Below are 57,671 nucleotides of genomic sequence, written 5' to 3' on the forward strand. Positions count from 1 at the left end.
TTTGCGCCGATTTCGCACGGCATGTCCCAGCTTTGCAGAATGCGCTCATCCGATGCAGTGGCAATCGCCGTGCCGCCCGCCGTGACCATCAAATCCTCGCAGGGCAGCTCACGGGCGAACTCCGCCGCTTCGCCGACAATGCGTCCGGTCGAGAGCACAACGTGTACGCCGCGTTCCTTGACCCACTCGAGCGCCTGTTTGACCTCAGGCGTTACCTCCTTGCGGGAGTTCAGCAGTGTGCCGTCAAGGTCGAGCGCGAGTAAACGGTATTTCATGCCTGCACCTCCTCCGATATGGCGATAAATGGCGCACGCCACGCCGTCCTCGTCGCACGAAGCGGTCACTTCGTCGGCGGCTGCCCGTGCAATCGGAGAAGCGTTGCCCACTGCAATGCCCAGTCCGGCAGCGCGGAGCAGCGGCGCGTCAATGTCGTGATCGCCGAGTGCCATCACCTCATTGGGCGAGATGTGCAGCGAATCGCACAGCACATGCATGGCCGTGTCCTTGCCCGCGCCTGCCGGTACGACTTCAAGATATTCGTCCTTGGAGCTCACGAGCGTCATCGGCAGGTGCTTTGCCTCCAGTACCGGAATCATTTCGTCAATCTGCGATTTCTCGCCTATGCAGAGCAGTTTGTGCGCGCCTGCGTCGCCCCAGTCTGCAAACAGCGTCTCCAACGGCGCGACGGTCGGCTGTACGCCGGTTATCTGCGCCTCGGCGCGGCTCCACTCGTCCTCGGCGGCAATGAGCCAGTCGAGGTCGCGGTAAACGCTCAAGTGGATACCTCTCGCCTGCGTTTCCTGCCGGACAGCCTGCGCACATGCACGGGTCAGGCGGCTGTCCGCCAGCCGGTTTTCGCCCGAGAGAATAAGTCCTCCGCCGCAGCACACCAGCGGTCCATCCACGCCGAGCGCATCCCGAATCGGGAACACCGCCCGCGGCGGTCGTGCGCTCATCAGGCAGATGGTCACGCCGTTCTTCGCCGCAAACTGCACAGCCTCGCGGTTGGCGAGCGGCAGCTTGTGCGCCGAATTCAGAAGCGTGCCGTCAATATCCATGCACAGCAACCGATATTGTTGTTGATTCATTGCATTTCTTCCTTTATGCCTGCTCTGCCGCCGACAAAATGTTGGCGACATTGCGGTTTCCGTTGCGGATGCCCAGTCCGATCACAGCCGCGCAGACCGCGCACACCAGCGCAATAATCACGCCGCATACGCCGCCCGCAAAGCGCAATCCGCTGCCCGCGATGCCCCACCATGCCAGCACCGCCGCGCAGGAGGAGAGCAGCATAGCGATTCGCTTCCAGAGGGAAAGCTGCCGAAGGGCCTGCTGCTGCTGTTTGGCCTCGTGCAGTAATGCGGTCTTGTTCATTGAGAAAACTCCTTTCCTGTACGGCGGCCGCTGAACGATTTCGTTCAGCGGCCAGAGGGGTGAAAGTGTGATATAGTCTGAGTGAAACGATTTTAGTATGCAAGCTGCGGATCAAAGAATCCAACCAGCACGCCGACCAGCGCAATGCCGACCAGCACGAGCATAACGGTCGTCGGTGCCATTTTCTTCTTACTCATCAGCCAGTAACAGAGCATAACGGTAGCCAGCGGCAGCATCTTGGGGAATATGGTATCCAGCACATCCTTTTGGAGAGAAATGTCACCGGGCAGGACAAGCGGCGTTGTGATCGAAATCCAGCTTGCGGCAACCGCGCCGATAACGACCGTGCCGAGCATGATGATGCTCTCGCGGATGGCGTTCGCCTTTTCACCGACGATCATTTCAACCGCCTTGCCGCCGAGCTCATAGCCCTTGAAATACAGCAGGCGCATGCCGAGCGTCAGAATGACATTGTACGCGATGATGTAAAAGATCGCGCCGAGCGGCGAGCCGCCAGAGGATAAGCCGAGCGCAACGCCCAGCAGAATCGGAATCAGCGTGCCAACCAGCAGGCTGTCACCGATACCGGCCACCGGTCCCATCAGACCGGCGCGAATGCCGTTGATCATCTCACCGTCGATGTCCTCGCCGTTGGCCTTGGCTTCTTCCAGACCGGCGGTCATGCCGACGATGACGGTGCCCAGCTGCGGCTCGGTGTTGAAGAATGCGGAATAAGTCTTGAGGGCTTCGGTCTGCTCCTCCTTGGTGTCGTACAGCTCCTCTACCAGCGGCAGCATGGCGCACAGGTAGCCGAACGTCTGCATATGCTCCTGCGAGAAGCAGGTCAGATGGCCGTAAAACCAGTTGCGGAACGATTTGTTCAGCGCTTTCTTGGAAAGTTTCTTTTCTGCCATGATCAAATCTCCTCCTCATCGTCGTCAAACTCTGCTGCAGAGGCTGCAGCTGCGGGAGCGGCTTTCTGCAAAGCAAGGATCTTGATGCGGTAGTTGATGACCGCAAAGAAACCGCCGACGATAGATGCCGCAATCAGGTTGAGGCCCATGCAAGCGGCCAGCGTGAAGCCGAATACGAATACCAGAATATCAACCGGCTTGGTCGCAACCTGCTTGAGCAGGATGGCGATACCGACTGCCGGAAGCAGCGAGCCGACGGTGAACAGTGTTTTCATTGCCACGCCGTCCATTGGCAGGTAGGCCTTCATCAGATCTACCATACTGGTGCCGACCTTGGTGATGATAAACGTCGGAATAAACGAGCACAGGATGTGGGAAATCCACGGGAGACCCATATCGACCACATACAGCTTGCGCAGATCGCCCTTTTCCAGAGCGCGCCAGCCCATATGCTGCCAAACGAGGTTTACGGTAGCTGTTCCGTAGAACAGCACGGTGCCGATGGTGCCGACAGCCGAACCGAGCGTTACCGCCATTGCCTGTCCCTCAGCAGATGCGGGATTGAGACCCATGGAATGCACGGCAACCATGGAAAGCGGAATGCCGATGTAAGAGATCGCGCGAACGTCAGCGGAAACCGTGCCGCCCGGCGTTACCAGTGCGATGTATACGACCTGAATAGCCGCGCCGAGATAAATGCCCGTCTGTACATCGCCCATGATGAGGCCGACGATCAGACCCGCTACCAGCGGACGGCCCAGTGTGTAGTTGCCGAGCACCGTACCGCCCAGACCGGGCATGGATGCCAGACATGCGAGCAATCCGAACAATGCAGCCTGCCAAACTTGAACTTGCATAAGTTCTCCCTCTTTTCTTTTTTATTTTGTGAAATAGAATTTAGTAGCCGAACTGACCGCGGAACTTCTTCCAGTTGCCGATGGCGGCCTCCTTGATGAGCGCGAACTCTACTTCGTAGCCCTTCTGCATAATGGCCTCGAGTGCGTCCGCCTCCGGCTGGGTGATCGCCTGATTGTTGCCCAGCTTAGTCGCGCCCGGGCGGTCGTTGCACGGTCCGATGATAACCGTCTTTACCTCACCGGGATCAAAGCCGTCGTCCACAAGGATGCTCTTCATCGTGATTGGGTCCTTGGTGATGAGGAAGTAGCGATCCTTGCTGGCAAGCACCTTGCCGCACTTGGCGCGCCACTCGTCGAGCGTCCACACGAAGGTTTTCTTGTCGCTTGCGTTCTTGTACGCCGCCTTGAGCACCGGCGTGGTAGCCGCCTTGTCGTTTACGGCAATGAGACCGTCGCAGGGATACTCGAGCGCCCAGCGCGTGCAGGTCTGACCGTGGATCATACGGTCGTCAACACGAATAAAAGAGATTGACATAACTTTTTCCTCCTTAATACTGCTCTCTCATATTTTTATTAAATATCGTCGTCTTCATCGCCGCCGAGGTCAAACCGCTTGATCTGGTCCTTGGCCTCGCCGGTCAGCTCCTGTTCCAGCTCCTCGAGCGGTGTCTCTGCATCCGCGAAGGCCGCCGTCAGCACGAGCGGCAGGTTCATGCCGCCGATGGCAAGCGTTTTGCCCAGCAGACCCTTTTCGGTGAGCACATCGAGTGCAGTTGTCAGCGGCGAGCCGCCAATGATGTCCGCCGTGAGGATGATCTCGTCCTCTGCGGTAATGTCCTTAACCAGCTCTGCGAAGTTGCCACGGAAGGTGTCAACGTCCATGCCGTCGAGCAGGCTGGTCGAGCGGATGTCCTCGCGATCGCTGCCTGCCATCATGCCGAGTGCGTTGTGCAGACCCGGTGCAAAGGTGCCGTGACTGACCAAAATCAGATATCTCATTTTCCGTTCCCTCTTTCCTGTTTGTTGAGCATAGTATACCGGATTTGGGGGAGCGTGAAATCTGTATTTTGTCATGACCCTCGTGTGATAATCGTCCTGTTTTTCTATGACAAATGTCATGCTGATTATCAAAATATGCAAATAAAATACGCTCTGTCTGTGCGTGTTGCACAAACAGAGCGCGTATCGCGTTCGATATCGTCAGTTTTTCTGTAAATATTCCTGCACTTCGTGCTGTACTCTTTGCAGCTGGAGTGACAAATTATGCTCATCCTCCATCGCGGTCTGTACCAGTCCTTCGGTCAACAGCAGCGCCTGATCGTAATTGCGGAACCGCGGTGCCGCCACCGCCTGCTCCATGACATCCGACAGCATTTCCACGCCGGACCGGCTTTCGCCTGGTGTGTCCTGCCGGAGAATTTGGCGGGTTTTTTCCGAGTCAGTCACGCTCCGCAACGCGGACACGCTGTGCGAATCCGTAAACAGCATGGACTGATTGTCCGCATTGGCGGTCAGCTCGCGCAGAAACTGCCACGCGAGCGTCGTATGTGCCGAGCGGCTGCTGATGCCGGCCAGCACGGTGCTCAGCTCCGAGCTGTTGCTGCCCGCCGGACCGTGCGGCATCGGAATGCAGTCCCACGAGAAATCCGAGTAGCGCTTGATGCGCCACGGATACGGCTGATATGTCCGGTAATCCGAGAACAGGAACGGCCGAAACGCCACCCTGCCCTCGTCAAAGTCCCGTGCAGAAGGCGCGGTCTCTGCGGTGAGCTTGTCCAGCCGCTGTGCAAACGCCACCGCCTGCACGGCTCTCGGCAGAGAGATCAGACAGCTGCTGCCGCCCTCAGTGAACAGCGATGTGCCGTTCGCGATCAGCGCATCCTGCCAGGTATATCCATAGCAGCCAAACTGATCGATTTCGCCGTCACTATCCGTGTCGTGCGTGACCTTGGCGCAGATGTTGTAAAAATCCTCCCACGTCCAGTCACCGGACGGCACAGCAATGCCTTCGCTTTCGAGCAGCGTCTTGTTGACGCACATCAGCGTCGGTACGCACTCATACGGCAGCGCATACTGCACGCCGTTCTCCGCGCCGCTCTGCAGCGCCGCCGGATAGAAATCCGTGTCGGACACCGCCTCGTCCTGCGCAAGATAGCCGTCCAGCGGCGCGAGTGCACCGAGTTCGCACAGCTCACCGAAATCCTCCGGCAGCACGAGGAACACATCCGGCTCACTGCCGAGCAGGTACTGGTCGATAAGCCACTCCGAGTAATCCCGTTTGAGGATGCCGCTTGTGTAGGTGACGTGCACATTCGGGTGCTCCCGCTCGAACCGCTCGATCGCCGCGTCGATGACGGCGTAGCAGTTGCCGTTTGGCGCATCCCAGTAGCTGCCCGCCATAAAGCCGAGTCGCAGTTCGACTGGACGTGTGCGGCTGTAAACGACCATCGTCAGGCACACCGCTGTCAGCACGATGATCGCTGTCAGACGCTTCGCCAGCCCCTTCATTGCGGACCTCCAAACGGACGGCCTGCTACGCCGGTCTGCACCGCCCAGATGGCAAGCTGCGTGCGGTCGCGCAGATCCAGCTTGCTGAGAATGCTGCTCAGATAGTTGCGCACCGTGCCTTCGGACAGGCAGAGCGCGGCCGCGATTTCCTTGTTAGACAGTCCGGCACCGACCTCACGGATGATGCGCCATTCGTTATCCTGCAAATCCTCAGTCTGCTTTTCGTCCACACCGATGGTGAGGTTGCCCTTGGCCATCCGCGCGAACATCTGCAAGGCTTTGCTTGCCACGTCCGGCGCGATAATGGAGCCGCCGCGCACGACTTCGCGCACCGCATTGGTCAAATCCGCAACAGACACACCCTTGAGCAGATATCCGGACGCGCCGAACCGCAGAGCGTTGAACACATACTCGTCATCGTCGAACGTGGTCAGCACAATCACCTTGATATTCGGATGCGCCGACTTGATCAGCCGCGTACACTCTACGCCGTCCACCTCGGGCATGCGGATGTCCATCAGCACAACATCCGGCTTTTCGCTGCGCACCAGTTCGATGGCCTCACGGCCGTTTTTCGCCATACCTACAATGGTAATATCGCTCTGTGCGTTCAAAACAAAGCCTAAACTTTCCCGAATCAGCTCCTGATCGTCTGCCAGCAGCACTTTAATCATATACATCACCCCATCTTAACGAAATTTCCGCGTGCAGCTCAAATCCGTTTTCACTCTTCACCTTTAACGTGCCATTTAACAGCTTAAGCCGCTCGCGCATGTGCCGCAGACCAAATCCCGGCTCAATTTTCGTGCAGCCGCAGCCGTTGTCCGTTACCGTTATGCCAAGCCGACGCTCCTCCGCTGCAATGCGCACACGCACCGCAGTTGCGTGTCCGTGCCGGATAGCATTCGTGATGCTCTCCTGCACGATGCGGTACACCGCGTCCTCCTCGTCCGGCGACAGCCGCAGATCCTCAGCCTGCAGGTCGAGCATAATCTCCGCCTGCGAAGTCGCCTGCATTTCGGGCACAGCTTCGCTATCGCATCTGTTAATTGCATGCGCTCCAGTGCATCCGGCCGCAGTGCCCGCACCGAACGGCGCACCTCATTCATGCCCTCACGAGCGGTAGCCGCAATGCGTTCCATCTGCTTTTTCGCCATCTCGGGCGAGATTTCCAGCATTTGCAGACATGCGTCTGCACCGGCGGTAATGCCGGTCAGTGCGTGGCCGAGCGTGTCGTGAATCTCGCGGGCAAGGCGGTTGCGCTCGCGCGTTTCGGCCATACGTTCACTCTCGGCGGCGTAAGCCTTGAGCTGCTCGTTCATAACCGAAAGCCGATCGTTCGCCTGTTCCAGTTCGCCGTTGAGACGGCGTATTGCCGAATTTTCCTCGGTCCTCTGCCCGATGAGCACCACCATGTACACCACGAACAGGATAAGGTGCAGTGCGCCCAGCAAATCCACCGTGCTCTGCAAAAGCTGCCGCGTGTGCATGTCAAAATACAGCAGATATTCCGAAAACGGAACCGTGTGCAGCGCTCCCTGCAGGGCACCCAAACCGGTCAGCAGGAACAGCGCCGTCATGACGCCGAGAAACCGGCGGCGCGTTCTGCCGTGCAGGCCGTCGATCAAATCCACAACCACATACAGCAGCAGGCCGTTGTAGTCCAGATGCAGCGCAAAAATCACGCACAGCGCGAATAACGGCTCGATCCAGCCGACGAAATGATAGCTGCGTCTGCGCAGTACACCAACCACAATGAGCGCCGCCATGCTGAGAATCGCTACGGTCAGCGTCCACGGCTTGGCCGGCAGCGCGCTTAAATTCTGCGTGAACGCCACACCGTCCGACTGCCGCGCCGCCAACACCGGCGTCATGCCGAACACCCATGCGAGGAATACGCACACGGTGATATTCAGCAGCAGCATAATCCGGCGGAAAAACTGCAAACTCTGTGCCATACCGTCCCCCCTACTGCCAGCCGTCCATGTCGTAGCTGTTTACGTTGTCCCTGGTCACCAGTGCTACCGGAACCGTGATTTCCTTTTCGTAGTCCTCGCCGTTTAAGATGGCGTAGACCGTCTGCGCGGTAATCTGCCCCAGCCGAATGGGTGACTGGGCCGCTGTCGCCGTCATAGCGCCCTCGCTGATCATGCTTTTCGCTTCGGGAGCACCATCCACGCCGTAAACCGCCGTATCCTGCAGCATGCCATGCTCCTGCAGAGCCGCCATCGCGCCGAGTGCACTCGGGTCGTTGAGGCACATCACTGCGTCCGGCACGATGCCCCGCTCGAGCAGCCGGTCCATCTGCGGCATGGCGACCTCAAGTTGACCGGCACTGTCCGCCCGACCGATGATCTGATAATCCGGATGCAACGCCAGCGTATCGCAGAAGCCCTGGATACGGTCTCGGCCGGACTTGGTAGATGCGTGCTCAAGCAGCACGACCTTCGCGGAATCACGCGTGTTCATCAGGTGCTCCGCGCAGAGCACACCCGCACCGTAGTTGTCGGACGCGATCGTGCACGCTACCAAATCCGGGTTGCCGACCTGCGAGTCGATAACCACGACCGGTACGCCCGCCTTCTGTGCCTCCTGCAGTGCCGGCTCGATCTCACGATAGTCCACCGGATTGAGCACCAGCAAGTCGATATTTTCGTGCAGCAGATCGCGTATCTCCTCGTTCTGCCGCTCCTGATCGAGCGCCGGATCACGCGTCAGCAGAATATCGCCGCGGCTTTCGATCACCAACCGCAGTTCCTCGTCAATGACGCTGTAAAACGGGTTGTTCATCGTCATGTACGTCGTGCCAATGCGGAGCGGCTCGTCCGCCTGCGATACGGCCTGATGCGTCACGGCGGCAAGTCCGGCCGCCAACAGCAGCGCCGCTGCCGCAAGGATTGGTCTTGTGCGCAACGGTATCCCGCCTTTCCCCTTAGTAGTTGATACCATTATAGCATAAATTTTTCCGGTGAAAAAGACGGATGTGACGGGTTTCTTGCGGCTTTGCTTCTCTATTGGTCAATCGCTTGATTTTCCCTGTCCATCTTGACAAATCCGTACTTTTACCGTACGATAAGCGCAGGAATCATCCTGAAAATCACATCCTTTCGTTTGATGAGATACACATCTCACAGGCGCAGGTATCCCGTTTGGAGAAGGGCGCACTGGAGCATATCCGCAAGCAAATTTAACAAATTGAGGATGGAGAATGAAAGAAACTGCCCGAAGGGCGGTTACAGCTTGTCGAAAAGTCAGATTTCTATTTTGTGCTTCGTGCGACAGCACGCATAAAATAGAATTTGCGCAGCAAATTCATAAAAACCGGGGGCGTGTACCTCGGTTTTTATACAAGGGAAGAAAAAATGTGTCCGGAGGACGCGGTTTTTCTTCAGCATTCGATCGAAAGCGTGGTTTCGATCGAGAGGCTGCTCGAAAAACGATAGTTTTTCGACAGCCTCAAACCGCCCGAAGGGCGGTTATTGAATAAACGCGCTTTGCGCGTTACCGAAATTCTCAATTTTCAATTCTCCATTCTCAATGAAAGAAAAAACAGCAAGTCCAACTGAACTTGCTGTTTTTCTTTACGCTGCCTGACTTTCGCCGGAGGCATAATCAATTTCCACGCCCGGCTGGACGTTATAGCAGTACACGTTAAAGCAAATGCCTTCGCCGTCATCCTCGACCGACCACGCCTCTATCTGCACGCCCGAGGCGACAAGATTGCTGCCCTCAAACACCGGCGTGACCCGATAGAGCACATGGTTGCCGGTTTCCTTCACATAGTCAGCGACCATATTCTCAAACGGCAGCATACCCTCGATATTGAGGTATCGCGTGCCGGTGATCAGGTTCTGCTTGTTGGCATTCTCGGCGGTAAGCTGCCAGCCGATCAGGTGACAGCGGTTATACAGATATTTGCCGTCCACGCAGTCATACTTGACGGTATGCCATCCGGTTGGCTTGACCTGACCGATCGAACCGCGTTTTTCTCCATCTGCGGGCATCAGCTCCTGTCCGACATTGGCGTATGCCGTGCCGCACCGTCCGAGATAATCCAAATCCGAATATTCCTCAAACGCTTCGGTCTCCTGCTTGTCTGCGTCGGTGAAGAATGGCTGGTTGCCGTCGATCTCGACATAAGCGGAACCCGAGTAGGCGGGCAGCTCGTCCATCGAAACCATACTGCTCGACGGCATGGGCAGTGCACAGCTGGAAAGCAGCAGGCTGAGCACGAATACAATCGGCGCAAACGCGCGGGTCAATTTTCGCATTTAACAAATACTTCCTCTGTTATTTTTTCATGCGAGGAACCGGCAAATTCGGTCTCGCTCTGCTTTGTCCATCCGGTTTCCGGCAGGGTGAAATACCGGTCGGCGGGATAGACACGATTCCAGTGATATAATATCACCTGCTGCACCCTGTTTAAGTATGGTGCAGGATTGTGCACCTCAGCGAAGCAGTAATCGTCCTCTTCCGCCCGCTCGAGGCAATCCTCGGCGATGCAAAGCCGTACTGCCGTATCCGCTCCGAACAGCTTTGCGGTGTACGGACTTATCCACAGCCTGTGTATACCGCAGTGCATAAGAATGTGCTCATTCAGCACACGGTCGCGGCTCTGGCGGCGATGGTTGAAGGCCAGGCCGCCTTTATCATCCACACATAAGATCAGCTTCATAGAGTCCTCCCTTCATCGGGTATCGGATGCACTGTTGACCGGCGTAACGCTGTATGTAATGCGTCCTGCCGAAATACCCTGCCGTCCGATATACGAGCACAGTGCTTCGGTCAGCCTCGGGGTTGCCTTGCTGTGGTGCAGCCGCACGACTACCACGCCGGACGTGGAGGCGAAATACTGTACGGTCTGCGTATACGCTTCCGCCGCATTTTTCTCGGCATCGCCGCTGTCCAGACCGGCATCCCACAGGCGGTAGCCTGCACCGATGAGCACGCTGCGCTGTGCTTCGGTGAGTGCGTCGCTGCCGCTCTGGTTGGCGGCTATGCGGGCTGCAACACCGGTCAGCAGTGTCAGGCGTTCGTTCGCAGCGGCAAGATCCGCCAGCATGTCGGCTCCGTCGGTTTTGCTGTCCGCCTGCAGCAGAAAGGCTGCCGTATGTCCCTCCGCTGCGATTCGGCGAACCAGATCATCGTCCCATTCGGAGGTATCCGTCGGCAGAAAAAACGCCGCCTGCCTGCCTGCGTCATGCAGATTGTCCAGAACAGCCGCCGTGTTTTCGTTCGGCGCGCCGTAATAGGCAAGATACACGCGGACCGGCTTCTTCGCTGGCTTTTCCTCTACCTTCGGTATTTCGATGGTATCGTTGTCCACCGGCTTTGCCGGTGCGGGATTGGTATTCGTATTATTGCTGCGGTCCGACCCGGAGGTACTGTCCTTGTAGCCGTCGATCGTGTTCTCAATCACCTTGGTATGCGCTGCAATAAACGCCGAATCGCTCTGTGCCGAACCGTCCGCGACACGCAGCACATTTTCCCCCTGCAGGGTCAGTGAAGAATAGGTAAAGCCGAACTTCGCACAGCACAACTTGACCGGCACATAAACCGTTCCGTTCATCTCATACGCGGGTGTGGAATAGCTGTTCAGATTCTGGTCGTACACATAGCCTTCCGCAGTCGAAAAGCTGAGCGTTTCGCCGTTTGCGGAAAGATCGAGCACGCCGTCATTCTCCGAGGCTGACACGCCAAGCGTGGTAAACACACTGTACGGCACATAGGTTTCGCCGCCGAGACGTGCAGGCATGGTGTTCTCGTCGAGCGGCAGGATGGAGTCGTTTATCGCTGTCAGCGTCACCGCATGCGCCGGTGCAGGCAGAAACGTCAGCAGCAGCGCGGCACACAGCACACAGCTGATGATTTTTTTGATACGCACTCACTCCTTTCAGCAATTCGTACGAACATATTATACCAAAGCGCAGCGGGTTTGTCACCCTTTCTGCCGAAAAACACCTTGCGTTGTGAGAATCGAGTGCTATAATAAAAGAGTACAAATTCTTATAAAGAAAGAGTGAATCAACCATGCTGCAGATCACAACACAGCGCACCACTACTCCTAAAGCAAAGCCGGACGAAAGCAGCCTCGGCTTTGGTGTTCATTATACCGATCACATGCTGATCATTGATCACGATGAGGAACAGGGCTGGCACGATGCCCGCATCGTACCGTATCAGCCGCTTGAGCTTGATCCGGCAGCGATGGTTTTCCATTACGCAATGGAGTCCTTTGAGGGTCTGAAGGCTTACCGCACCCCGGACGGCTCCATCCAGCTGTTCCGCCCGGACAAGAATGCACAGCGCATGATCAACACCAACCATCGTATGTGCCTGCCGAGCCTGCCGGTAGAGGATTTTGTTCAGGCTGTCAAGGCCATTGTTTCCTTCGATCAGGACTGGGTTCCGCACGCTGAGGGCACCAGCCTGTACATCCGTCCGTTTGTCATCGCTACCGAGCCGCATCTGGGCGTTCGCACCTCCCGCACCCACAAGTTCATCATCGTATGCTCTCCGGTCGGCGCTTACTACTCCACCGGCATCAATCCGGTTAAGATCTTCGTCGAGGATGAGTACACTCGTGCCTGCCCGGGCGGCACCGGCTTCACCAAGTGCGGCGGCAACTACGCTGCATCCCTGATCTCTCAGGTAAAGGCACACGAGCTGGGCTACGAGCAGACCCTGTGGCTGGACGGCGTTGAGCACAAGTACGTTGAGGAAGTCGGCTCCATGAACTGCTTCTTCAAGATCGACGGCACCGTTTACACCGCTCCGACTGTTGGCACCGTTCTGCCGGGCGTTACCCGTATGAGCTGCATCGAGCTGCTCAAGCACTGGGGCATTCCGGTATCCGAGGAGCGCCTGCCGATCGCTGACGTTATGAAGGCTTCCCACGACGGCAAGCTGGAAGAGGTATTCGGCACCGGTACTGCCGCTGTTATCTCTCCGGTTGGCGAGCTGCGCTACGAGGGCGATGTTGCTCACATCAACAACGGTGAGATCGGTGAAGTTACCCACAAGCTGTACAACACCCTGACCGGCATCCAGTGGGGCAAGCTGCCGGATGAGCTGGGCTGGACTGTGAAGGTAGACTAATTTCGATTAAAAGGCAAAGCCTTTTAGCGGACGCGGTTTGCAAGCAAACCGACATTCAATAAAAAAGAGGCTGACAGCTGTGAACTGTCAGCCTCTTTTTTTACAATGCAAGCGTGTGATATGGTTCGCCGCTCAGCGTTTTCCATGTAAAAACGCCGTTTTCGAGTGTCATATAGCCATGTGCGGTATCATTTTTCGGGATGGACACTGAACCCGGGTTCAGATACAGGTTTTCCCTGCCAAACGGCTCCCATGCCGGAATATGCGTATGTCCGTGCAGCAGCACATCGCCCTGACACAACGGAGGCGGTGTTTTCGTGTTGAATTGATGTCCGTGCGTGACATACACCAGCCGCTCCCCTGCCGGCAGGACGGCATAGTCCGCGAGGATCGGGAACGCGAGTACCATCTGGTCCACCTCGGTGTCGCAGTTGCCGCGCACACATAGGATTATATCCGCCATGCCGTTCAGCATGGCAATCACCTTCTTTGGCGCATAATCGCGCGGCAGATCGTTTCTCGGACCGTGGTAAAGAATATCGCCGAGCAGCAGCAGACGCGCAGCCTGCTCGCGCTCGAACGCCTGCAGCAGCTGTTCGCAGTAGTATGCCGAGCCGTGAATATCGGATGCAATGAGAAATTTCATGCCTAGCCTCACCTGCCCGCCTGCTTTGGCACATCCACGATGGTGCCGCCGCCTACAACTACATCGCCGTCATACAGCACCGCCGCCTGACCGATCGCTGCGGCTCTCTGCGGCTCGTCAAACACCAGCTTGACGCGGCCGTCCTCCATCGGAGAAACCGTCACCGGCTGCTCCGCATGGCGGTAGCGAATCTTCGCCTTGATGTGGATTGGCTCGGTCAGCTCCGGAATCGAAATCCAGTTCATATCATCTACGATCACAGTGTCCGAGAACAGCGCCGCCTCCGGTCCGACCGAAACCGTGTTCTTCTCCATATCCTTGCCGCAGACGTACACCGGCTCACCCATCGCAAGACCGAGGCCGCGTCTCTGACCGACGGTATAGCGGACAGCACCCTTGTGCTTTCCCACCGGCTTGCCGTCCAGATCGAGGAAATCGCCTGCCGGATAGTGCTTGCCCGTATACTGCTCCATGAACTTGACGTAATCGCCGTCCGGCACAAAGCAAATATCCTGGCTGTCGTGCTTGCGTGCGTTGCAGAAGCTGAGCTGCTCCGCCAGCTCGCGGATCTCCGGCTTGTTGCGGTCGCCCAGAGGAAATTTGGTGTGCGCCAGCTGCCGCTGTGTCATCGTGTACAGCACATAGCTCTGGTCCTTGCCCGCGTCCACGCCCTTTTTGAGCAGCCAGCGACCGGTCTGTTCATCCTGCTCAATGCGGGCATAGTGACCCGTGACAACGTAATACAGGCCGTGCTGCTCGGCAAAATCCAGCAGCTTGTCGAACTTCATAAAGCGGTTGCAGTCAATACAAGGATTAGGCGTGCCGCCTGCCTCATAGGTGCGGACAAATTTACCAATGATCTTCTCCTGAAAATCCAGTGTAAAATCCAGTACCTCATACGGAATATCCAGCTGAAATGCGACCTCACTTGCGTCCTCGATATCCTTTTCCGAACAGCAGGTGCGGAAATTACATGCGCCGAGATCCTCGTTGCGGTACAGCCGCATGGTCGTGCCCATGCAGCGGAAGTCCGCCTGCCGCATCAGGTAAGCCGCGATCGAGCTGTCTACGCCGCCGCTCATCGCAATGAGTGCGGTCTTCTGTTCTGCGTTCTGCATCAATGCCGTCCTCTCTTTCGATATATTAAGTGGTAAGTATAATTTTCATCAGATAGCAAAAAACTCCGAAAACCATGTGGTTTCCAGAGTTTTTGTGGTCGAGGTGACAGGATTTGAACCTGCGGCCTCTTCGTCCCGAACGAAGCGCTCTACCAAGCTGAGCCACACCTCGAAATATTGTTATTTGATTTGAAAAAAGTGGTCGAGGTGACAGGATTTGAACCTGCGGCCTCTTCGTCCCGAACGAAGCGCTCTACCAAGCTGAGCCACACCTCGAAATCAAGCTGCCAACGCTTTTCCGTGACAGCTTTATCAGTATATCGCAGAAATCGCTTTCTGTCAACACTTTTCTAAAAATATTCGTTAAATTTTTTGAGGTAATGCCGCATAATTGAACAAGAGCGATTTGCGGGTAAATTTTGCATGCTGATCAGGCGCGGTTTCTTGCAATACTGTCATATTGCAAGAAACCGCAACAACATCAGGACTCAAAATTTCCGCAAAACGCCGCAGCTTTAATTGTGCGGTATTATCTCAAGGAGTCTTGCTACCAGACGGCGCAGCTCTGCGCCGCGGCGCTCGGCAGTCTCGTTGACCTCAGCGCCCGAGAGCGGCTGCATAAGCACGCCCGCCGCCATATTGGTGATCATGGCAATACCGACGAGCGGCAGACCGCAGTGCGCGGCTGCAATGACCTCGAACACGGTGGACATGCCGACCGCATCCGCACCGAGCGTGCGGAACATGCGAATCTCCGCCGGTGTCTCAAACTGCGGGCCGTTTACGCCGCAGTATACACCCTGATGCAGCTTAAGACCGCAGTCCGCAGCGGCCTGCAGGGCTTTTTCACCGAGCTCATGGCTGTAGGCGAACGTCATATCCGGAAAACGGGTACCGAGTTCAGGATCGTTTTTGCCGGTCAGCGGACTTTTACCGGTCATGTTGATGTGGTCGGTGATCAACATAAAATCGCCCGCATGATAGCCGGTGTTGATGCCGCCGGAGGCATTCGTCACGACAAGCGCCTTCACGCCCAATGCCTTCATCACATAAACCGGATACGCCACCTCGTCCGGCGCGTAGCCCTCGTAGCCGTGCAGACGGCCCTGCATGCAGATAACACGGCGTCCGGCCAGCGTGCCGCATACCATGCGTCCTGCGTGGTCAGGCGCGGTGGATACCTTAAAGTGCGGAATCTCGCCGTAGGGCACATAGACCGGGTTCTCCACCTCATCCGCCAGCGGGCCGATGCCCGAGCCGAGCACCAGTGCGATTTCGGGCACAAACGGCAGCTTTTCTTTAAGATATGCTGCAGATTCCACTACATTTGCTTTTGTCAGCATAGGTCTCCCTCCTTACAGCCGGCGCAAGATAGCGTCCGTGCGCTTCTGCGTTTCCGCCTTTACCTTTTCAATGTCGATGGTCTTGAATTCACCATCGCGGTACAGCACCTCGCCGTCCACCATGGTCAGGCGAACGTCCGCGCCCTGAGCCGCATAGACCACGTTGCAGGCAGCATCGGTCATCGGCGTAAACTGCGGCGTATCGGTGTCGATGACGCACAGGTCAGCCTTATATCCAACCGCCAGCTTGCCGCAGTCCGTGCGTCCCTGCGAAAGCGCACCGGCGCGCGTTGCCGTGTGCAGCACCTGTGCAGGCGTCAGCAGCGTAGAATCGTGATAGAAACCCTTGTATACCACGCCGAACAGGTAAATATCCTGCAGAATATTCAGGTTGTTGTTGGAGGCTGCGCCGTCTGTGCCGAGCGCGATATTGATGCCCTTCTCCAGCATTTTCGGGATGTTCGCGTAGCCGGATGCCAGCTTGAGGTTGCTCGCCGGACAGCAGGCGACCGAAACATTGTGCTTCTTGAGGATATCGAAATCCTCGTCCTCCAGCCAGACGCAGTGCGCCGCCGTGGTCGGGGAATCGAAAATGCCGTGCGCCTCCATGTACGCCGCCGGCGTCAGGCCATGACGCTGCTTGCACTCCTCGTGCTCGGTCTGCGTCTCGGACAGGTGGATGTGGATACGCGCACCCGCGTCCTTCGCGTGAGCGGCTACCGCCTCGACCACCTTGGGTGTCGAGGTATACTCGCCGTGGATACACAGATCACCGATCAGATGGCCGTCCAGCTCGCCGTTCCACTCGTTCAGCAGGCGCAGATTGTCCTTGTAGGCGGCAAGGCTCTCGTAGTCGCTGTCGTCAAATACGGTCAGACCGCGGCTGAGGTTGCACTTGATGCCGCTCTCGCGAATCGCGGGCATCATGCCGTCGAAGAAGAAATACATATCCGAGAACGAAACCGTACCGCTCGCCAGCATTTCCGCAATGGAAAGCTGCGTGCCGTAGTACGCCGCTTCGTCATCGATCTTGTCCTCAAACGGAAATACCTTCTCGCCCAGCCAGCGCTGCAGCGGCAGATTCTCCGCGTAACCGCGCAGCAGCGTCATCGGCGCGTGGCTGTGGACGTTGTAGAAGCCGCTCATCAGCAGACGGTGTCTGCCGTCGTAGCGTTCGCCGTAGTCCTCCTGCGGCTCGGTGTCACCGATATAGGCGATCTTGCCGTCCTTCACGCCGACGTACTGCCCGCGTTTGAGCGCAAAATTCTCATCCAACAGATCAATGTTGCAAAAAAGCATGGTATTCTCCTTTTCTCTTTACAGAACATGGTAATGCGGGATAATATCCTCGTATTCGCCGTCCTTGTTCAAAAATCCGCCCGGAATCACACCAAGCTGTGTGAATCCCAGCCTTTTGTACAGCGCAAGCGCACCCGTGTTGCTCTTGACGACGGCGTTGAACTGCAGCACGCGGAATCCGCATGTTTTCCCCTGTTTCATGCAGTGTATAACGAGTTTTTCACCGATATGCTGTCCGCGCACGGTCTTTTTGACGGCGTAGCTGGCGTTGCAGATATGACCGCAGCGGCCCACATTGTTCGGGTGCAGAATATACAGACCGACCAGCTCGCCGGTTGCCGCGTCGTACGCTACGCCGGTATAGGTCTGCTCAGTGAAAAAGGCATGACCGGTCACCTCATCCAGTTTTTCCATCTGTGGAAAGGCTTTACCGTCCTCAACGACCTCGTTCCAAATTTCTGCTGCCTGTGCAGCATCACGCTGCTCGTACTTCCGAATTTCGATCTGCATGGTATCTCATCCCTTGGGTTTTCTTTTATTATAGCATAGTGCAGGAGAAAAGAAAACTGTTGCATCGGCTGCAAACCGAGGAAACGCGCTGACGCCGCGCGGGCGCATGTGCGCCCATTTCTCTACCTCTATGCAACGTCAGATACCTTACCGCTACACATGCGGGTTACTCTCCGCAAGCGCGGCATGCATGACAGTGTCGCGCAACTCGTTGGCCCGGAGAATATTCTGCACAGCATTTGTGAATTATCTGCGACTTGTCGAACGATATCCCATTGCGTTCTCTCCCCTCTCAACTTTTCACTCCTCGCTCTTTCTTAAGGCAACACCGCACAATTAAAGCGGCGGCTCCTTGCGCAGGCTCCGGTCGCGCTGCCGCGGTGCTTTGCGGAAATTTTGTGTCCTGACTTTGGCTTCGGTTCCTTGCGCGAGTTCCGTCCGCGCTGCCGAAGTTTCACGGTAATACATCAAGTATTACCGCAAAACTGTGCCTCGTCAGTACGCAAAATTTACTCGCAAATCACTCTTGCTCAATTATGCGGTATTGCCTTAAAACGCCAAATACTTCAAAATATCTTTTCGCATTCGCGCGATAATCCGCTTTTCCAGCCTTGAAATGTAGCTTTGCGAGATACCCAGCAAATCCGCGACCTCCTTCTGCGTCAGCGCCTTCGGCGTGCCGATGCCGAACCGCAGCGAGATGATCTGCCGCTCTCTCGGCGGCAGATGACCCAGTGCACGATGCAGCAGCATTTTGTCCACATCGTCCTCGAGCGGCCGCATGACGCTGTCCGGCTCGGTGCCGAGAATATCACTCAGCAGCAGCTCGTTGCCATCCCAGTCCGAGGACAGCGGCTCGTCGATGGAAACCTCGCTCCGCCGTCCGGCAATCTTGCGCAGATGCATGAGGATCTCGTTTTCGATACACCGCGATGCATATGTCGCCAGCTTGACGTTTTTGTCGCTCCGGTAGGTGCTCACCGCCTTGATGAGTCCGATTGTTCCAATAGAAATTAAATCTTCTGTTCCCACACCGCTCGACTCAAACTTGCGCGCCAGGAACACCACCAGCCGCAGATTGTGCTCGATAAGACAGTTGCGCGCCGCAACATCGCCCCCGCTGTTCGCCTCCACGGCAGCGGCCTCCTCCTCCGGAGACAACGGCGGCGGCAGAACATCGCTGCCGCCGATATAATGTACACCTTGCGCTCGAAACCGCCGTAAAATCCTCTTTAACCACTGCAGAAGCTTCATTTTTGCTCTCCCTTTCACACCCCGATAAGTCCCTCGTATGCGCCCTGTCCGATGGAGACCGCACTGACTGCACACACACAGTCGAGTGCCGTGCCGTCCGCTCTCAGCACGCTGTCCGGCCGGAAATACAGCAGCAGACCGCCATCCGTGCCGACCGCGTGAAACGGCAGCAGACCGCAGCGTGCAGCCAGATTTTCCGGCAGAGCCGCCAGCTGCGCGGACGCACTGCCGAACGGCAGTTTCGTGTCCAGCAGACACTCGGCGGCCTTGCGCTCGAGCACCACGACCGGCTTTCCGGAAACCGGTTCGAGCAGGTCGTTGCCCGTGTCGTGCAGCACGCGCACGGCGGTCTGCCGATTGCCGAACCGGATGGTCAGCGTTTCTGTTTCGCGGTGCAGCGCGCCGTGCTTCGCGTCTCCGCGCAGGAGTATCCCGCTTGCCGCATAGCCGACAGTTGCCGCCAGCACGAGCACCTGTATCGGCACCGCAAAGTAGTACCCGCACGAGAGCAGCAGCCTCCTGCCGCTTGCGGCACTCAGTGCCGCCGCCAGTCCGGCGAACGAGGCTGCGACTACCCCGTACAGCGCACACAGCCGCGCAAGGTGCCGCTCTCTGCCGAAAGCGACCATGCACAGACCCAGTCCTGCAAGCAGGCGCAGCGGCGCGAGTGTCAGCACCGGCCAGACCGCACCCAGCACGGCATAGCCGCCGCCGAGTGCTGCTGAGAAAATCAGCCGCATTTTCCGCACCTGTACGCCGCCTAAGCGAGCCGCCGCAAGCAGCGTTGCGCCATCCATCAGCGCGTTGACGGCAAACAGCACATCCAGATAGACGACCATACCTCACCTCCCGAACAAGATTCAGTATAGCACGGACAACGTGCACGTTTTGCCGAATAAAGAGCGTAAAATGCCCGAAGCCGCTCTACCACAAAGTAGAACAGCTTCAGGCAAAGAGTAGTATGTAAGTACGATGTGGTCGAAATGAGAAAGGGTATAAAAAACAGCAAGAGTCCTGCACCTTTTATCGGTATCAGCCCCCTTGCTGTGTCTTTATCATACTGCAAAATCGGCAGCTTGTCACCTGTCGTTTTTTGCAAAATTCCCAGTAACTCTATCGGTTATTTTTGGAGTGCATACTGTGTCAGCAGCTTTGCCGCGTCCTCGACATCGGAAACCGCACACAGCTCGCTCGGAGAATGGATATAGCGAGTCGGGATGGAGACCGCGCCTGCCTGCACGCCTGCGCGCGCCTTCTGCAGCGCTGACGTATCCGTGCCGCCGCACAGCAGGATTTCGCGCTGCGCGGATACACCGCAGTCTTTCGCCGCCTGCTCGAGCGCATCTACAACCGCCGGTGTGCAGATAACCGAGCGGTCCATCACCTTGACTGCCGGTCCCTTGCCCAGCTCGACCACCATCGCGGACTTCATCTCCGGCAGGTCGCCGGTGTCGGTCACGTCCACTGCGATAGCCGCATCCGGCTCAACTGCGAACGCTGCCGCGCCTGCGCCGCGCAGGCCAACCTCCTCCTGTGCCGTAAACACGAAGTACAGGTCGTTCTCGATTTCCTTGTCCGCCAACTGCTCCATCATCAGCAGGAGCGTCACACAGCCGATGCGGTTGTCCAGATACGGACCGCACAGCACGCCGTTCTGCTCGAACCGCGGTGCCTCGTACACAGCGAAATCACCGATCTGCACCAGCTTGCGCGCTTCCTCGGCGTTCTTTGCGCCGATGTCGATGAACAGATTATCCAGCGTCAAATCCTTAAGCGGCGTCTTTTCCTCGTAGGAGATCACGCCGCGCGTGCCGTTGGCAAACTTCACCTGAATATTCAGCAGGTCACCGACATACAGGCCGCCGATCTGCGAAAAACGGATGAAACCCTTGTCCTCAATATAGGTGGCAACCACGCCGATGGAGTCCATATGCGCGGCAAACAGCAGCTTTTTGCCATTCTTTGCGCCTTTTTTACGGCAGATAAGATTGCCGAGCGCATCTGTCGTTACATCGTCGATATACGCGCCTGCAATTCCCGCGATGGTCTCGCGCACCGCATCCTCACGGCCGGAAGGGCCGAATGCACCCGCGACCGTGTTCCATAAATCAAAAATCTTGCTCATTCGTCGTTCCCTCCGAGTTCTTCCAGAAATGCGCGTGCGGCAGCGAGCACCGCTTCGCAGTCGGCTACTGCCGCCACCGAGGACGGCGAGTGAATATAGCGTACCGGAGCCGCAGCCGCGCACACGCGCACGCCTGCACGGCTCTTGTGGATGCGGCCTGCGTCCGTGCCGCCGGCTACGCGCGTTTTCGTCTGCCAGCGGATGCCGCGCTTGTCGCAGGCATTGCGCATAAGTTCAAACAGCTCCGCATCGTAGATAGTCGCGCCATCCATGAACGGCAGAACAACACCGCCGCGTACGCGGCAAACGGCTTTGCCGCCTTCCACCTCTGCGAGATCAGCAGCTGTCGTACCCTCGAGCACCATTGCAAATCCCGGATCGAGCGCATACGCCATGCTTGCCGCACCGCGCAGACCGACTTCCTCCTGCACAGTAAAGCAGAACCAGGTGTCGATCGGCGGCTCGTCCTCGATGAGCTTGAGGAGCGCAGCACAGCCGACACGGTCGTCAATCGCCTTGGCCTTGATAAGACCGTCGCCGAACTCGACAACCGCCGAGTCAAACACGCCGTAATCGCCAAGCGAAACCTTGTCCTCAGCGGCAGCTTTGCTCGCTGCACCGATGTCGATATACAAATCCTTGGTCTTTGGCATGGTGCGGCGTTCTGCGGCAGTTGTCAGATGAACCGCCTTGATGCCGATCACGCCCTGCACATCACCGAAGCGAACCGGTCGGCCGATGACAACACGCGGGTCCACGCCGCCGACAAAGCCGAACTTGAGCATGCCGTCGTCCGTAATCTGCTTGATGATAACGCCGACCTCGTCCATGTGCGCGCACACAACGACCGGACGCTCGAGCGCCTTTTTGCCCTTTCGGAACACCATAATGTTGCCGATGGCATCGGTTTTAATTTCATCCGCAAACGGTTTCACCTTCTCGAGCACAAACTCGCGCACCGCATCCTCACAGCCGGACGGCCCTGGCAGTGCGCACAGCTGCTTCATCAGTTCGATCATGCACCCACCTCCCCGTCAAATCCGCGCAGAAATTCCGCCATCAGGTCAGCAACCGCCTGCACATCAGACAGCTTCACAACCTCGACCGGCGTATGCATGTATTTTTCCGGAATGGACAGCAGACCCATTGCGATACCGCGGCCGACGATCTGCATCGTCCACGCATTCGTGCCGGTGTTGCCCTCCATGATTTCAAGCGTATAGTCGATGTCGTTCGCCTTGGCGGTCTTGATGAGCGCCTTGGTAAAGCCGCGATGCAGGTTCGGTCCCATGCCGACTGCCACGCCGCTGCCGAGGTCGAACACACCGTCCGACGGACCGTCCGGCGTTCTGCCGTGGGTCACGTCCACCGCGATGGCGTACTCCGGCTGAACCGTAAACGCGCCGGTCTGCGCACCCAGCTCGGTGACCTCCTCCTGCGTGCTGATGAGCACCGCGACATTGCACTTCAGCTTGTCCTTTGCCGCGTGCAGCTTCTCCATCGCCAGCAGGATGGCGGCAACGCCCGCTCGGTCGTCAAGGCACTTGCTGCAAAGCTGACCGCCCGCCAGCTTGATCGGCTGCTGCGCGAACACGATGGGCGTACCCACGCGAATGCGGCTTTTGGCATCAAGCAGACCGGTGTCAATCGCCATCTGGTCGATGGGTACGGCCTTGTTCTGCTCACCTGCTTTGAGCAGGTGCGGCGGCATGCAGGATACCACGCCGTACAGCGGCTCGTCCGCGAGAATGGTCACCTCACCGCCAAGCAGCATGCGCGGGTCCACACCGCCGACCGGCGCGAACCGCAGAAAGCCGCCGTCCAGTACCTCGGTGACAAGAAAGCCGATCTGGTCGAGATGCGCGTCCAGCAGGACGGTTTTCGCGCCCTCTTTACCGCAGGACAGGCTGCCGATCACGTTGCCGTTCTTATCCACATCCACGGTGTCGCAGTACGGGCGGAACAGCTCCGCGACGGTGTGTGCCGCCTGCATCTCAAAGCCGCTGACCGCCGGCAGTGCACACAGCGTTCGCAGCGTTTGTTCTAACTGCAAGGAAATTCCTCCTTTTTTCGTCGTTTATCGTACAGGTTCTATTATAACCGTTTCATTGCTCGGTTACAAGGTACAGCAAATGAAAAAGGCACCGAGTCGGTGCCTTTTTCGTGTTTATCAGATTTCCTCACCGGTCGGGAGGTACAGCTTATCCATTACGCGGACACAGCCGTTTTCAAAGGTGATTTCCTGCGTCATTGCACCATCGTTCTTGATGGTGCCGAGCGTCGTGCCGAAGCGGTCAAAGCAGGTAATAGTGTGCTCATCCGTGCGGAGCGCATACACGCCTGCACCGTCGGTCGGCAGTGTGCCCGGACGGCCGTTCGGGCACTTTACGCGGAACAGAACCTTGTTCGTGCCGTCCGCATCACAGCGGATGTACTCGTATTCGGTATTGCTGATCCAGCGGCTGTAAATATTCTGACCGACCTCATTGAACGCATTCTGATAGGTCTTTGTCAGCTTTTTGCCCTTGAAGTTGTAGAGTGCGTAATAACCGGTCGATTCTGCGGCGATGTAGGTATCGCTGTACTGACTTACATCCAGCGCATGAGAGCTGGATGCAATGCGCTTGCCGCCTGCGATAATCGTGTACGAGGAACCGTCCCGATTTACAACAACAAAGCGGTCACCCTTGCCATCACCAGCAAGCAGAATTTCAACAGCCATCTTGCTGTGGTCAAACGCAAAATTCATGCTCCACAGGGTCTTGCCGGTGGTGTCAATTGCGGCAATGGTCTTGCTGTCCACGCGGACAACTGCTTTGCCGTCCTTGAAATCGGTCAACGCGTCATACGTCTGCGTGCTGCTTGTGCCATCGGCATAGATAATGCGGTCCTTTCCATAAACCTCACCGCCATTCTCCGGAGACGGACGCAGCCAGCCTGCCTGCTCGCCATCCGTGCCGATAACAGCGTAGTTTTCCAGTGTTTCGCCGGTCTTCATGTTGTGTACATCATGCTGATAGTCCACGGTTTTCCGCAGCGTGACCCACTCACCGAACAACTCAATATCGTAAAATTCACCCTTGGTGTCCTTGTAATCTGTCAGCAGGCGATTGCCTTTTGCATCTTCCAGATAGACCTGCGAAACACCCGGACCGACAACCGCACGATTGATATAATATTTGCTGTCTGTGCTGCTCGTGCTGTCGTCCTTGACAGCATACTTGGTATCATACAGGCGCAGCATGGTCGCGATGGACTGCTCGTGCGTATAGCTGTTATTCGGTGCAAAACGATTGCCGCTGACGCCGTTCATTACGCCCTGATTGTAGACCCAGTACACATCATTCCGTGCCCACGCCTGAATGTCCGCGCCGTCCGCAAAAACGTGCGGCATACGGTCCTTGACGTTGTCCTTGGCATTCTTGCGCAGATTGCCCAGACGGTGCAGCATGCTTGCCGCCTGCTGACGGGTCAGCTGCTGCTGCGGTGCAAACTTTCCGCCGCCAACACCGTTTACCACGCCCAGAGAGGCACAAAGCAGCACATCCTCGTCCTTGGTATCCGAGAAGGAGACCACAGCCTTATCAACGGATTTTACGTTGCCGCTCTTTTCCCAGGTGCGATAAACCGCTGCCGCCAGTGCGCAGAAATCCGCTCGGGTGATGCTCTGCGTGTACGCCTGATCAACCTGCTCCGGCACAATGCCCGCGTTCCGCGCGGTATCCACCGCCGACTTCGCCCAACTGCTCGACGCTTCCGCTGCCGCAGCTGCCGTTACAAGCATAGCCGCAGATAAAATCGCTGCAATCGTTCGTTTCATAGAAAATCCTCCTTTTAATTCAGCGGTCAATGATGTATTTTCTTTGTTCCCGGTATCGCGCGCTGTTTTCTGATCGCTGCATTGTATTTGACGTTGGTATCTGCAAAAGGTTCCCAGATTTATCGGGTAATGTCAAAAAAATCATTGACGGTGCAGGTCTGCAGAATACCGTCCGGCGTGTAGCATTCATCCCGCAGGACGCGCTGCTGCTCGTCATACCATATTTTCTCGGTTACGCCATCCTCGCTGACGCAGACTGCGGTGTGCTCGGCGTCGTCATACGTCCACTCGTTGTTCTGCATCATTTCGTAATTCGGATCATGCACATTGTTTTCCATGCGCAGTATGGAACCGCGTGCATCCTTCACCGTGATCCATGTACCGGTCAGCACACCCTCAAAAACCGTACTGGTTCTGGTCGTTTCTCCGGTTTTGGGATTGTATTCCGACACTGTCTGTGACTGCATGTTGCCTGCCGTGTCGTAACTCCGCTCCAGATACGGTTCTTTCTCGTCTCCGCGATAGGTGTAAGTCTCTATTCCGTCCTCATCCTCCGTGCGAACGATACGACCCTGCTCGTCATACTCTGTGTAAGAAACCGTTTTCACACCGCAGGTTGTGAAATACCATGTCATTTTGCTGCCATTGTAAACCTTGCGTTCACTGGAACTCACACCGAACGGACGCTTGCAATTCAGTGACCAGATCTCGCGGTTCTGCGCATCGTAGCCGGTGATTCTGAGATAGGACCATTCCTTCTCATCCGGTATCACGCGCGTTGTCTTTTGCTGTTCAATCCGAGCAGCAGGCTGCATATACGCCAGAAGTGTCCAGTTTTCCGCTGTCGGACGGATATACCGCAGTCCGTTCAGCGATAAGCCGCCGAAAACAGCACCGCAGCAGACCGCAGTGCTCGCCGCCAGCATTCCGGCTCGTTTAAGAATGTTCAGCTTCACCCAAACACCTCCTCAGCGGGTTACATCGGTGTATGTTGTTGTAATCTCACGCGGAAAAACATCCTCCGAAAAGCTATATGCATTTTTTATCCAGCGTCCCTGTTCGTCATACCAGTATTTCTCGGTCGTGCCCGATTCACCATTCACGCAGGTGGCTGTGCGTGCGGCATCATCATACATCCATCGGTTGACATAAGTTTCTGTCCCGCCGTCCGCGTCGGTAATCTCCCGCTTGATGGTATTGCCGTGCGCATCCTCGGTAAAACGTACCCTCATCTGAAAAGTGCCGTCCTCCTCATACCACATACATAATGTGATCGTATTTCCGGTACTGCTGTCTGTTTCTGTGGTTTTCTGCAGAAGCTGAACATTCTGACCGTTATAGGATTTCTCCAGATAAGGCTTGGTCTCGTTTCCGTGATAAAAAAAGTTCGTCACAGCCTCCCCCGGGATTTCCTCCCGAATGAGCCGTCCCTGTTCATCATACTGCCAGACCACAGCCGGCTGACCCTCTCCCCAATTATACTGCGCTTCGGTGTTGCCGGTGTACACATGGCGGCTGCTGCCGACCGAGGTCAGCCTGCCGAATGTCGTACTCGACCAAATCTCACGATTCTGTGCATCATAACCGGTAATGGTATAGCTGGGTGCAGAAGAATCCTGAAAATCCATGACGGACTGTTCGATTCTTGCCGCCGGTTCGACCCACGGCAGCAGCCACCAGTTGTCCGCCGTTGGCCTCATGTAACGCAGTCCATTCATCGCCAGCGCCCCGAAAACACCAGCTGTACAGGCAGCAGTTGCCGCTGTCAACATTCCCACACGTTTCAACAGATCTTTTTTCATTATGATCCCGCCCTTCTCTATCCAATTGTCCTGCCTGTCTTATTGATTTCAGTATAGCATAAATTTTTCCGAAAGGATATATCTCTTTGTATTTTGAAACAGAAATGTATCATGCGGCGGCAAAATCGTTTGTCCGCGTCTGGTTGTCGGTGATGCGAGAGCGCACTGTACTCCCCTACGATTGCGCGTGTGCAGATGAATTTACAGGTGCCGTCCGCTACCATCAGACTAAAGAGTTGTGCGACACTGTTATCCCCCAATAGACCTTTAGGCAAAATATATCGTGCAGGGCGGGGTGACCTTACCCCGCCCTGCAATATAGCAGACACAATTCGCGTATGTTACGAAATAAACGCAAAAAAATCCCGCAGAGAAAACCTCTGCGGGATTTATTATGCTATTTCAGCAAGCGTTTTGCGCGATCTTACGCCTCGGGAGCGTACAGATCCTGCAGGCGCTTCAGGTGAGCGTAACGCTTGGTAGACTCTACCTCGGAACGCTCGAACAGGCCCTCTGCACGATCCGGGAATGCACGGGTCAGTGCGGAGTAACGAGCCTCGTTCATCATGAACTTGCGGTAATCCTCGGTCTTGGGCTCCTTGGACTCCAGAATGAACGGGTTCTTGCCCTCGTCAGCCAGCTGCGGGTTGAAGCGGAACAGGTTCCAGTAACCGCAGTCAACAGCCTTCTTCATCTCAGCCTGGCAGTTGGTCATGCCGCCCTTGATGGAGTGCATCTCACACGGAGCATAGCCGATTACCAGCGACGGGCCCGGATAAGCCTCAGCCTCAGCGATGGCCTTCAGGGTCTGAGCCGGGTTAGCGCCCATAGCTACCTGTGCAACGTAAACGTAGCCGTAGCTCATAGCGATCTCAGCAAGGCTCTTCTTCTTGGTGGTCTTACCGGAAGCTGCGAACTGTGCAACAGCGCCGATGTTGGTAGCCTTGGAAGCCTGTCCGCCGGTGTTGGAGTAAACCTCGGTATCGAATACCATAACGTTTACGTCCTTGCCGGATGCCAGAACGTGATCCAGACCGCCGAAGCCGATATCGTATGCCCAGCCGTCGCCGCCGAAGATCCAAACGGACTTCTTAGCGAGGTATTCCTTGTGAGCCAGAACATCCTTGCAGTCCGGGCAGCCTGCTGCTGCGCCCTTTTCGAGCTCTGCAACCAGTGCCTTTGCCGGCTCAGCGTTAGCAGCGCCGTTGTCCTTGGTATCCATGAAGGTGTTGACAGCGTTCTTGAAGTCGTCGGTAGCGTTCTCAGAGCCAGCCATAACCTCGAGCTTGGAGATCAGGCGCTCGCGGAGAGCTTCCTGGCCGTAGTACATGCCAAGGCCGTGCTCTGCGTTATCCTCGAACAGGGAGTTAGCCCATGCCGGACCGTGGCCGTTTGCATCAACGGTGTACGGGGAGGTAGCAGCCGGGCCGCCCCAAATGGACGAACAGCCGGTAGCGTTGGAGATGTACATACGATCGCCGCAAACCTGAGTGATCAGGCGGGCGTAAGAGGTCTCTGCACAGCCTGCGCAGGAACCGGAGAACTCAAGCAGCGGCTTCTTGAACTGCGAATCCTTAACGGAGTTCGTGGAGATCATGTCGGCCTTCTCGGAAACCTTTGCTACGCAGTAATCGAATGCATCCTGCTGAGCAGCCTCGTCAGCCTGCGGAACCATAGTCAGGGACTTGGTCGGGCAAACGCCGATACATACGCCGCAGCCCATGCAGTCGAGCGGAGATACAGCCATGGTGTACTTGTAAACGCCCTTGCCCTTGCCGGCCTTGATGTCAACCAGCTTGGTGGAAGCCGGTGCTGCAGCAGCCTCTTCCTCAGTCAGAGCGAACGGACGAATGGTAGCGTGCGGGCAGACGTAAGCACACTGGTTACACTGAACACAGGTAGCCTCGTTCCACTGCGGAACGGTAACTGCTACGCCGCGCTTCTCGTAAGCAGCTGCGCCGTGCTCGAAGGAGCCGTCAACATGCTCGCCTGCGAATGCGGATACCGGCAGGGAGTCGCCGTCCATGCGGCCGATCGGCTCCATAACGTCCTTGACCATCTTGACAACTTCCGGACGGCCCTGCAGATCGCGGGTATCAGCCTCGTCCTGTGCGTCAGCCCAGTCAGCCGGTACGTCGATCTTCTTGAATGCGGTAGCGCCGATGTCGATAGCCTTGTGGTTCATATCAACGATGTCCTGGCCCTTCTTCAGGTAGGACTTGGTAGCAGCGTCCTTCATGAACTGGATAGCCTGCTCGCTCGGCATTACCTTAGCCAGTGCGAAGAATGCAGACTGCAGGATGGTGTTGGTGCGCTTGCCCATGCCGATCTCGATAGCGAGGTCGATTGCGTTGATGGTGTAAAGCTGAACGTCGTTCTTAGCAATGTAGCGCTTCTCGGAAGCTGCCAGATGCTTGCTCAGCTCCTCCGGAGTCCACTGGCAGTTGATGAGGAATACGCCGCCCGGCTTAACGTCACGCACGATCGGGAAGTGCTTGGTGATGTAGGACGGGTTGTGGCAGGCTACGAAGTCAGCCTTGTTGATGTAGTAAGGAGAACGGATCGGCTTGTCGCCAAAACGCAGATGCGAAACGGTTACGCCGCCGGTCTTCTTGGAGTCGTACTGGAAGTAAGCCTGTACGAACTTGTCGGTGTGGTCGCCGATGATCTTGATGGAGTTCTTGTTCGCACCAACGGTACCGTCGCCGCCGAGACCCCAGAACTTGCACTCGGTCGTGCCTTCTGCTGCGGTGTTCGGTGCCGGCTTCTCCTCGAGGGACAGGTAGGTAACGTCGTCGTTGATGCCCAGAGTGAACATCTTCTTCGGCTCTGCCTTAGCAAGCTCCTCGTATACAGCGAATACGGAGGACGGGGGCGTATCCTTGGAACCCAGACCGTAACGGCCGCCGGTTACTACCTTATCGGTGATGCCTGCATCAGCCAGAGCGGTAACAACGTCCATGTAAAGCGGCTCGCCCTGGGAGCCCGGCTCCTTGGTGCGGTCGAGGACTGCGATCTTCTTAGCGGTCTCCGGGATAGCTGTGATCAGCTTGTCAGCACGGAACGGACGGTACAGACGAACCTTAACCAGGCCGACCTTCTCGCCGTGTGCGTTCAGGTAATCGATAACTTCCTCTGCAACGTCGCAGATGGAGCCCATAGCGATGATAACGCGGTCAGCGTCAGCAGCGCCGTAGTAGTTGAACAGCTGGTAGTTGGTGCCGAGCTTGGCATTTACCTTGCCCATGTACTCCTCAACGATGCCCGGAACAGCTTCATAGAACTTGTTGGAAGCCTCGCGGTGCTGGAAGAATACGTCGCCGTTCTCGTGAGAGCCGCGCATCATAGCGTGCTCCGGGTTCAGTGCGCGCTTGCGGAATGCTTCAACAGCATCCATGTCGCACATTTCCTTCAGATCCTCGTAATCCCAAACCTGGATCTTCTGGATCTCGTGGGAGGTACGGAAGCCGTCGAAGAAGTTGATGAACGGAACACGGGACTTAATGGTAGCCAGATGTGCTACTGCAGACAGGTCCATGACCTCCTGCGGGTTGGTCTCAGCCAGCATAGCGAAACCAGTCTGGCGGCAAGCCATAACGTCGGAATGATCACCGAAGATGTTCAGTGCATGAGATGCAACGGTACGAGCGGAAACGTGGAATACACACGGAAGCAGCTCGCCTGCGATCTTGTACATATTCGGGATCATCAGAAGAAGACCCTGAGAAGCGGTGTAGGTGGTGGTCAGCGCACCTGCTGCCAGAGAGCCGTGTACGGTACCCGCCGCACCTGCCTCGGACTGCATTTCGATTACCTTAACGGTAGTACCGAAAATGTTCTTCTGACCTGCGGCAGCCCACTGGTCAACGCTGTCTGCCATGGGGCTGGACGGGGTGATCGGATAGATACCCGCAACTTCGGTAAACGCGTACGATACGTGCGCGGCCGCAGTGTTGCCGTCCATGGACTTCATCTTTCTTGCCATGTTGATGTCCTCCTATAAAAAATTATAATTCTCAATCGGAATTAAAAGCCCTCGTTTTGGTGTATTTTAACCTAAACTAAGCCTTACCTGCCCCTCCATTGTAGCACTCACGCACAAAGTTGTAAACAGTAAATGTACTATTTTCCGCACTATTTTTCAAATTTTGATAAGATGTTTCATATTATGAAACGCATACAAACTTTTTATCATGGAATTTCTGTGTTTTTTCCGTGTTTTTTATTGCGTAATCTGATGACACATAGTATAGTATTAGATGTATAGTTATCTGGTTATGTCATAAGTATCGGAGGGATCGGCATGGTATCTCGCGTATTCTCCGCAGGACTGAGCGGCATTGACGGCTACATTGTCACCGTCGAGTGCTTCCTCTCCGGCGGACTTCCCCGGCTGGATGTCGTCGGTCTGCCGACCGGCGCGGTATCCGAAGCCGGAGAGCGCGTCCGTGCCGCCGCAAAGGCCTGTGCCTTTGACTGGCCCGTATCCCGACTGACCGTCAACCTCGCACCTGCCGACACCAAAAAGGCAGGAACAGCATACGATCTGCCCCTTCTGCTTTCCATTCTGGCGGCAGCGGGCGAGATCGACGCACCGCCCGACAACGCTCTCTTCTTCGGAGAGCTTTCCCTCACCGGAGAGCTGCGGCCTGTCTGCGGTGCGCTTTCCATGGCACTTGCTGCGCGTGATGCCGGTTTCAAAACCGTGTTCGTTCCCACGATGAACGCCGCCGAAGCATCCTATGCTTCCGGTGTGACGGTGTTTCCGATCCGTACATTAAATGAGCTTCTCGGACATTTGAACGGCAGAAAGCCGCTCACGCCGTGTGCTCCTCCGCCCAGGCCCGAACCGCAGGACAATGCGCTGGATTTTGCGCATGTGCTCGGTCAGCACGCGGTCAAACGCGCGCTTGAGATCGCGGCTGCAGGCGGACACAACGTGCTTCTTTCCGGACCACCCGGTTCGGGCAAGAGCATGGCTGCAAAACGCTTTTCCACCATCCTGCCGCCGCTGTCCGACAGCGAACGGCTGGAGGTTATCCGTGTCTGGTCCGCCATCGGCAGAGGACAGGAGGCGGTCGAGCGTGCCGAACGGCCGTTCCGTGCACCGCACCATAATTCCTCGGCCAACGCGATGGCAGGCGGTTCGGGTGCCGCAGGCCGGCTGCCCGTCCCCGGCGAGATCACGCTCGCGCACCGCGGTGTGCTGTTTCTGGATGAATTTCCGGAATTCCGACGCGATGTGCTTGAAACCCTGCGCCAGCCGCTTGAGGACGGCAGAGTTACCATCTCGCGTGTCGCCGGTCAGGTGACGTATCCGGCACGTTTTCAGCTCATTGCCGCGATGAATCCCTGCAAATGCGGCTGGTACGGCACGGAACGCTGCACCTGCACCAAGGCTGCCGTTCAGCAGTATCTGCACCGTCTGTCCGGTCCGCTGCTCGACCGAATCGACCTGCAGGTTGCTGTGCAGCCGGTTGAATACGCCGCGCTTGCTGCACGAGGTCAGACCAGCGAGGAACACTCTGCCGACATTCGTGCCCGTGTGCTCGCCGCGCGCGAGCGGCAGTATGCCCGGCAGGGCTCTGACGTATGCAATGCCGCGATTCCGCCGCCGCAGCTTGCCGAGCACTGCCCGCTGAGTGCGGATGCGTCTCGTATGTTTGCGGCCGCATTTCAGCGACTGGGGTTGACCGCCCGTGCGCATGACCGCGTACTGCGTGTTGCCCGCACGATCGCCGATCTGGCAGACAGCAGTGTCATCGAGGCTGAGCATCTCGCCGAGGCTCTGCAGTACCGTTCACTCGACAGAGCCGCGGGTTCTTAACAGCTTGTGGAAAAGTCTGTGGACTATGTGTATAAATTTACAATTACTGTAATTTTGTCTGAATTCGACCATTTCGTTTTATTTAAGGCAATACCGCATAATTGAACAAGAGTGATTTGCGAGTAAATTTTGCGTACTGACGAGGCGCAGTTTTGCGGTAATACTTGATGTATTACCGTGAAACTGCAACAAAGTCAGGGCACAAAATTTCCGCAAAGCACCGCCGCTTTAATTGTGCGGTGTTGCCTTAACATACTGGTTTGTTTTATCCGCAAACCAACAACCAGTCAGGAGGAAAAATTCAATGTCTCATCCTATCGCTCGCCGTGCCGGTATGCTTGCGCTGACTGCCGCAATGCTCATGCCAAGCGCGGGAGCATTATCCGATGTGTCCAGCTGGGCGCAGGAAGGCGTTGCCGCTGCGCAGAATGCCGGTCTGGCACCTTCGTCCCTGGCCAACAGTGCCGCTTCCGGCTCTATCACCCGCGCAGAGTTCTGTGCCGTTGCGCTGAACGCCTACAAGGCTGTCAGCGGCAAGGCTGTCTATGTTTCGGGCAAAAAGCCGTTCGAGGACTGCTCGGACCCCAATGTCACCGCAGCTTACCTGCTCGGCATTGTAAACGGTCGCACCAACGGCAACTTTGATCCGGATGCCAAGATCAGCCGTGAGGAAATGTGCACCATACTCGACAACATCCTCGCCGCTGCCGATATCGAAGCAACCGAGATCGCAGGTGATGCCTGTATCGAGGATTACCCCGATGTAAGCATGATCAGCGATTACGCAATGCAGCCGGTCGTTATCATGGTCGATCATTCGGTCATCAACGGCATCACCGATACCAGCACGGACACCACCATTCTGGCTCCGTCCGGCACCACCACCCGTGAGCAGGCGCTGATCATGGCAAACCGCTTCTGCACCGCCTTCAAGCCGGATAAGACGCCGATTGCAGCGGTTGACGGCTCCGCTAACCTGCCGACCACCGCCGGTTCTTCCACCTCTGCCGCAACCACCATCACCGGTCTGCCGAAGACCGAGGCTGAGAAGATGACCTACGTTTACGGCGCAGGCAACGGCAAGTACCAGTCCGCAGCTGAGGCTGAGGCTCACATGGTAGAGATCGTGGTTCCGGTATGGCATCTGCAGTCCAACGGCACCAAGGTGGCCTCCAAGGCTTATCTGCAGGTAAACGCTTCGCTGGCTTCCATCTATCAGGCAATCTTCGAGGAGATCTTCAACGGCTCCGAGAAGTTCCCGATCTATGATGTAGGCTGCTACTCGTGGCGCACCGGCGAGCACTCGCAGGGCACCGCAGTTGATATCAACCCGGACGAGAACATGGAAGCTACCATCAACTCGGACGGTTCCCTGTCTCCGACCTGCGGCACCCACTGGACGCCGTATATTGATCCGTACTCCATCCCCGAGGGCGGCGATGTTTACAATGCCTTCACCAAGTACGGCTTTACCTGGGGCGGCAACGGCTGGCGCACCAAGCGCGACTACATGCACTTCAGCTACTTCGGCCGCTAAGCACTACATACGAAATGGCAAAAGAAGGGACGGCTTATCGTTAGCCGCCCCTTATCTTTTGTGAAATTTGTGTAACTTTACAGGAATTTAATTTGCATTTTTAGAATAACATGCTATAATAATATATAGAGTACATTAGTAAGGAGGCATGACATCATGAGAAGACTTTCTATTCCGCAGAAGCCCGACCGTCCGGACATCGACGATCTGATCTTTGGTGATGACCATAAGACGCAGAGCGAAAAGTAACCGCACTTTTTGATCGGTTCCACGCAGGGCTTGCAGAGAAACAGCAGCCGCGTGGTTTTTTTATACCTGTTTTTGAAAGGAAACATATAAAAATGGAATCATCCAGTCCCGCGTCACGGACAAAAACGTAACACCCGAAGCATTTTTAATGCCTCGGGTGTTTTATTTTGGTCGTTTCGATGGCGGTAACGGTGTCGGTATATCGGTCAATCCAAGCAAATATTCCAGATTGACCTGATAGAAACGAGAAAGTAGAATCAGAATCTCCAACGGAAATTCACGCACACCGTTTTCATAATTGCTGTATGTGTTCTGCGCTACCTTTAGATATGCGGCAATTTCACGCTGTTTGATATCCCTGTCTTCGCGCAATTCTTTTATGCGGTTGTGCTCCATATGACCACCTCGCATTTACCTTAACTTATCTCGAAACATGATATTGACTTTTATCTCGTTTCGAGATATAGTGTATGTAAGGTGGTGGAATATATACGACGGGAGGAAAAAGTATGTGGTATGATTTTGAAGCTGCATTTGAGAGTAAGAAATCTGAAGCAGAGGAAATGCTGCACGACGAAGATAAGCTACTGGAATTCATCAGCAAAGTCTTGAAAAAGCTGGATACAATTCCAGTTGTAGGCTCGTTGCTGGGAGATATTCCGCTGTTGTGCATGATCGTTGTCGATTATGTTAAAGGAGAGTATACCGAAATTCCGTTAGCAAGCGTGATTGGCATTATTGCAGCATTGATTTATTTTTTCAGTCCGGTTGATTTGATTCCGGATTGTATTCCGGGGATTGGGTTGTTGGACGATGCGGCAGTTATTGGAATTGCGATTAAGGCAGTGGATAATGATTTGCAAGCCTATAGAGAGTGGAAAGGAATGTAATTATGGCAACAAGAAAAACAAGAAGTGATTGCACAGTAGGAGCGTTTGAAAAGAAGCATGGTTTACCGTCCGGAGCGATTCGTAATCCAAACGGCAAAGATGCAAGAGCGGATAAGAAAATAGGAAATCTGCGCAAAGATTTTGCAAATGCCAAAAAGAATAAGAAATAATAAAAACCACCACGTTTCCGTGGTGGTTTTTATTATGCAATTTACGGCCGTTTCCTCTTAACCCACTCCTACCTCCTCACTCCTAACTTCTACCTTACACAATCTCTTCATTCTCAACTCTCCACCCAAAATATCAATTTTAATTACATTAAATAGGTAAAATAAAACCCCACCCTGCCGATGCAGTCCAATTAGTAACCTGCACGACTCATGCAGGTGGGTCCTCTGTTTGATACCTCTGCGCTTCCAACTTCCGTGTATACCCGGGAGGCCTGCTGCTCAGTATCAAAACTTTCCGAAGTCCCGTACTAAAAATGTGGGTTAAAAAAGGACTGCTGTCGAACAGGGCAGGATCTTACCGAAATAAAATGCTTTGCTTCCGATAACGAAGCTGCGCTGTTTATTCTTATTTTATGCCATCGGCCGGAGAATTACTCCTCCTCTGCCTCGGCGCGTTCCATAACGATGTTGAACACTGCATCTGCGATCTCGTCATCCTCGACCGCCTCGAGCAGCTCTTCGCCGTTCTCCTCAACGATCTGCATGATAACGACCTCTGCATCCTCCTCGATGGAGATCTCTGCAGGGATAAACGCCAGATAGGTCACGCCATTATATTCCACGGTGTCGATATGCTCAAACTCGACCTCGTTGCCGTCCTCGTCGATCAGGGTTACAAAATCATTGCCGTATTCCTCGCTCATGGGTCCGGCACCTCCTTAAATTCATAGTAAAGGGGAGCAATCAGGTGTTTCCTGTCCCTTGTATTAAGCATAACAAATTATGACGTATTTGTAAAGCCTTATGTTGTGCATTCAGCACTACGCTTTACACGATCATAGTATGTCTGTTGCTGTAATAATCATACCAGTTAAAAAACATGAAATAAAGCCTTGACTTTGCAAATTAATTCTGGTATAGTAGTTGAGGTAACAAGGAAGAAGGCATGTCCTCACCCGCAGCGAAGCAAACGGGTCAATAAAGCACAGAAGCCGCTTTGCGCGCTCTGCGATTTTATTTGGAGGACGGTCTGAATGATCAGTCCTTTTTCTTTTTGTCTTAAACCGATTTCGTTTGGAGGTGCTTACCAATCAGCAGCATGGAACATCAAATCAATGAAGAGATCCGCGACAAGGAAGTTCGTCTGATCGGTGACGACGGCGAACAGCTCGGCATTCTGCCTATTCAGCAGGCACAGGATATCGCCGTAGAAAAGGGCATGGATCTGGTCAAAATCGCGCCGCAGGCTAAGCCGCCTGTCTGCAAGATCATGGATTACGGTAAATTCCGCTTCGAGCAGGCAAAGCGCGAGAAGGAAGCGCGAAAGAATCAGCGTGTCGTGGAGATCAAAGAGATTCGCCTGACGCCTAATATCGACATCGGCGACCTGAACACCAAGGTAAAGAACGCTTGCCGCTTCCTGCAGGACGGCAACAAGGTCAAGGTTTCGGTTCGCTTCCGTGGCCGTGAGGTCACGCACGCGTCGCTTGGTCAGGATCTGCTCCATCGCTTCGCGGAGCTGTGCTCGGAGTGCAGCACGGTAGAAAAGCAGCCCAAGCTCGAAGGCCGCCAGATGCTGATGTTTCTGGCGCCCGCAAAGGACAAGTAAAACCAACGCGCAGATATAGCGCAAATTCAGAGAGGAGCAAAACCTTATGCCTAAGATCAAAACGCACAGCGGTGCAAAAAAGAGATTTTCCGTTACCAAGAACGGTAAGTTCAAGCGCGGTCACGTTGGCAAGCGCCACCTGCTCAACGGCCATGGCAAGACCACTAAGCTGAAGCGCCACCTCCGCAAGGAAGGCTTCGCAGATTCTACCAACGTAGCACAGCTGAAGCGTCTGCTGCCGTACAAGTAAGTTAGAAAACAACATCTTTCATATAGGAGGCAAACACAATGGCAAGAGTTAAGGGCGCAATGATGACCCGTAAAAGAAGAAAGAAGATCCTGAAGCGTGCTAAGGGTTACTGGGGTTCCAAGTCTACCCACTACCGTGTAGCCAACCAGGCTGTAATGAAGAGCCTGAAGTACGCTTACATCGGCCGTAAGCACAAGAAGCGTGACTTCCGTCGTCTGTGGATCACCCGCATCTCTGCAGCTTGCAAGACCTGCGATATCAACTACAGCCGTTTCATGAACGGTCTGAAGAAGGCTGGTATCGACCTGAACCGCAAGATGCTGGCTGACCTGGCTGTAAACGACCAGGCTGCATTCGCTGCACTGGCTGAGAAGGCTAAGGCTGCACTTTAATTGCATAACAAAAACGAGTCTGTGAAAGCAGGCTCGTTTTTTGCATTCAGCGTTCCGCTCGGGACGCTGTTTTCATATTCCGCGTTCCTCTGCCCTATACTGTGATGGTAAGGAGTGTGATGAAATGGGTCCGTCCATTTACTTAGGGGTACAAGGCTACGGCTGCGCCTGTGCCGAGGATAAAGATCGGTTTGCGCATCGGTTTCGGCAGGCCGACAGCGTATGCTGCTATGCCGTGTGCGATAAAGGCCGATACGCCATCCAAAATCGCCTGCAGGAAGGTCATGCGTATCATTTGACCATCCGGCAGGGAACGGTAATACAGGCCATTCTCAGCCGTCCGGACGCACAAGGCGTAATCCATGCCGTCAGCGGCAATTCCATCACAGTAGACGGCATGCACCTTCCCTGCCGCGCTGTGTTTGAAATCCGCACACGAGCCGGCGGCGCTGTCGTTCTGCCGTGCTTTCTCACTGGCCGGATCGTCGGAAGTTATGCACAGGTGTTCGGCGGTGCTGCGTATATCCGGCCTGCTCCGCGGATGTACCATCCGCCGGTTCACGGCATTCCCGGTCGGCGCACGATGCAGAACCTGCTCCGAACCGCCTTGATGCCCGTCGGCACCGCGCTGTACGTCTACGGCGGCGGCTGGAACTGGCAGGATACCGGCTCCGGCAATACCGCCATGCACATTGGCCTGCCGCAAAGCTGGATTGACTTCTTCGACTGTCAGAACGCCTGCTATACCTACCGCAGTGACAGCAATCCCGCGCACAGCTACTACCCGACCGGCGGCTGGAACCAGTACGGCTATGCCGGTCTGGATTGCTCGGGCTATCTCGGCTGGACGCTGTACAATACCCTACATACCGAGAGTGCGTCTGTCTCCGACTGTGACGGCTATGTCGCGCCCGCCGCCGAGTTTGCCCATACGCTTGCCCAAAGAGCCTGGGGTACCCTTTCCCGTCAGGACTGCGGCAACGGCCTGCAGGAGCCGTCCTCGCTCCATCCCGGCGATATCTTCAGCATGGACGGTCATATGTGGCTGTGCATCGGTCCCTGCCGAGACGGCAGCATTGTCATCGCGCACTCTACGCCCTCGCCCAGTAAAACCGATTGTAAAGGCGGCGGCGTGCAGCTCAGCGCGCTCAATCCCGCGAGTGATGCGGATAAGAACTGTCAGGCGTATCGGCTTGCAGAACGCTTTATGCAGCGGTATCCGCGCTGGAGTGCAAGGTATCAGGTGCATCTGCTGCCCTATTCGGTTTATGGGAAGCTGTCTGAGAATCCGCATACAGGATTGTTTCGGTGGAATGATTTTCTTTCAGATAAAGAAGGTGTTCAGGAACAGTTTGCGGAGGAGATTCTGCAAATTGAGAATTGAAAATGGAGAATTACGCGACACTGTTATCCCCCAGGGCCCTCTCTTGCCCTTCGGGTAATTCACCTTGTGTCGCGCCTGCGTAGAGTAGCCGGTATGTGTAGCAGTACGGAATCCGGCACTGCGCAGAGGTAAAGAAATGGGAGCACACTGTGCTCCCCTGCGGTAATAAAAATCCTCTGCTGTTCCCTTTTTTCGAAGCGGTCGCCGGTCTCTGATCTGCGCCAGACTAACAAACAAAAGGAAGTGGGAGTTAAGAGGGTAGAAACCTTGGTGTCTACCCTCTTGCCCCGCCGCAGGGTGCAGCGACTTCCCGCCAAAGATTGGCGCCCATTCCTCAATCTTCAGCGAACAGAAAAAGCAAAAAATCCACTTGCTTTCGCAAGTGGACTAACTGGAGCGGCTGACGAGGCTCGAACTCGCTACCTCCACCTTGGCAAGGTGGCGCTCTACCAGATGAGCTACAGCCGCATATGTGATTTTGAGAAGAAAAGGTGGAGCGGCTGACGAGGCTCGAACTCGCTACCTCCACCTTGGCAAGGTGGCGCTCTACCAGATGAGCTACAGCCGCATATTCCTTTCATCTCGCTTTTGGCTTATCGCCTCAAAGCAAGATTTATTATATCAGGTGATGTGCCCTCTGTCAACACTTTTCTTTCTTTTTTTCGCAAATTTTTCCGAAATACAGAAAACCGACGGCACACACCGTCGGTTTTCTCTTTCTCTTTTCCTTTTCAGCTTCTCAGTGCACCCAGACCTCTTCGTGCTCGCCGCGGCGCGGACGATTGAGCAGATGCTTGATCGCCTCCTGTGCAGGCATGCCGCCGTACAGCACGGCATACATCGCTTCGGTAATCGGCATAGACACGCCCTGCTGCTGTGCAAGGTGATAGCCCGCCTCGGTCGCGTAATAGCCCTCGACCGTTGCACCGACCTCCTTCATCGCCTCCTGCGCAGTCGCGCCCTTGCCGATCAGGATACCGGCACGGCGGTTGCGCGAGTGCATGGAGCAGCAGGTTACGATCAGATCGCCCACACCGGACAGGCCCGCAAATGTCTCCTGCTTGGCGCCCAGCTTGACGCCCAGACGCGCAATCTCGGTCAGACCACGGGTCATAAATGCCGCCTTGGAGTTGTCGCCCAGACCCAGACCATCCGAAATACCGGCGCCGAGCGCAATAATGTTCTTGAACGCACCGCCCAGCTCACAGCCGATAATGTCGGACGAGGTGTACACGCGGAAATTGGTATCGTTCATGAACGCCGCCTGCGTCAGCTCAGCCGCCGCACGACTCTCCGAAGCGGCTACGATAGCCGTCGGAATGCCGCGTGCAACCTCCTCGGCGTGCGTCGGACCGGTCAGTGCAACGACCGGATTGCTGCCGTTCATCGCGTTCGAGATGGTCTCGGAGAACCGACAGTAGCCGTGCTTGGAGTCCAGACCCTTGCCGACATTGACGATAACCGTATGCGGCGGCACGATCTTCGCCAGCTGCTCCGCCGTGCTCGCTACCGCGAAGGACGGCACCGCCAGCACGACCAGATCCGCCTTGGCAGTGCCGGACATGTCAGTCGTAATCTCAATGCCCTCCGGAATGACAACACCCGGCAGCAGCTTCTCGTTGCAGCGCTCGCGGTGCAGCAGGTCACACTCCTCCTGCAGATAGGTCCACGAGGTTACTTCATGTCCGTTCTGGTGCAGCAGCATCGCCAGTGCGATGCCCCAGCCACCGGTACCCAGTACAAAAACCTTCATGTTACTTCTCCTCTCCGTCAGGCGATGCTTCGATCGTCTTTTTGCTCTTAAAAGAGAATTTATTTTCCGTGCCGTGCAGGATGCGTCCGATATTCGAGCGATGCATGAAAACGACTGCCGCCGCCATGCCGAACGCCATCGCCGTCAGCACCGGATCGCGATAGAACAGCCATGTCGTGATCGGAAAGCTGACCGCGCCGAGGATCGAACCGAGCGAGATCCACTTTGTCAGCACGACCGACAGAATGAACAGTGCGAATGCAATGGCGAACACGCGCCAGTCAAAAAACGCGAGCATAACCGTGCCGACCAGTACGCCTTTACCGCCCTTAAAGCCGAAATACAGCGGAAACATGTGGCCGAGGATAACAAAAATACCCGCTGTCAGCTTGCCGACCGGACCGCCGAGCGCCCAACCGACCGAAACCGCTGCCGCACCTTTGGCAATGTCGCCGAGCAGAACGAACAGCGTCTTTTTCGCACCCATCGTGCGGTACGCGTTCGTCAGACCGGCGTTGCCGCTGCCGTAGTTGCGGATATCCTTGCCGAGCGTCACCTTGCTGACAATGATCGCAAAGCTGAGCGAGCCGAACAGATACGCGCACACGGCAATGATCGCAAAATGCGTAAGTGTCATGTTGCCCTCTCCTTACTGCGACTTGTCGCTGCGCTCGCGGATGACCATGCGTACCGGCGTACCGGTCAGACCGAACACCTCACGGATCTGGTTTTCCAGATAACGCTGATAGGAGAAATGGAACAGACGCGCGTCATTGCAGAAGCAGACGAATGTCGGCGGGCAGGTAGAGGCCTGCGTCATGTAGAAGATACGCAGACGGCGGCCCTTGTCCGTAGGCGGCTGCACGCGTGCGGTTGCCTCCGCGAGAATGGCGTTGAGTCGGCCGGTCGGAATGCGCATATGGTTCTGCTCATATACCTCATGGATGAGCGAGAACAGCTTGTCCACGCGCTGACCGGTCTGCGCGGAAATGAACAGCACCGGTGCATACGGCATGTATGCCAGACCCTCACGGACACGCAGCGTGTACTCCTTCATGGTGGAGCCGTCCTTTTCAACCAGATCCCACTTGTTTACCACGATGATGCACGCCTTACCGGCGTTGTGCGCCTCTCCGGCCACCTTGGTGTCCTGCTCGGTAACACCTTCGGTCGCGTCAATCATGATAACGCATACATCGGCGCGCTCTACCGCCAGCAACGAACGCATAACCGAGAATTTCTCGATCTTCTCGTCCACCTTGCTCTTCTTACGGATACCGGCGGTGTCGATGAACGTAAACTTGCCGTGGGCGTTGTCCACATCGGCGTCTACGCTGTCGCGGGTCGTACCGGCAATATTGGAAACAATAACACGTTCCTCGCCGAGCACGCGGTTGAGCAGACTGGACTTGCCGACGTTCGGCTTGCCGATGAGGGCCACACGAATGCGGTCCGCGTCCTCCTCTTCCTCGTCTGCCGGCGGGAAGTATTCGTAAGCCGCATCCAGCAGCTCACCGACACCATAGCCATGCAGCGCAGAAATACCGTACGGCTCGCCCAAACCGAGGTTGTAGAACTCATAAAACTCCGCCGGAGGATCACCCGGCTTGTCGCACTTGTTGACAGCCAGCACGAGCGGCTTGCCCGAGCGCAGCAGCATGGACGCAACGTCCTGATCGGCGGCAGTAATGCCGGTGCGCAGATCGGTGATCAGGATAATGACATCCGCATGCGAGATCGCGGTCTCTGCCTGAAAGCGCATGAACTGCAGAATCTCGTTATCGTTCGACGGCTCAATGCCGCCGGTGTCGATGACAGTGAAATCACGACCGCGCCAGTCGCTGTCAGCGTACAGACGGTCGCGGGTAACGCCCGGCGTATCCTCAACGATGGAAAGCCGCTTGCCCGCCAAGCGGTTGAACAGCTGCGACTTGCCGACGTTCGGACGGCCGACGATCGCAACAATAGGCTTTGCCATAAATTTCCCCTCCTTTAAGGTCAGTTTAAGACATTTGCAAACAAATTGCAAGCAAGAAATTCGTTAAAACCGCGCGTCAGCGCGCATTCAATAGAATTTCCGCAGAAAATTCACAAAAAGCCGCAGCATATATGTGGCTTTTGATACAAGAAAGCAAATCAGTATGCCCGCAAGGACGCGCTGATTTGCGCCCGGAACATATCCGAGCCGTGCTCGGTACGTCCCTCTCGATGCAAAGGCGAGCCTTTTCATCGAAACCTGAAAAAAAATGGAGAAAGCTATCCGGCCTTCTCCATTTTTCCTGTTCTGTTTTAAGGCTTACGCTTCCTTAACGGACTTAACCTCACGACCGTTGTAATAGCCGCAGGCCTTGCACATTCTGTGCGCCAGCTTCATCTCGCCGCACTTCGGGCACTTAGCCATGCCGGGCAGAGAGAGCTTCCAGTGGGAGTTACGACGCTTGTCGCGGCGTGCCTTAGAAATTTTACCCTTAGGTACTGCCATGTTGGATACACCTCCTACTCTATCGTCTTATTTTTCAATACGAACTCATTCGCCCTTGTCGGAATCGAGCAGGGCGCGCAGCGCGGCAAATCGCGGATCGATCTGCTTTTTATCGCAATCGCAGTCGGTCACATTGCGGTCGGCGCCGCAGTGCGGACAGAGGCCTTTGCAGTCCTCTTTGCACAGATAGGTCATCTGTACCTGCAGGATCAATGCCGGCACCAATACGTCCGCAGGATCCACGCTGTCGCTGGTCAGCACAAAAAGATCGTCCTCTTCCTCCGCCTCGGGGTCATCCGAGAGCATCATGTCAGCCTCGGCTGAGAGCGGAATCTCGAGCGGTTTCAGGCAGCGTGCGCATTCGGTGGAATAGATCGTTTCGATCGAACCCGCCAGTCTCACAACACCGCTTTCATTGGAAACCACGCCTTTGATGTGGACAGGGCTTTGAAACGGCTTCGCGCCATAGAGCTTTTCGTCCGTCAGGTCGATCGTTTCATCGAACGGAATCGACGCATGTGCAGACGTGTTCAGCTTTTTTAAGTCAATCTTCATGTCAACCTCACATGGTACTAAGATAGTATACTACAAACAATCGGTCTTTGTCAACCAAAAAATCTACAAAACACGGTATTTTTCCGAACTGTCCGCCCGCACTTTTCTTTTTTCGGAAAATGCGGTATACTGGTTTCACCCAAACGGGCAAATCAACGGAAAAGGATACCCTGCCTTGAGAGAATATTATATCACAAAAAACGACAGCGGACAACGTCTGAATAAATTTTTAGAGAAAGCTGTGCCGCTTTTATCCGGCGGCATGATGCATAAATACCTGCGGTTAAAGCGCATCAAGGTCAATAACAAGCGCACTGAAGCTGCCTACAAGCTCGCCGAGGGCGATTCCGTGCAGCTTTACCTCAACGACGAATATTTTGACGCGCCCAAGGAGGAAGAAGCCTTCCGCCGCATCAAAACACCGCGCGTGCGCGTCGTGTACGAGGACGAGCACATCCTGCTGGCGGATAAGGCGCCGGGCATGGTCGTTCACGCAGATGAGCACGGCGACACGGATACGCTCATCGCACACATTCAGGCGTACCTGTTTCAGTCCGGTGCGTGGAATCCGGATGATGCCGCGTCATTTGCACCAGCCCTGTGCAACCGTATCGACCGCAACACCGGCGGCATCGTCATCGCGGCAAAGACCGCTGAAGCGCTGCGCATATTAAATGATAAGATCAAGGACCGCGAAATGGAAAAGCGGTATCTGTGCATCGTGCACGGCAGACCCAAGCCGCCCGAGGGACTGATCGAGAATTATCTCCGCCGTGATGAAAAGCGCAAGCAGGTCACGCTGCACAGGACCCGCGTGCCGGGTGCCAAGACCGCACGCACGCGCTACCGCACGCTCACGTCGCACGACAGACTGTCGCTCGTGGAGTGTGAACTGCTGACCGGCCGTACGCACCAGATCCGCGCACATATGGCGTCCATCGGCTGCCCGCTGCTCGGTGACGGCAAATACGGCACGAACGAACTCAACCGTCCCTACGGCGAGACCGGTCAGGCGCTCTATGCCTATTCCCTCACCTTCCGATTCGCGCAGGACGCGGGAGCCTTGCAGTACCTCAACGGGAAAACCTTTAAGGTTAAAGATATTCCGTTCGTGAAGAAGTATTTTCCGAATTTTAAGCCGTGAGTAATGGAAAACGGAGAATGAACACAACGGTTTCATTCCGCAAAAAGAAAACGCTGAGCCGTGGCTCAGCGTTTTCCTTTATGCGATTTAGTTATCGTCCTGCAGAGCATCAAAGCCTTCTGCGCCGGTACGAACCTTTACAACGTTCTCCACATCGTAAACGAAGATCTTGCCGTCACCGATATGACCGGTGTACAGAACCTTCTTGACCGTTTCAACAACAGTTTCAACCGGAACCTTGGATACAACAACCTCCATCTTCATCTTGGGCAGCAGGGTTACGTCAACCTCAGCGCCGCGGTAATACTCGGGAGCGCCCTTCTGTACGCCGCAGCCGACTACGTTGGTCACAGTCATGCCGGATACGCCGATGGATGCCAGTGCTTCCTTCAGAACCTCAAACTTGGACTGCTTTGCAATGATAACGATCTTGCTCAGCTTGTGGCCGCCGGCAGCAGCCGTGCCCTCTGTGGTAACCTTGGTCACCGGAACAGCCTTCTCGACCGCTACCGGGATGGTGTCCTTGATCTTTGCAGCAGTTTCGCCAGCCTTGGTGCCCAGAACAGTAGGAACGACCGGCATAAAGTCTGCGTATGCGGAGGACAGACCGTGCTCCGGCTTATCCAGACCCATGATCTCCTCAGCCTCGCTTACGCGCAGGCCGATGGTGTGCTTGATAACATTGAATACGATGGTCATGGTGATCGCAACCCAAGCGATGACTGCGACTACGCCGAGAACCTGAATGCCGAAGAAGTGGAAGCCGCCGCCGTAGAATACGCCGAGGGGCTCAACCTCAGTGCCATTATAGTAAGCGAACAGGCCGGTAAGGATGGTGCCCAGTGCGCCGTTGATGCAGTGCACGCCGACAGCGCCGACCGGATCATCGACCTTGAGCTTCTGATCGACAAATTCGATACCGAATACAACGGCAAAGCCTGCGCAGATACCGATGATAACCGAACCGAACGGAGTAACCACATCGCAGCCTGCGGTGATGGCTACCAGACCTGCCAGAGAGCCGTTCAGCGTCATAGAAACGTCCGGCTTCTTGTAGCGGATCCAGGTGATGCACATAACGGTAACTGTTGCAACAGCAGCTGCCATGTTGGTGGTTACAAATACACGGGCTTCAACCTCAGCACCGCCGCCCGACAGTGCAACGGTAGAGCCGCCGTTGAAGCCGAACCAGCAGAACCACAGGATAAAGCAGCCGAGAGCGCCGAGCGTCAGGGAGTGGCCCGGGATAGCGCGTGCCTTGCCGTCCTTGGTGTACTTACCGATACGGGGGCCGAGGATGGCTGCACCGATCAGAGCGGCAACGCCGCCGACCATATGTACCGCCGTGGAGCCTGCGAAATCATGGAAGCCAAGCTCTGCGAGCCAGCCGCCGCCCCAGATCCAGTGACCGGAAACCGGGTAAATGACCGCAGAAATAATCATCGAGTAAATGCAGTATGCAGAGAATTTGGTGCGCTCTGCCATCGAACCGGAAACGATGGTCGCGGCAGTCGCACAGAATACGGTCTGGAAGATCAGAGTCGTCCAGTTGTAGCCCTCACCGACAACGCCGTCAGCGAAGAAATCAAAGCCTCCAAAGAACGGGCTTGCCGCGCCGAACATGATGCCGAAGCCGAGGATCCAGAAGATCGGCGTGCCGAGCGAGAAGTCCATCAGGTTCTTCATAATGATGTTGCCGGCATTCTTTGCTCTGGTGAAGCCGGTCTCAACCATTGCGAAGCCGGCCTGCATGAAGAATACCAGCGCCGCCGCAACAAGCGTCCAGCCTACGTCCATCGACGTAGCAAGTTCCATGATATCCATTTTTAATAACCCCCTTGGAAATAGAAATGGCGTATATCTCCCCCGCTCCCGAAGGAACAGTGGAAATACACGCCATTGTGTATAGAAATATATTTTCTAACAAATGTAATTGATGTCTGCTCTATTAAACGTAGAACAGAATGTCGGAGTAGGTCGGGAACGGCCAGAACTTCTTGCCTACCAGACCCTCCAGCTTATCAGCCGGTACGCGAACCGCATCCATTGCGGAGATGACAACATCGTGGTAGTAATGTGCTGCCTTCTGGCTATCATCGGTCGGAACGGCTGCAACAGCCTCGTCGAGTGCTGCGCTCTTGGTGTACAGCTCCTCGGTCAGCTCGGAAACCTTGCCCAGCAGACCGACCTCCATGCCGCCGGTAACGCCTGCTGCCTTCTTGGCATTAACGGTACCTGCCAGCTCGTTCTCAAATGCGATGCACGCCGGAGTGATCTCCTCGCGTACCATATCGCTCATGGTCATAGCCTCGATGTGCAGGATCTTGTTGTACTCCTCAAGCTGGGTCTCCATACGGGAATGGATCTCCTCGGCGGTGTAAACGTTGTGCTTTGCGAACAGGTCGAGGTTCTTCTGGTCAACGTAATGCGGGAATGCGTCCGCTGCGCTCTTGAAGTTGAGCAGACCGCGCTTCTCCGCCTCTGCTACCCAGGAATCATCGTAGCCGTTGCCGTTGAAGATGATGCGCTTGTGCGCCTTGATCTCGCGCTTTACGAGTGCCATCAGCGCCTTCTCGAAGTCCTCGGCGCCCTCCAGCTCGTCAGCGAACTGGCGGAGCTCCTCAGCAACTGCGGTGTTCAGCATAACGTTTGCACACGCGATGTTGACGGCCGAGCCCAGCGAACGGAACTCGAACTTGTTGCCGGTGAAGGCGAACGGAGAGGTACGGTTGCGGTCGGTGGTGTCCTTCGGGATAGCCGGCAGAACCGCAGCGCCCAGATCCATCTTGGTCTTGTAAACGTCGGTGTAGTCCTCGCCGGACTCGATGGAATCCAGAATAGCCTGCAGCTCGTCGCCGATGAACATGGAGATGATCGCCGGAGGCGCCTCGTTCGCGCCCAGACGGTGATCGTTGCCGGCAGAAGCGACGGAAATGCGGAGCAGATCCTGATATTCGTCAACCGCCTTGATAACGGCGGTCAGGAACAGGATGAACTGGCTGTTTTCGCTCGGGTTCTTGCCCGGCTCGAGCAGGTTCTCGCCTGCATCGGTGGAAATCGACCAGTTGTTGTGCTTGCCGGAGCCGTTTACGCCTTCAAACGGCTTCTCATGCAGCAGGCAGGTGAAGCCGTGCTTCTGTGCAACCGTACGCATAACCTCCATGGTCAGCTGGTTGTGGTCGGTCGCAATGTTGGTGGTGGAGAAGATCGGCGCCATCTCGTGCTGGCACGGTGCAACCTCGTTATGCTTGGTCTTGGAGAGGATACCCAGCTTCCACAGTTCCTCGTCAAGATCCTTCATAAAGGCAGCTACACGCGGACGGAGTGCACCAAAGTAGTGATCGTCCATCTCCTGACCCTTCGGGGGCATTGCGCCGAACAGAGTGCGGCCGGTGAAGATCAGGTCCTTGCGCTTCGTGTAATCCTTGCGGTCGATCAGGAAGTACTCCTGCTCAGGGCCTACGGTGGTGGTTACACGCTTAACATCCTTGCCGAACAGCTTGAGGATGCGGCACGCCTGCGTGCTGATGGCATCCATCGAGCGCAGCAGCGGCGTTTTCTTATCGAGGATCTGACCGGTGTAGGAGCAGAATGCGGTCGGAATGTAAAGGGAACCATCCTTTACAAATGCGTAGCTGGTCGGGTCCCATGCGGTGTAGCCGCGTGCCTCGAAGGTTGCGCGCAGACCGCCGGACGGGAAGGACGATGCGTCCGGTTCGCCCTTGATCAGCTCCTTGCCGGAGAACTCCATCATCACATGACCGTCGTCGGTCGGCGTGATGAACGAGTCGTGCTTCTCGGCGGTGATGCCGGTCATCGGCTGGAACCAGTGCGTGTAATGGGTTGCACCCTTGCTGATCGCCCAGTCCTTCATTGCCGTTGCAACAACAGCAGCAACATCAGCGTCGATCGCGGTGCCCTCGCGCATGGTCTTCTTCAGCTTCTTGTAAACGTCCTTGGGAAGACGTTCTTTCATCACAGTGTCGTTAAACACCATGCTGCCGAACAGCTCGGGAACATTCGTAATGCTCATGAATGGTTCGCTCCTTACATATGTTAATTTTAATAGCAAACAAACTGAATAAAACAAAACAGGCGCTGCGGGTCGTGTGCCCACAGCGCCTTTGCTGTTTACACTTTGCATTATAGCCGTCCTGCCTTGCTTTGTCAAGGGAGATTATGGTGTTTTTTTCATTTCCGGAAGATTTGCTACAACATACTTAATTTTCGCTTGTCCGCACTGTCACTTCCTGTGCAAAATGTGAAAATTCACTTTTTTATGTTCTTTGCGCTTGACGATTCCCGGTTCCCTGCTATAAAATATGAAGCGAACAAAGGTGTTCGCCATAGCTGAGGATTTCAGGCTTTTGATCCTCTGCTGCGGCGAGCACCTTTTTATTTTGTTAAGCAGCCGGTACATATCGCCTTCTATCTGAAAGCACCCGCCGAAGCCTGCTTCTCTGAATCCGTAATTTCAGCGCAACATATAAGGAGGAAGCACCATGTTACAAAAAGAAGGGCAAGTCCGCATCCCCGCAGGCTGCGCGATCTCCGGTATCTTCCACAAGGACGGCACCCGTGAGAACGGCACCCGCATTATCGACTCTATCCGCACCATGCATGATCGTTCCAACGGCCTGGGCGGCGGCTTCGCCGGCTACGGCATCTACCCTGAATACGCCGACTACTATGCGTTCCATGTATTCTATGATACGCAGGCAGCCAAGGAAGAGTGCGAGCGCGAGATCGAGCGTCACTTTGACATTGTAAACCTGTCCAAGATCCCGACCCGACGTCATCCGCGCATCACGGATGCCCCGATGATCTGGCGCTACTTCGTCACGCCCCTGCCGACCAAGCTGGCAGCCAGCCAGCTCGAGGAGCGTGAGTTCACCTCCCGCTTTGTCATCCGCATCAATCACACGCTGAACGGCGCCTACATCTTCTCCTCCGGCAAGAACATGGGCGTTTTCAAGGCAAACGGCTTTCCCGAGGACGTCGGCGAGTACTACATGCTGGAAAACTACGAGTCCTACTCCTGGACCTGCCATGGCCGTTATCCGACCAACACACCGGGCTGGTGGGGCGGCGCGCACCCGTTTGCACTGCTCGACACCACGGTCGTTCACAACGGCGAGATTTCCTCTTATGATGCAAACCGCCGCTTCATCGAGATGTTCGGCTACTCCTGCGATCTGCTGACCGACACCGAGGTTATCACCTACATTATTGATTACCTTGGCCGCAAGCTGGGCATGACGTACAGCGAGATTGCAAATGTCATTGCGGCTCCGTTCTGGTCCACCATTGAAAAGCAGGAGCCGAAGGAGCGCGAGCGTCTCACCTATCTGCGCAATGCCTTCGCTTCCCTGATGGTCACCGGTCCGTTCTCCATTCTGGTCGGCTACACCGGCGGCCTGATGGCACTCAACGACCGACTCAAGCTGCGCAGCATGGTTGTCGGTGAAAAGGACGACACCGTATACATCGCCTCCGAGGAATGCGCCATCCGTGTCATCCAGCCTGAGCTGGATAAGCTGTGGGCGCCTAAGGGCGGCGAGCCGGTCATCGTTAATCTGAAGAACGGAGGGAACCAGTAATGGCTATCGATTTTTTATATCCGCAGTATGAGGTCGTCCGCAACAACGACCGCTGCATCAACTGCCGCGCCTGTGAGCGTCAGTGCGCGAACGAAGTACACTTTTGGGACGCCGACAACAACCGCATGCAGGCGGACGAGTCCAAGTGCGTAGCCTGCCACCGCTGCGTGGCGCTGTGCCCGACCCGTGCCCTTAAAATCGTAAAGACCGACCACACGTTCCGCGAGAACGCCAACTGGACCGGCAAGGCCATCTCCGAGGTTTACCGTCAGGCAGGCTCGGGCGGCGTGCTGCTGTCCTCGATGGGCAACCCGGACCCGCACCCCATCTACTGGGATAAAATCCTCATCAACGCTTCGCAGGTTACCAATCCGTCCATCGACCCGCTGCGCGAGCCGATGGAGACCAAGACCTTCCTCGGCAAAAAGCCGGGCAAGATCGAGCGCGACGAGAACGGCAATCTGGTTCCCAATCTGGCGCCGCAGCTGGAGCTCAACCTGCCGATCATGTTCTCCGCAATGAGCTACGGCTCGATCTCCTACAACGCACATGCCGCACTCGCACGCGCTGCAAGCGCGCTCGGCACCTACTATAATACCGGTGAGGGCGGTCTGCATCAGGACTTCTACCAGTACGGCCCGCACACCATCGTGCAGGTTGCATCCGGCCGTTTCGGCGTACATAAGGATTACCTCGAAGCCGGTGCTGCCATCGAGATCAAGATGGGTCAGGGCGCAAAGCCGGGTATCGGCGGCCATCTGCCCGGACTCAAGGTCGGCCCGGATATCTCCAAGACCCGTATGATCCCGGAGGGCACGGACGCGATTTCTCCGGCTCCGCATCATGATATCTACTCCATCGAGGACCTGCGTCAGCTGGTTTACTCGCTGAAGGAGGCTACCGAATATAAGAAGCCGGTTATGGTCAAAATTGCAGCCGTAAATAATGTAGCAGCAGTCGCTTCCGGCGTAGCCCGCTCGGGTGCAGACATCATCTGCATCGACGGCTACCGCGGCGGCACCGGCGCGGCTCCGACCCGCATCCGCGATAACGTCGGCATCCCGATCGAGCTGGCGCTCGCCGCTGTCGATCAGCGTCTGCGCGATGAGGGCATCCGTGATGAGGTTTCGGTCGTTGTCGGCGGCTCCATCCGCAACTCCGCCGATCTGCTCAAGGCTATCGCGCTCGGCGCGGACGCATGCTACATCGGCACCGCGGCTCTGCTGGCAATGGGCTGCCACCTGTGCCGCACCTGCCAGACCGGCAAGTGCAACTGGGGCATTGCAACCCAGCGTCCGGAGCTGGTCAAGCGCCTGAATCCGGATATCGGCTCCCAGCGTCTCATCAACCTGCTCACTGCATGGGATCACGAGCTCAAGGAAATGATGGGCGGCATGGGCATCAACTCCATCGAGGCACTGCGCGGCAACCGTCTTATGCTGCGCGGCATCGGCCTGACCGACCGTGAGCTGAACATCCTCGGCATCAAGCACGCAGGCGAATAAGCACAGGAGGTGCGCGAAAATGACAACTGTACAGGCAGGACTTACCTATTATAAACAAGTAAACGAGCAGATCCGCGCAGCGCAGGACAGCGAGATCACGGTTGAGAACGTGATCGGCCAGCGCTACATCGGCTGCGGCTCCACCGACCGCAAGATTACCGTGCACGGCACGGCAGGCAACGGTCTCGGCCAGTATCTGAACGGCTCCACCATTGAGGTCTTCGGCAACGCGCAGGAGGCCGTTGGCGACACCATGAACGCCGGTGAGATCGTTGTGCACGGCAGCGTGGGCGATGCCTGCGGCTACGCGATGCGCGGCGGCAAGATCTATATCAAGGGCGACTGCGGCTACCGCGCCGGCATCCACATGAAAGCCTACCAGCAGCACTTCCCTGTTATGGTAGTCGGCGGCAAGGCAGGTTCGTTCCTCGGCGAGTATCTCGCCGGCGGTCTCATTCTTGTGCTCGGCATCGGTCAGAACGGCGCGTATCCGGTCAACAATTTCTGCGGCACCGGTATGCACGGCGGCAAAATTGTGTTAAGATGTGATAAAGCACCGACCGATCTGCCGCGTCAGGTCCTCGTGAGCGAGGTCTCCGAGGACGATATGACCGAATTTGCACCGTATATTAAGGAATACGCGCAGCTGTTCGGTGCAGACGCGGAGAATCTGCTTTCGCAGAAGTATTTCGTCCTCACGCCGAACCCGGAGGCAGGGTATAAGCAGCTTTATACCTTTGAGGCTTGATTTTGCTCTCAGAGTGAAAAACTCCTGCAAGGCAGGAGTTGGAAATGAGGAGATGGGAGTTACCTGATAGGTGTAACTCGCAGGTGCCGTCCGTAACAACACGCAAACGAATTGTGCGACACTGTTCTGTCGCACCTGCGTTGATTTAACCGTATGTGTAGCAGAACGATATCTGACACTGTGTATGGGTTTCGACAGGGGAGTACACTGTGCTCCCCTGCGGTAGAAAAAATCCTCTGCCGTTCCCCTTTTCGGAGCGGTCGCCGCTCTCTGATTTTCGCCAGACTATGAAATAAAGGAAACTGGAGTCCCAAGAGGATAGAAACCTTGGTGTCTATCCTTTTGATGCCCCAGCCAAGGTTTGGCACCCATTCCGCATTCTTTAGCAAAAAATTTATTCCTCAAGATACATTATGAAAAAGGAGGCTTGCCCTATGGACACTACCATGAGCGAAGTCGTACAATTTATTCAGGAAAACGACGTAAAGTTCATTCGTCTTGCGTTTTGCGATATTTTCGGCAACCAGAAGAACATCGCCATCATGCCGACCGAGCTGGAACGCGCCTTCGAGCAGGGCATTCACTTCAACGCGGCGGCACTGCGCGGCTTCCTCAACGTGGATGCCTCCGACCTGCTGCTGTTCCCCGATCCGGCAACGCTTTCCGTTCTGCCGTGGCGTCCGGCTCAGGGCCGCGTGGTGCGCTTTTACTGCGACATCCGCTATCCGGACGGCACGCCGTTCGAGGGCGACGGCCGTCATTTGCTGCGCGAGGCTAACCGCCGTGCGCGCCGCGCAGGCTACTCGCTGACCATGGGCACGGCAAGCGAGTTTTACCTGTTCGAGCTGGATGAAAACGGCCATCCAACCACCATTCCGCACGATCACGGCGAGTATTTCGATGTAGCGCCGCTCGACAAGGCGGAAAACGTGCGCCGCCAGATCTGCCTGACGCTTGAGGAGATGAACATCCAGCCGGAGTCCTCGCACCACGAGCAGGGTCCCGGTCAGAACGAGGTTGACTTCCGCTACGCCGAAGCCCTTGAAGCGGCAGACAATTTCGTCACCTTCAAGTGGGTCGTCAAGTCCATGGCGTCCTCAAGCGGCCTGTTTGCGTCCTTCCTGCCCAAGCCGCTCCCGCATGCGCCGGGCAGCGGACTGCATCTGTCTGTTTCGATAAACAAAAACGGCAAGAACCTGTTCCAGCCCTCGTTTGAAGAATCTGCCGAGGGCCAGAGCTTTGTGGCGGGCATTCTGCAGCGTGCCGCCGAGATGACCATCTTCTGTAATCCGCTCACCAACTCGTTCCAGCGTCTGGGTGAGTTTGAAGCGCCGAAGTACATCACATGGTCGCACCAGAACCGCTGTCCGCTCATCACCGTGCCGCTGACCGGTGATCACTCCGCCAACCGCATGAAGCTGCGTGCGTTCGACGGCTGCATTAACCCGTACATCGTATTTGCCCTGCTCATCCACGCCGGTCTTGACGGTATCGAGCAGGGACTGCCCCTGCCGCCCGCCTGCGACGAAAACCTGTTCACCGCTTCCAATGAAGTGCGTACCAGATACGAAGCACTGCCCGGCGCCCTGTGCGACGCGATCCGCATCGCCAAGGACAGCGACTTCATCACCAAGTACCTGCCCGAAAAGGCACGCACGGCCTTTTTCGCCGCCAAGCAGGCCGAGCACGACCGCATCGTACTTGCCGACGACCGCACGGCTGCCGAACGCTCCCTCTATTTCGAACGCTACTAAACCCACATAATATCGTTTGAAAGGAGGAGCACACCGCATGGAACGCATTCTTCTCGTTTCTGCAACCGCCAAATCCCGCACCATGCTTTCTCAGTTTTTAACGTCCTGCGGCGTACAGGCTCAGCTTGCACCTGCTTCCTCCGGTGCGGAGGCCCGGCGCATGCTGGTAGACGGCTCGTTTGATCTAATCCTCGTTAACACGCCGCTGCCCGATGAATTCGGGCATGATATGGCGCAGCAGGCTGCAAATGATACGCTTTCCGGCGTGATCCTGCTCGCTAAGGCCGAGATTGCGGACAGTGTTGCCGAAAAGGTCGAGGACGACGGCGTGTTCGTCGTACCCAAGCCACTCTCGCGCGTGCTGTTCATGCAGGCACTCCGCATGACGCGCGCCGCGCGCAGCCGTCTGACCGGCCTGCAGAGCGAAAACCGCCGTCTGCAAAAGCGCATTGAGGATATCCGTCAGATAGACCGCGCCAAGTGTCTGCTCATCGAGTGCTGCGGCATGACCGAGCCGGAGGCGCATTCCTACATCGAACAGCAGGCTATGAACCAGCGCCGCTCCAAGCGAGACATCGCCGAGGACATCATCGGCGGAAAAACGCCGTGATTTGTGCGATACCGCTTAAAAACATCTCATATCTCACGCGAAAATTTTTTCGGTTTTTTCGATTTTATAGAGAAATTCCCGACAGATTATGATATACTAAATGGTGTATGAGCAGAGAAGCTCTGTCTTTCCCTGCCTATATGCCATTTTGTTATTTTCTAAGGAGGGAATCCGTGTGAAGCTGGCTTTCACCAAGATGCACGGCTGCGGCAACAATTATATCTATTTTAATTGCTTCGACCAGACTGTGCCCGATCCCGAGTCGCTTTCGATCAAGCTCAGTGAACCGCACTTCGGTATCGGCGGCGACGGCATTATCCTTATTTCTCCTTCCGACAAGGCGGATGCGCAGATGCGTATCTTCAACGCCGATGGCTCGGAGGGAAAAATGTGCGGCAACGGCATCCGCTGCGTGGGCAAGTACCTGTACGACAACGACATGACCGATGGCCGCACCACCATCACCATTGACACGCTTTCCGGCGTAAAAACGCTTGAGCTGACCGTCAAGGACGGCAAAATGCAGTCCGCCCGCGTGGACATGGGTGCAGCCATTCTTGCTCCGCGGGAGATTCCCGTTGATATGGACGGCGAGAATGTCATCAGCGCACCCATCGTTGTGGATGAAAAGGTCTACCACATGACCTGCGTTTCCATGGGCAACCCGCACTGCGTTATTTTCCAGAAGGAGGATGTGGACGACCTCGACCTTACGCGCATCGGACCCAAGTTCGAGCATCATCCGCTGTTTCCGGAGCGTGTCAACACCGAGTTTGTCAACGTCCTGCCGGACGGCAGCCTGAAAATGCGCGTCTGGGAGCGCGGCTCCGGTGAGACATGGGCGTGCGGCACCGGTTCCTGTGCAACCGGCGTGGCAGCATGTCTGAACGGCTTTGCAAACAAAAACGAGGATATCGTCGTGCACCTGCGCGGCGGCGACCTCACCATTCGCTATACAGATGAAACCGTGTTCATGACGGGCGCGGCAACGACCGTATTCAAGGGGGAAATTGAGATATGACAAAGTACATCTTCGTGACCGGCGGCGTAGTTTCCGGTCTGGGCAAGGGCATTACTGCCGCATCTCTCGGCCGTCTGCTGAAAAGCCGCGGCCTGAAAATTGCAGCGCAGAAGCTCGATCCCTACATCAACGTAGATCCGGGCACGATGAGCCCGTTCCAGCACGGCGAGGTTTACGTTACCGACGACGGCGCAGAGACCGACCTCGACCTCGGCCACTACGAGCGCTTCATCGACGAGGACCTGAACAAGTTCTCCAACCTGACCACCGGCAAGGTATACTGGAATGTTCTGAACAAGGAGCGCGCCGGCGAGTACCTCGGTGAGACCGTGCAGGTTATTCCGCACATCACCAACGAGATCAAGTCCTTCATCTACTCGGTAGGCAAAAAGACCTCGGCTGACGTTGTTATCACCGAGATTGGCGGCACCACCGGCGATATTGAGTCCCAGCCGTTCCTCGAGGCCATCCGTCAGGTAGCGGCCGAGGTCGGCCGCCGCAACTGCCTGTTCATCCATGTAACGCTCGTCCCGTTCATCTCCGGCTCCAATGAGCCGAAGTCCAAGCCGACCCAGCATTCGGTTAAGGAGCTGCGCGGTCTGGGCATCTCTCCGGACATCATCGTAGCCCGCGTTGACCAGCCGATGGACGACGACATCAAGCGCAAGATCTCCATGTTCTGCACCGTGCCGGAGGACTGCGTAATCGAAAACCGCACCCTGCCGGTACTGTATCAGGCGCCGATGATGCTCGAGGAGAGCCACCTGTCCGACATCGTCTGCCGCGAGCTGTCCATCGGCGCGGGCAAGGGCGATATGACCGAGTGGCAGGAAATGCTCGAGCGTATCGCAGCCCGCAAGGACCATGTGAAGATCGCGCTGGTCGGCAAGTACGTCAAGCTGCACGACGCATACCTTTCGGTTGCAGAGGCACTGCAGCACGGCGGCTACGAGACCGGCTGCTTCGTCGATATCGACTGGGTAGACTCCGAGGAGATCAACGACTCCACCGTGGACAAGCTGCTCGGTGAGGTTGACGGCATCATCCTGCCGGGCGGCTTCGGCGCACGCGGCGTGGAAGGCATGATTTGTGCGGCAAACTATGCGCGCACGCAGGGTATCCCCTACTTCGGCATCTGCCTCGGCATGCAGATCGCGGTTATGAGCTACGCACGCAACGTGCTCGGCTACGCGGATGCAAACTCCAGCGAGTTTGACCCGGATTCCACCCATCCGGTCATCGACCTGATGGAGAGCCAGCAGGGCATCTCCAAGAAGGGCGGCACGATGCGTCTGGGCGCTTATCCGTGCAAGATCCGTCCGAATACCATTATGGCAACGGCGTACGGCGAGGAAATGATTTCCGAGCGTCACCGCCACCGTTACGAGTTCAACAACAATTTCCGCGAGGAGATTGAAAATAAGGGCATGCAGATCACGGGCACCTCGCCGACCGGCGAGCTTGTGGAGACCGTTGAGATCCCGAACCATCCGTTCTATATCGGCGTACAGTTCCACCCCGAG

At 56.0% G+C, this 57,671-nt stretch carries 53 protein-coding genes, 4 tRNA genes, 1 other RNA gene and 1 pseudogene (2 of these 59 cut by a window edge); 17 read left to right on the forward strand and 42 right to left on the reverse strand.

All coding sequences use genetic code 11. The features are described from left to right. The 14 genes and pseudogenes from IEY11_RS05250 to IEY11_RS05310 all read right to left on the reverse strand — a co-directional run. Positions 1–1,088 carry the 5' portion of a Cof-type HAD-IIB family hydrolase gene (locus tag IEY11_RS05250; protein WP_188886002.1) on the reverse strand. The gene continues 532 nt to the left of window position 1, outside the view, so 1,088 of the gene's 1,620 nt are visible here — the first part of the coding sequence; it begins with the start codon at positions 1,086–1,088; the stop codon falls past the left edge of the window. Positions 1,089–1,101: 13 nt separating this feature from the next. Beyond that, positions 1,102–1,374 (reverse strand): hypothetical protein, encoded by a 273-nt coding sequence (locus IEY11_RS05255; protein WP_117751252.1) that lies wholly within the window; start codon positions 1,372–1,374, stop codon positions 1,102–1,104. Between the two features lie 92 nt (positions 1,375–1,466). Then, the gene (locus IEY11_RS05260) at positions 1,467–2,288 is read right to left on the reverse strand and encodes a PTS system mannose/fructose/sorbose family transporter subunit IID (protein WP_117489529.1); all 822 of its coding nucleotides are present in this window, start codon (positions 2,286–2,288) and stop codon (positions 1,467–1,469) included. 2 nt (positions 2,289–2,290) lie between these two features. Then, a complete protein-coding gene (locus IEY11_RS05265) occupies positions 2,291–3,145 on the reverse strand; it encodes a PTS mannose/fructose/sorbose/N-acetylgalactosamine transporter subunit IIC (RefSeq protein WP_117489527.1) in 855 nt (284 codons plus the stop codon). Positions 3,146–3,185: 40 nt separating this feature from the next. After that, on the reverse strand, positions 3,186–3,680 hold the full coding sequence (locus IEY11_RS05270) for a PTS system mannose/fructose/N-acetylgalactosamine-transporter subunit IIB (RefSeq protein ID WP_117489526.1): 495 nt from the start codon (positions 3,678–3,680) through the stop codon (positions 3,186–3,188). 38 nt (positions 3,681–3,718) lie between these two features. Then, positions 3,719–4,144: a PTS sugar transporter subunit IIA gene (locus IEY11_RS05275; protein ID WP_188886003.1), complete on the reverse strand. Its 426-nt coding sequence runs from the start codon at positions 4,142–4,144 to the stop codon at positions 3,719–3,721. A 201-nt stretch (positions 4,145–4,345) separates the two neighbouring features. Beyond that, positions 4,346–5,653, reverse strand: coding sequence for an extracellular solute-binding protein (locus tag IEY11_RS05280; protein WP_118761318.1), 1,308 nt, complete (start codon positions 5,651–5,653; stop codon positions 4,346–4,348). Further along, positions 5,650–6,327 carry a response regulator transcription factor gene (locus IEY11_RS05285; RefSeq protein ID WP_118761317.1) on the reverse strand — a complete coding sequence of 226 codons (678 nt, stop codon included), beginning with the start codon at positions 6,325–6,327 and terminating at the stop codon, positions 5,650–5,652. Before IEY11_RS05285 ends, IEY11_RS05280 begins: the two co-directional genes overlap by 4 nt. Next, complete coding sequence (locus IEY11_RS14850; protein WP_243183959.1) at positions 6,320–6,589, reverse strand: sensor histidine kinase; 270 nt, start codon at positions 6,587–6,589, stop codon at positions 6,320–6,322. Before IEY11_RS14850 ends, IEY11_RS05285 begins: the two co-directional genes overlap by 8 nt. Next, positions 6,487–7,611, reverse strand: a complete 1,125-nt coding sequence (locus IEY11_RS14855) for a sensor histidine kinase (protein ID WP_243183960.1) — start codon at positions 7,609–7,611, stop codon at positions 6,487–6,489. The genes IEY11_RS14850 and IEY11_RS14855 overlap by 103 nt, the downstream gene beginning before the upstream one ends. A 10-nt stretch (positions 7,612–7,621) precedes the next feature. After that, on the reverse strand, positions 7,622–8,566 hold the full coding sequence (locus IEY11_RS05295; protein ID WP_243183961.1) for a sugar ABC transporter substrate-binding protein: 945 nt from the start codon (positions 8,564–8,566) through the stop codon (positions 7,622–7,624). Positions 8,567–9,246: 680 nt separating this feature from the next. Further along, positions 9,247–9,924: pseudogene (locus IEY11_RS05300) on the reverse strand (DNA/RNA non-specific endonuclease); the annotation flags it as partial. Further along, positions 9,912–10,328 (reverse strand): hypothetical protein, encoded by a 417-nt coding sequence (locus IEY11_RS05305; protein ID WP_188886006.1) that lies wholly within the window; start codon positions 10,326–10,328, stop codon positions 9,912–9,914. The gene IEY11_RS05305 and the pseudogene IEY11_RS05300, both read right to left, overlap by 13 nt. A 12-nt stretch (positions 10,329–10,340) precedes the next feature. Further along, a complete protein-coding gene (locus IEY11_RS05310) occupies positions 10,341–11,537 on the reverse strand; it encodes a polysaccharide deacetylase family protein (RefSeq protein ID WP_188886007.1) in 1,197 nt (398 codons plus the stop codon). Between the two features lie 146 nt (positions 11,538–11,683). On the opposite strand from IEY11_RS05310, the gene IEY11_RS05315 reads away from it, so the two are divergent. After that, positions 11,684–12,751 carry a branched-chain amino acid aminotransferase gene (locus IEY11_RS05315; RefSeq protein ID WP_118729083.1) on the forward strand — a complete coding sequence of 356 codons (1,068 nt, stop codon included), beginning with the start codon at positions 11,684–11,686 and terminating at the stop codon, positions 12,749–12,751. A gap of 100 nt (positions 12,752–12,851) precedes the next feature. On the opposite strand, the gene yfcE is transcribed toward IEY11_RS05315, so the two are convergent. From yfcE to nifJ, 16 genes are all read right to left on the reverse strand, one after another. Beyond that, on the reverse strand, positions 12,852–13,397 hold the full coding sequence (gene yfcE / locus IEY11_RS05320; RefSeq protein ID WP_118360721.1) for a phosphodiesterase: 546 nt from the start codon (positions 13,395–13,397) through the stop codon (positions 12,852–12,854). An 8-nt stretch (positions 13,398–13,405) separates the two neighbouring features. Beyond that, positions 13,406–14,515: a tRNA 2-thiouridine(34) synthase MnmA gene (gene mnmA / locus IEY11_RS05325; protein WP_117751264.1), complete on the reverse strand. Its 1,110-nt coding sequence runs from the start codon at positions 14,513–14,515 to the stop codon at positions 13,406–13,408. Positions 14,516–14,610: 95 nt separating this feature from the next. Continuing rightward, positions 14,611–14,687: transfer RNA gene (locus IEY11_RS05330), tRNA-Pro, on the reverse strand. A 27-nt stretch (positions 14,688–14,714) separates the two neighbouring features. Continuing rightward, a tRNA-Pro gene (locus IEY11_RS05335) sits at positions 14,715–14,791 on the reverse strand. A 239-nt stretch (positions 14,792–15,030) separates the two neighbouring features. After that, on the reverse strand, positions 15,031–15,858 hold the full coding sequence (locus IEY11_RS05340; RefSeq protein ID WP_188886008.1) for a purine-nucleoside phosphorylase: 828 nt from the start codon (positions 15,856–15,858) through the stop codon (positions 15,031–15,033). A 12-nt stretch (positions 15,859–15,870) separates the two neighbouring features. Next, entirely contained in the window at positions 15,871–17,157 is a 1,287-nt protein-coding gene (locus IEY11_RS05345) for an amidohydrolase (RefSeq protein ID WP_188886009.1), read from the reverse strand. Positions 17,158–17,175: 18 nt separating this feature from the next. Then, the gene (locus tag IEY11_RS05350) at positions 17,176–17,667 is read right to left on the reverse strand and encodes a GNAT family N-acetyltransferase (RefSeq protein WP_188886010.1); all 492 of its coding nucleotides are present in this window, start codon (positions 17,665–17,667) and stop codon (positions 17,176–17,178) included. Between the two features lie 549 nt (positions 17,668–18,216). Then, the gene (gene sigE / locus IEY11_RS05355; protein ID WP_188886011.1) at positions 18,217–18,921 is read right to left on the reverse strand and encodes an RNA polymerase sporulation sigma factor SigE; all 705 of its coding nucleotides are present in this window, start codon (positions 18,919–18,921) and stop codon (positions 18,217–18,219) included. Between the two features lie 14 nt (positions 18,922–18,935). Continuing rightward, the gene (locus tag IEY11_RS05360; RefSeq protein ID WP_188886012.1) at positions 18,936–19,760 is read right to left on the reverse strand and encodes a sigma-E processing peptidase SpoIIGA; all 825 of its coding nucleotides are present in this window, start codon (positions 19,758–19,760) and stop codon (positions 18,936–18,938) included. Between the two features lie 281 nt (positions 19,761–20,041). Further along, positions 20,042–21,046 (reverse strand): M42 family metallopeptidase, encoded by a 1,005-nt coding sequence (locus IEY11_RS05365; protein ID WP_188886013.1) that lies wholly within the window; start codon positions 21,044–21,046, stop codon positions 20,042–20,044. Further along, positions 21,043–22,065, reverse strand: a complete 1,023-nt coding sequence (locus tag IEY11_RS05370; protein ID WP_118761306.1) for a M42 family metallopeptidase — start codon at positions 22,063–22,065, stop codon at positions 21,043–21,045. Before IEY11_RS05370 ends, IEY11_RS05365 begins: the two co-directional genes overlap by 4 nt. Further along, positions 22,062–23,099 (reverse strand): M42 family metallopeptidase, encoded by a 1,038-nt coding sequence (locus IEY11_RS05375; RefSeq protein WP_188886014.1) that lies wholly within the window; start codon positions 23,097–23,099, stop codon positions 22,062–22,064. Before IEY11_RS05375 ends, IEY11_RS05370 begins: the two co-directional genes overlap by 4 nt. Before the next feature lie 117 nt (positions 23,100–23,216). Then, complete coding sequence (locus tag IEY11_RS05380) at positions 23,217–24,866, reverse strand: S-layer homology domain-containing protein (protein ID WP_188886015.1); 1,650 nt, start codon at positions 24,864–24,866, stop codon at positions 23,217–23,219. 119 nt (positions 24,867–24,985) lie between these two features. Beyond that, on the reverse strand, positions 24,986–25,822 hold the full coding sequence (locus IEY11_RS05385; RefSeq protein ID WP_188886016.1) for a hypothetical protein: 837 nt from the start codon (positions 25,820–25,822) through the stop codon (positions 24,986–24,988). A gap of 12 nt (positions 25,823–25,834) precedes the next feature. Then, on the reverse strand, positions 25,835–26,668 hold the full coding sequence (locus IEY11_RS05390) for a hypothetical protein (protein WP_188886017.1): 834 nt from the start codon (positions 26,666–26,668) through the stop codon (positions 25,835–25,837). Positions 26,669–27,092: 424 nt separating this feature from the next. After that, complete coding sequence (nifJ, locus tag IEY11_RS05395; protein ID WP_188886018.1) at positions 27,093–30,653, reverse strand: pyruvate:ferredoxin (flavodoxin) oxidoreductase; 3,561 nt, start codon at positions 30,651–30,653, stop codon at positions 27,093–27,095. 318 nt (positions 30,654–30,971) lie between these two features. On the opposite strand from nifJ, the gene IEY11_RS05400 reads away from it, so the two are divergent. Then, complete coding sequence (locus tag IEY11_RS05400) at positions 30,972–32,495, forward strand: YifB family Mg chelatase-like AAA ATPase (RefSeq protein WP_188886019.1); 1,524 nt, start codon at positions 30,972–30,974, stop codon at positions 32,493–32,495. Between the two features lie 304 nt (positions 32,496–32,799). Then, the gene (locus IEY11_RS05405; RefSeq protein WP_118646456.1) at positions 32,800–34,032 is read left to right on the forward strand and encodes an S-layer homology domain-containing protein; all 1,233 of its coding nucleotides are present in this window, start codon (positions 32,800–32,802) and stop codon (positions 34,030–34,032) included. A 411-nt stretch (positions 34,033–34,443) separates the two neighbouring features. On the opposite strand, the gene IEY11_RS05410 is transcribed toward IEY11_RS05405, so the two are convergent. Further along, positions 34,444–34,677: a helix-turn-helix domain-containing protein gene (locus IEY11_RS05410; RefSeq protein WP_118284956.1), complete on the reverse strand. Its 234-nt coding sequence runs from the start codon at positions 34,675–34,677 to the stop codon at positions 34,444–34,446. A gap of 113 nt (positions 34,678–34,790) precedes the next feature. Between IEY11_RS05410 and IEY11_RS05415 the strand changes: the two genes are divergently transcribed. After that, the gene (locus IEY11_RS05415; protein ID WP_118646454.1) at positions 34,791–35,171 is read left to right on the forward strand and encodes a YkvA family protein; all 381 of its coding nucleotides are present in this window, start codon (positions 34,791–34,793) and stop codon (positions 35,169–35,171) included. Positions 35,172–35,173: 2 nt separating this feature from the next. Continuing rightward, positions 35,174–35,341 (forward strand): hypothetical protein, encoded by a 168-nt coding sequence (locus IEY11_RS05420; RefSeq protein ID WP_188886020.1) that lies wholly within the window; start codon positions 35,174–35,176, stop codon positions 35,339–35,341. A gap of 162 nt (positions 35,342–35,503) precedes the next feature. On the opposite strand, the gene ssrS is transcribed toward IEY11_RS05420, so the two are convergent. Continuing rightward, positions 35,504–35,698, reverse strand: a non-coding RNA gene (gene ssrS / locus IEY11_RS05425) — 6S RNA. A 74-nt stretch (positions 35,699–35,772) separates the two neighbouring features. Further along, a complete protein-coding gene (locus tag IEY11_RS05430; RefSeq protein ID WP_117492244.1) occupies positions 35,773–36,045 on the reverse strand; it encodes a DUF1292 domain-containing protein in 273 nt (90 codons plus the stop codon). Positions 36,046–36,440: 395 nt separating this feature from the next. Here IEY11_RS05430 and infC point away from each other — a divergent pair, with 395 nt between their 5' ends. The 4 genes from infC (at position 36,441) to IEY11_RS05450 (ending at position 38,976) form a co-directional block, all read left to right on the forward strand. Further along, entirely contained in the window at positions 36,441–36,950 is a 510-nt protein-coding gene (gene infC, locus IEY11_RS05435) for a translation initiation factor IF-3 (RefSeq protein WP_118360706.1), read from the forward strand. A 46-nt stretch (positions 36,951–36,996) separates the two neighbouring features. Next, positions 36,997–37,200 carry a 50S ribosomal protein L35 gene (gene rpmI, locus IEY11_RS05440; protein ID WP_054327617.1) on the forward strand — a complete coding sequence of 68 codons (204 nt, stop codon included), beginning with the start codon at positions 36,997–36,999 and terminating at the stop codon, positions 37,198–37,200. 38 nt (positions 37,201–37,238) lie between these two features. Further along, on the forward strand, positions 37,239–37,592 hold the full coding sequence (gene rplT, locus IEY11_RS05445; RefSeq protein WP_110436155.1) for a 50S ribosomal protein L20: 354 nt from the start codon (positions 37,239–37,241) through the stop codon (positions 37,590–37,592). Between the two features lie 124 nt (positions 37,593–37,716). After that, entirely contained in the window at positions 37,717–38,976 is a 1,260-nt protein-coding gene (locus IEY11_RS05450; protein ID WP_188886021.1) for a copper amine oxidase N-terminal domain-containing protein, read from the forward strand. A gap of 392 nt (positions 38,977–39,368) precedes the next feature. Here IEY11_RS05450 and IEY11_RS05455 read toward each other — a convergent pair. From IEY11_RS05455 to IEY11_RS05485, 7 genes are all read right to left on the reverse strand, one after another. Next, positions 39,369–39,444: transfer RNA gene (locus IEY11_RS05455), tRNA-Gly, on the reverse strand. A gap of 24 nt (positions 39,445–39,468) precedes the next feature. Further along, positions 39,469–39,544 (reverse strand) — tRNA-Gly (locus tag IEY11_RS05460). A gap of 171 nt (positions 39,545–39,715) precedes the next feature. Continuing rightward, a complete protein-coding gene (locus IEY11_RS05465) occupies positions 39,716–40,729 on the reverse strand; it encodes an NAD(P)H-dependent glycerol-3-phosphate dehydrogenase (protein WP_188886022.1) in 1,014 nt (337 codons plus the stop codon). A 1-nt stretch (position 40,730) separates the two neighbouring features. Continuing rightward, positions 40,731–41,366: a glycerol-3-phosphate 1-O-acyltransferase PlsY gene (gene plsY, locus IEY11_RS05470; RefSeq protein ID WP_188886023.1), complete on the reverse strand. Its 636-nt coding sequence runs from the start codon at positions 41,364–41,366 to the stop codon at positions 40,731–40,733. Between the two features lie 12 nt (positions 41,367–41,378). Beyond that, positions 41,379–42,707: a ribosome biogenesis GTPase Der gene (gene der, locus IEY11_RS05475; RefSeq protein WP_118284961.1), complete on the reverse strand. Its 1,329-nt coding sequence runs from the start codon at positions 42,705–42,707 to the stop codon at positions 41,379–41,381. A gap of 318 nt (positions 42,708–43,025) precedes the next feature. Beyond that, positions 43,026–43,211 carry a 50S ribosomal protein L32 gene (gene rpmF / locus IEY11_RS05480; protein ID WP_110436149.1) on the reverse strand — a complete coding sequence of 62 codons (186 nt, stop codon included), beginning with the start codon at positions 43,209–43,211 and terminating at the stop codon, positions 43,026–43,028. A gap of 45 nt (positions 43,212–43,256) precedes the next feature. Next, entirely contained in the window at positions 43,257–43,766 is a 510-nt protein-coding gene (locus IEY11_RS05485; RefSeq protein ID WP_110436148.1) for a YceD family protein, read from the reverse strand. Positions 43,767–43,941: 175 nt separating this feature from the next. Here IEY11_RS05485 and IEY11_RS05490 point away from each other — a divergent pair, with 175 nt between their 5' ends. Beyond that, positions 43,942–44,910 carry an RluA family pseudouridine synthase gene (locus IEY11_RS05490; protein WP_188886024.1) on the forward strand — a complete coding sequence of 323 codons (969 nt, stop codon included), beginning with the start codon at positions 43,942–43,944 and terminating at the stop codon, positions 44,908–44,910. 87 nt (positions 44,911–44,997) lie between these two features. Here IEY11_RS05490 and IEY11_RS15055 read toward each other — a convergent pair whose 3' ends face one another. Then, positions 44,998–46,734, reverse strand: coding sequence for an ammonium transporter (locus IEY11_RS15055; RefSeq protein ID WP_407926643.1), 1,737 nt, complete (start codon positions 46,732–46,734; stop codon positions 44,998–45,000). 124 nt (positions 46,735–46,858) lie between these two features. Further along, complete coding sequence (locus IEY11_RS05500) at positions 46,859–48,937, reverse strand: glutamine synthetase III family protein (RefSeq protein WP_188886063.1); 2,079 nt, start codon at positions 48,935–48,937, stop codon at positions 46,859–46,861. Between the two features lie 475 nt (positions 48,938–49,412). Here IEY11_RS05500 and IEY11_RS05505 point away from each other — a divergent pair, with 475 nt between their 5' ends. The 7 genes from IEY11_RS05505 to IEY11_RS05535 form a co-directional block, all read left to right on the forward strand. Then, positions 49,413–50,510, forward strand: coding sequence for a class II glutamine amidotransferase (locus IEY11_RS05505; protein WP_188886025.1), 1,098 nt, complete (start codon positions 49,413–49,415; stop codon positions 50,508–50,510). Beyond that, the gene (locus IEY11_RS05510; RefSeq protein ID WP_110436144.1) at positions 50,510–52,015 is read left to right on the forward strand and encodes a glutamate synthase-related protein; all 1,506 of its coding nucleotides are present in this window, start codon (positions 50,510–50,512) and stop codon (positions 52,013–52,015) included. Before IEY11_RS05505 ends, IEY11_RS05510 begins: the two co-directional genes overlap by 1 nt. A gap of 19 nt (positions 52,016–52,034) precedes the next feature. Next, a complete protein-coding gene (locus IEY11_RS05515) occupies positions 52,035–52,763 on the forward strand; it encodes a GltB/FmdC/FwdC-like GXGXG domain-containing protein (RefSeq protein WP_116705161.1) in 729 nt (242 codons plus the stop codon). Between the two features lie 434 nt (positions 52,764–53,197). Beyond that, positions 53,198–54,517, forward strand: a complete 1,320-nt coding sequence (locus IEY11_RS05520) for a glutamine synthetase family protein (RefSeq protein ID WP_188886026.1) — start codon at positions 53,198–53,200, stop codon at positions 54,515–54,517. Positions 54,518–54,554: 37 nt separating this feature from the next. Then, entirely contained in the window at positions 54,555–55,127 is a 573-nt protein-coding gene (locus tag IEY11_RS05525) for an ANTAR domain-containing response regulator (RefSeq protein WP_188886027.1), read from the forward strand. Positions 55,128–55,302: 175 nt separating this feature from the next. Continuing rightward, positions 55,303–56,148, forward strand: a complete 846-nt coding sequence (gene dapF, locus IEY11_RS05530; protein WP_243183962.1) for a diaminopimelate epimerase — start codon at positions 55,303–55,305, stop codon at positions 56,146–56,148. Continuing rightward, positions 56,145–57,671, forward strand: partial view of a CTP synthase gene (locus IEY11_RS05535; protein ID WP_188886029.1) — the 5' portion only. It continues 90 nt past the right edge of the window; 1,527 of the gene's 1,617 nt are visible here — the first part of the coding sequence; its start codon is at positions 56,145–56,147; its stop codon lies beyond the right edge, outside the window. Before dapF ends, IEY11_RS05535 begins: the two co-directional genes overlap by 4 nt.

Origin of the sequence: Butyricicoccus faecihominis, assembly GCF_014648015.1 — a bacterium.
Taxonomy (GTDB): Bacteria; Bacillota; Clostridia; order Oscillospirales; family Butyricicoccaceae; genus Agathobaculum; species Agathobaculum butyriciproducens.

Bases quoted from the DNA above. Each gene is read 5' to 3' on its own strand.
- IEY11_RS05255 (WP_117751252.1), bottom strand. From the start codon at position 1,374: ATGAACAAGACCGCATTACTGCACGAGGCCAAACAGCAGCAGCAGGCC.
- IEY11_RS05260 (WP_117489529.1), bottom strand. From the start codon at position 2,288: ATGGCAGAAAAGAAACTTTCCAAGAAAGCGCTGAACAAATCGTTCCGC.
- IEY11_RS05265 (WP_117489527.1), bottom strand. From the start codon at position 3,145: ATGCAAGTTCAAGTTTGGCAGGCTGCATTGTTCGGATTGCTCGCATGT.
- IEY11_RS05270 (WP_117489526.1), bottom strand. From the start codon at position 3,680: ATGTCAATCTCTTTTATTCGTGTTGACGACCGTATGATCCACGGTCAG.
- IEY11_RS05275 (WP_188886003.1), bottom strand. From the start codon at position 4,144: ATGAGATATCTGATTTTGGTCAGTCACGGCACCTTTGCACCGGGTCTG.
- IEY11_RS05280 (WP_118761318.1), bottom strand. From the start codon at position 5,653: ATGAAGGGGCTGGCGAAGCGTCTGACAGCGATCATCGTGCTGACAGCG.
- IEY11_RS05285 (WP_118761317.1), bottom strand. From the start codon at position 6,327: ATGATTAAAGTGCTGCTGGCAGACGATCAGGAGCTGATTCGGGAAAGT.
- IEY11_RS14855 (WP_243183960.1), bottom strand. From the start codon at position 7,611: ATGGCACAGAGTTTGCAGTTTTTCCGCCGGATTATGCTGCTGCTGAAT.
- IEY11_RS05305 (WP_188886006.1), bottom strand. From the start codon at position 10,328: ATGAAGCTGATCTTATGTGTGGATGATAAAGGCGGCCTGGCCTTCAAC.
- IEY11_RS05315 (WP_118729083.1), top strand. From the start codon at position 11,684: ATGCTGCAGATCACAACACAGCGCACCACTACTCCTAAAGCAAAGCCG.
- yfcE (WP_118360721.1), bottom strand. From the start codon at position 13,397: ATGAAATTTCTCATTGCATCCGATATTCACGGCTCGGCATACTACTGC.
- mnmA (WP_117751264.1), bottom strand. From the start codon at position 14,515: ATGCAGAACGCAGAACAGAAGACCGCACTCATTGCGATGAGCGGCGGC.
- IEY11_RS05340 (WP_188886008.1), bottom strand. From the start codon at position 15,858: ATGCTGACAAAAGCAAATGTAGTGGAATCTGCAGCATATCTTAAAGAA.
- IEY11_RS05345 (WP_188886009.1), bottom strand. From the start codon at position 17,157: ATGCTTTTTTGCAACATTGATCTGTTGGATGAGAATTTTGCGCTCAAA.
- IEY11_RS05350 (WP_188886010.1), bottom strand. From the start codon at position 17,667: ATGCAGATCGAAATTCGGAAGTACGAGCAGCGTGATGCTGCACAGGCA.
- sigE (WP_188886011.1), bottom strand. From the start codon at position 18,921: ATGAAGCTTCTGCAGTGGTTAAAGAGGATTTTACGGCGGTTTCGAGCG.
- IEY11_RS05360 (WP_188886012.1), bottom strand. From the start codon at position 19,760: ATGGTCGTCTATCTGGATGTGCTGTTTGCCGTCAACGCGCTGATGGAT.
- IEY11_RS05365 (WP_188886013.1), bottom strand. From the start codon at position 21,046: ATGAGCAAGATTTTTGATTTATGGAACACGGTCGCGGGTGCATTCGGC.
- IEY11_RS05370 (WP_118761306.1), bottom strand. From the start codon at position 22,065: ATGATCGAACTGATGAAGCAGCTGTGCGCACTGCCAGGGCCGTCCGGC.
- IEY11_RS05380 (WP_188886015.1), bottom strand. From the start codon at position 24,866: ATGAAACGAACGATTGCAGCGATTTTATCTGCGGCTATGCTTGTAACG.
- IEY11_RS05390 (WP_188886017.1), bottom strand. From the start codon at position 26,668: ATGAAAAAAGATCTGTTGAAACGTGTGGGAATGTTGACAGCGGCAACT.
- nifJ (WP_188886018.1), bottom strand. From the start codon at position 30,653: ATGGCAAGAAAGATGAAGTCCATGGACGGCAACACTGCGGCCGCGCAC.
- IEY11_RS05400 (WP_188886019.1), top strand. From the start codon at position 30,972: ATGGTATCTCGCGTATTCTCCGCAGGACTGAGCGGCATTGACGGCTAC.
- IEY11_RS05405 (WP_118646456.1), top strand. From the start codon at position 32,800: ATGTCTCATCCTATCGCTCGCCGTGCCGGTATGCTTGCGCTGACTGCC.
- IEY11_RS05410 (WP_118284956.1), bottom strand. From the start codon at position 34,677: ATGGAGCACAACCGCATAAAAGAATTGCGCGAAGACAGGGATATCAAA.
- IEY11_RS05415 (WP_118646454.1), top strand. From the start codon at position 34,791: ATGTGGTATGATTTTGAAGCTGCATTTGAGAGTAAGAAATCTGAAGCA.
- IEY11_RS05420 (WP_188886020.1), top strand. From the start codon at position 35,174: ATGGCAACAAGAAAAACAAGAAGTGATTGCACAGTAGGAGCGTTTGAA.
- IEY11_RS05430 (WP_117492244.1), bottom strand. From the start codon at position 36,045: ATGAGCGAGGAATACGGCAATGATTTTGTAACCCTGATCGACGAGGAC.
- infC (WP_118360706.1), top strand. From the start codon at position 36,441: ATGGAACATCAAATCAATGAAGAGATCCGCGACAAGGAAGTTCGTCTG.
- rpmI (WP_054327617.1), top strand. From the start codon at position 36,997: ATGCCTAAGATCAAAACGCACAGCGGTGCAAAAAAGAGATTTTCCGTT.
- rplT (WP_110436155.1), top strand. From the start codon at position 37,239: ATGGCAAGAGTTAAGGGCGCAATGATGACCCGTAAAAGAAGAAAGAAG.
- IEY11_RS05450 (WP_188886021.1), top strand. From the start codon at position 37,717: ATGGGTCCGTCCATTTACTTAGGGGTACAAGGCTACGGCTGCGCCTGT.
- IEY11_RS05465 (WP_188886022.1), bottom strand. From the start codon at position 40,729: ATGAAGGTTTTTGTACTGGGTACCGGTGGCTGGGGCATCGCACTGGCG.
- plsY (WP_188886023.1), bottom strand. From the start codon at position 41,366: ATGACACTTACGCATTTTGCGATCATTGCCGTGTGCGCGTATCTGTTC.
- der (WP_118284961.1), bottom strand. From the start codon at position 42,707: ATGGCAAAGCCTATTGTTGCGATCGTCGGCCGTCCGAACGTCGGCAAG.
- rpmF (WP_110436149.1), bottom strand. From the start codon at position 43,211: ATGGCAGTACCTAAGGGTAAAATTTCTAAGGCACGCCGCGACAAGCGT.
- IEY11_RS05485 (WP_110436148.1), bottom strand. From the start codon at position 43,766: ATGAAGATTGACTTAAAAAAGCTGAACACGTCTGCACATGCGTCGATT.
- IEY11_RS15055 (WP_407926643.1), bottom strand. From the start codon at position 46,734: ATGGATATCATGGAACTTGCTACGTCGATGGACGTAGGCTGGACGCTT.
- IEY11_RS05505 (WP_188886025.1), top strand. From the start codon at position 49,413: ATGTTACAAAAAGAAGGGCAAGTCCGCATCCCCGCAGGCTGCGCGATC.
- IEY11_RS05510 (WP_110436144.1), top strand. From the start codon at position 50,510: ATGGCTATCGATTTTTTATATCCGCAGTATGAGGTCGTCCGCAACAAC.
- IEY11_RS05515 (WP_116705161.1), top strand. From the start codon at position 52,035: ATGACAACTGTACAGGCAGGACTTACCTATTATAAACAAGTAAACGAG.
- IEY11_RS05520 (WP_188886026.1), top strand. From the start codon at position 53,198: ATGGACACTACCATGAGCGAAGTCGTACAATTTATTCAGGAAAACGAC.
- IEY11_RS05525 (WP_188886027.1), top strand. From the start codon at position 54,555: ATGGAACGCATTCTTCTCGTTTCTGCAACCGCCAAATCCCGCACCATG.